Source organism: Pseudomonas sp. MBLB4136, assembly GCF_051904765.1.
In the GTDB taxonomy this organism is placed as follows: domain Bacteria; phylum Pseudomonadota; class Gammaproteobacteria; order Pseudomonadales; family Pseudomonadaceae; genus Aquipseudomonas.
The window spans coordinates 4,451,842-4,509,512 of sequence record NZ_CP196713.1; the positions used below are offsets into that span (position 1 = coordinate 4,451,842).

46 protein-coding genes (1 of these 46 running past the window's edge) are annotated in these 57,671 nt (G+C 68.1%); 21 read left to right on the top strand and 25 right to left on the bottom strand.

The annotated features are described in order from the left end of the window. From ACSX1D_RS20410 to desA, 8 genes are all read right to left on the bottom strand, one after another. Positions 1-294 carry the beginning of a SulP family inorganic anion transporter gene (locus ACSX1D_RS20410; protein ID WP_439860189.1) on the bottom strand. It extends 1,431 nt beyond the left edge of the window, so 294 of the gene's 1,725 nt are visible here — the first part of the coding sequence; the start codon lies at positions 292-294; its stop codon lies beyond the left edge, outside the window. Further along, on the bottom strand, positions 291-1,157 hold the full coding sequence (locus ACSX1D_RS20415; RefSeq protein ID WP_439860190.1) for an MBL fold metallo-hydrolase: 867 nt from the start codon (positions 1,155-1,157) through the stop codon (positions 291-293). The genes ACSX1D_RS20410 and ACSX1D_RS20415 overlap by 4 nt, the downstream gene beginning before the upstream one ends. A 58-nt stretch (positions 1,158-1,215) precedes the next feature. Then, positions 1,216-1,635, bottom strand: coding sequence for a DUF6691 family protein (locus ACSX1D_RS20420; RefSeq protein ID WP_439860191.1), 420 nt, complete (start codon positions 1,633-1,635; stop codon positions 1,216-1,218). 2 nt (positions 1,636-1,637) lie between these two features. Continuing rightward, a complete protein-coding gene (locus tag ACSX1D_RS20425; protein WP_208707403.1) occupies positions 1,638-2,069 on the bottom strand; it encodes a YeeE/YedE family protein in 432 nt (143 codons plus the stop codon). Next, a complete protein-coding gene (locus ACSX1D_RS20430; RefSeq protein ID WP_439860192.1) occupies positions 2,066-2,392 on the bottom strand; it encodes an ArsR/SmtB family transcription factor in 327 nt (108 codons plus the stop codon). The genes ACSX1D_RS20425 and ACSX1D_RS20430 overlap by 4 nt, the downstream gene beginning before the upstream one ends. 172 nt (positions 2,393-2,564) lie before the next feature. Then, complete coding sequence (locus ACSX1D_RS20435; RefSeq protein ID WP_439860193.1) at positions 2,565-3,827, bottom strand: OprD family porin; 1,263 nt, start codon at positions 3,825-3,827, stop codon at positions 2,565-2,567. 619 nt (positions 3,828-4,446) lie between these two features. Beyond that, positions 4,447-5,418 (bottom strand): sensor domain-containing diguanylate cyclase, encoded by a 972-nt coding sequence (locus ACSX1D_RS20440; RefSeq protein ID WP_439860194.1) that lies wholly within the window; start codon positions 5,416-5,418, stop codon positions 4,447-4,449. Between the two features lie 115 nt (positions 5,419-5,533). Then, entirely contained in the window at positions 5,534-6,721 is a 1,188-nt protein-coding gene (gene desA / locus ACSX1D_RS20445; protein ID WP_439860195.1) for a delta-9 fatty acid desaturase DesA, read from the bottom strand. A gap of 291 nt (positions 6,722-7,012) precedes the next feature. Between desA and ACSX1D_RS20450 the strand changes: the two genes are divergently transcribed. The 9 genes from ACSX1D_RS20450 (at position 7,013) to ACSX1D_RS20490 (ending at position 23,547) form a co-directional block, all read left to right on the top strand. Further along, positions 7,013-8,140 carry a response regulator gene (locus tag ACSX1D_RS20450; RefSeq protein WP_439860196.1) on the top strand — a complete coding sequence of 376 codons (1,128 nt, stop codon included), beginning with the start codon at positions 7,013-7,015 and terminating at the stop codon, positions 8,138-8,140. Between the two features lie 35 nt (positions 8,141-8,175). Further along, a complete protein-coding gene (locus ACSX1D_RS20455; RefSeq protein ID WP_439860197.1) occupies positions 8,176-12,969 on the top strand; it encodes a PAS domain S-box protein in 4,794 nt (1,597 codons plus the stop codon). Beyond that, the gene (locus ACSX1D_RS20460; RefSeq protein WP_439860198.1) at positions 12,966-14,924 is read left to right on the top strand and encodes an ATP-binding protein; all 1,959 of its coding nucleotides are present in this window, start codon (positions 12,966-12,968) and stop codon (positions 14,922-14,924) included. Before ACSX1D_RS20455 ends, ACSX1D_RS20460 begins: the two co-directional genes overlap by 4 nt. Positions 14,925-15,006: 82 nt before the next feature. Next, positions 15,007-18,156: a PAS domain S-box protein gene (locus ACSX1D_RS20465; protein ID WP_439860199.1), complete on the top strand. Its 3,150-nt coding sequence runs from the start codon at positions 15,007-15,009 to the stop codon at positions 18,154-18,156. After that, positions 18,149-18,535: a response regulator gene (locus ACSX1D_RS20470; RefSeq protein WP_208707411.1), complete on the top strand. Its 387-nt coding sequence runs from the start codon at positions 18,149-18,151 to the stop codon at positions 18,533-18,535. Before ACSX1D_RS20465 ends, ACSX1D_RS20470 begins: the two co-directional genes overlap by 8 nt. Then, positions 18,528-20,186, top strand: coding sequence for a diguanylate cyclase domain-containing protein (locus ACSX1D_RS20475; protein WP_439860200.1), 1,659 nt, complete (start codon positions 18,528-18,530; stop codon positions 20,184-20,186). The genes ACSX1D_RS20470 and ACSX1D_RS20475 overlap by 8 nt, the downstream gene beginning before the upstream one ends. Before the next feature lie 123 nt (positions 20,187-20,309). Next, complete coding sequence (locus ACSX1D_RS20480; protein ID WP_439860201.1) at positions 20,310-21,599, top strand: NAD(P)/FAD-dependent oxidoreductase; 1,290 nt, start codon at positions 20,310-20,312, stop codon at positions 21,597-21,599. A gap of 16 nt (positions 21,600-21,615) precedes the next feature. Then, on the top strand, positions 21,616-22,173 hold the full coding sequence (locus tag ACSX1D_RS20485) for a helix-turn-helix domain-containing protein (protein WP_208707414.1): 558 nt from the start codon (positions 21,616-21,618) through the stop codon (positions 22,171-22,173). Between the two features lie 24 nt (positions 22,174-22,197). Continuing rightward, positions 22,198-23,547, top strand: a complete 1,350-nt coding sequence (locus tag ACSX1D_RS20490) for a glutamine synthetase family protein (RefSeq protein ID WP_439860202.1) — start codon at positions 22,198-22,200, stop codon at positions 23,545-23,547. A gap of 25 nt (positions 23,548-23,572) precedes the next feature. Here ACSX1D_RS20490 and chrA read toward each other — a convergent pair whose 3' ends face one another. After that, a complete protein-coding gene (chrA, locus tag ACSX1D_RS20495; RefSeq protein ID WP_439860203.1) occupies positions 23,573-24,922 on the bottom strand; it encodes a chromate efflux transporter in 1,350 nt (449 codons plus the stop codon). Between the two features lie 109 nt (positions 24,923-25,031). On the opposite strand from chrA, the gene ACSX1D_RS20500 reads away from it, so the two are divergent. The 4 genes from ACSX1D_RS20500 (at position 25,032) to modC (ending at position 28,388) form a co-directional block, all read left to right on the top strand. Beyond that, positions 25,032-25,658 carry a class I SAM-dependent methyltransferase gene (locus tag ACSX1D_RS20500; RefSeq protein ID WP_439860204.1) on the top strand — a complete coding sequence of 209 codons (627 nt, stop codon included), beginning with the start codon at positions 25,032-25,034 and terminating at the stop codon, positions 25,656-25,658. 152 nt (positions 25,659-25,810) lie between these two features. Continuing rightward, positions 25,811-26,566, top strand: a complete 756-nt coding sequence (gene modA, locus ACSX1D_RS20505) for a molybdate ABC transporter substrate-binding protein (RefSeq protein WP_439860205.1) — start codon at positions 25,811-25,813, stop codon at positions 26,564-26,566. 14 nt (positions 26,567-26,580) lie between these two features. Beyond that, positions 26,581-27,261: a molybdate ABC transporter permease subunit gene (modB, locus tag ACSX1D_RS20510; protein WP_439860206.1), complete on the top strand. Its 681-nt coding sequence runs from the start codon at positions 26,581-26,583 to the stop codon at positions 27,259-27,261. After that, positions 27,258-28,388, top strand: coding sequence for a molybdenum ABC transporter ATP-binding protein (gene modC, locus ACSX1D_RS20515; RefSeq protein ID WP_439860207.1), 1,131 nt, complete (start codon positions 27,258-27,260; stop codon positions 28,386-28,388). Before modB ends, modC begins: the two co-directional genes overlap by 4 nt. Before the next feature lie 9 nt (positions 28,389-28,397). Here modC and ACSX1D_RS20520 read toward each other — a convergent pair whose 3' ends face one another. Next, positions 28,398-28,979, bottom strand: a complete 582-nt coding sequence (locus ACSX1D_RS20520) for an alpha/beta hydrolase (RefSeq protein ID WP_439860208.1) — start codon at positions 28,977-28,979, stop codon at positions 28,398-28,400. 367 nt (positions 28,980-29,346) lie between these two features. On the opposite strand from ACSX1D_RS20520, the gene ACSX1D_RS20525 reads away from it, so the two are divergent. From ACSX1D_RS20525 to ACSX1D_RS20545, 5 genes are all read left to right on the top strand, one after another. Then, complete coding sequence (locus ACSX1D_RS20525; protein WP_439860209.1) at positions 29,347-30,345, top strand: sulfate ABC transporter substrate-binding protein; 999 nt, start codon at positions 29,347-29,349, stop codon at positions 30,343-30,345. Positions 30,346-30,453: 108 nt separating this feature from the next. Continuing rightward, complete coding sequence (gene cysT / locus ACSX1D_RS20530) at positions 30,454-31,272, top strand: sulfate ABC transporter permease subunit CysT (protein ID WP_439860210.1); 819 nt, start codon at positions 30,454-30,456, stop codon at positions 31,270-31,272. Between the two features lie 10 nt (positions 31,273-31,282). After that, positions 31,283-32,152 carry a sulfate ABC transporter permease subunit CysW gene (gene cysW / locus ACSX1D_RS20535; protein ID WP_439860211.1) on the top strand — a complete coding sequence of 290 codons (870 nt, stop codon included), beginning with the start codon at positions 31,283-31,285 and terminating at the stop codon, positions 32,150-32,152. 3 nt (positions 32,153-32,155) lie between these two features. Next, entirely contained in the window at positions 32,156-33,145 is a 990-nt protein-coding gene (locus tag ACSX1D_RS20540) for a sulfate/molybdate ABC transporter ATP-binding protein (protein WP_439860212.1), read from the top strand. 211 nt (positions 33,146-33,356) lie between these two features. After that, positions 33,357-34,091: a hypothetical protein gene (locus tag ACSX1D_RS20545; RefSeq protein WP_439860213.1), complete on the top strand. Its 735-nt coding sequence runs from the start codon at positions 33,357-33,359 to the stop codon at positions 34,089-34,091. A gap of 20 nt (positions 34,092-34,111) precedes the next feature. Here ACSX1D_RS20545 and ACSX1D_RS20550 read toward each other — a convergent pair whose 3' ends face one another. Beyond that, positions 34,112-34,636: a DUF962 domain-containing protein gene (locus ACSX1D_RS20550; protein WP_439860214.1), complete on the bottom strand. Its 525-nt coding sequence runs from the start codon at positions 34,634-34,636 to the stop codon at positions 34,112-34,114. A gap of 94 nt (positions 34,637-34,730) precedes the next feature. Here ACSX1D_RS20550 and ACSX1D_RS20555 point away from each other — a divergent pair, with 94 nt between their 5' ends. Both ACSX1D_RS20555 and ACSX1D_RS20560 read left to right on the top strand, forming a co-directional pair. Beyond that, on the top strand, positions 34,731-35,408 hold the full coding sequence (locus ACSX1D_RS20555; RefSeq protein ID WP_439860215.1) for a Crp/Fnr family transcriptional regulator: 678 nt from the start codon (positions 34,731-34,733) through the stop codon (positions 35,406-35,408). Positions 35,409-35,479: 71 nt separating this feature from the next. Further along, the gene (locus ACSX1D_RS20560) at positions 35,480-37,486 is read left to right on the top strand and encodes an alkaline phosphatase D family protein (protein ID WP_439860216.1); all 2,007 of its coding nucleotides are present in this window, start codon (positions 35,480-35,482) and stop codon (positions 37,484-37,486) included. A gap of 318 nt (positions 37,487-37,804) precedes the next feature. Here the strand turns inward: ACSX1D_RS20560 and ACSX1D_RS20565 are convergent, their stop codons facing one another. The 11 genes from ACSX1D_RS20565 to arsS form a co-directional block, all read right to left on the bottom strand. Beyond that, positions 37,805-39,748 (bottom strand): AAA family ATPase, encoded by a 1,944-nt coding sequence (locus ACSX1D_RS20565; RefSeq protein ID WP_439860217.1) that lies wholly within the window; start codon positions 39,746-39,748, stop codon positions 37,805-37,807. Between the two features lie 578 nt (positions 39,749-40,326). Next, a complete protein-coding gene (locus tag ACSX1D_RS20570) occupies positions 40,327-41,640 on the bottom strand; it encodes an NAD(P)/FAD-dependent oxidoreductase (protein ID WP_439860218.1) in 1,314 nt (437 codons plus the stop codon). 141 nt (positions 41,641-41,781) lie between these two features. Then, positions 41,782-43,158 carry a glutamine synthetase family protein gene (locus ACSX1D_RS20575; protein ID WP_439860219.1) on the bottom strand — a complete coding sequence of 459 codons (1,377 nt, stop codon included), beginning with the start codon at positions 43,156-43,158 and terminating at the stop codon, positions 41,782-41,784. 115 nt (positions 43,159-43,273) lie between these two features. Further along, the gene (locus ACSX1D_RS20580) at positions 43,274-43,447 is read right to left on the bottom strand and encodes a hypothetical protein (protein WP_439860220.1); all 174 of its coding nucleotides are present in this window, start codon (positions 43,445-43,447) and stop codon (positions 43,274-43,276) included. Between the two features lie 97 nt (positions 43,448-43,544). After that, a complete protein-coding gene (locus ACSX1D_RS20585) occupies positions 43,545-45,113 on the bottom strand; it encodes a methyl-accepting chemotaxis protein (protein WP_439860221.1) in 1,569 nt (522 codons plus the stop codon). A gap of 115 nt (positions 45,114-45,228) precedes the next feature. Then, positions 45,229-46,305: an FAD-dependent oxidoreductase gene (locus tag ACSX1D_RS20590; protein WP_439860222.1), complete on the bottom strand. Its 1,077-nt coding sequence runs from the start codon at positions 46,303-46,305 to the stop codon at positions 45,229-45,231. Between the two features lie 72 nt (positions 46,306-46,377). Then, positions 46,378-47,121, bottom strand: a complete 744-nt coding sequence (locus tag ACSX1D_RS20595; protein WP_439860223.1) for a DUF3047 domain-containing protein — start codon at positions 47,119-47,121, stop codon at positions 46,378-46,380. Then, positions 47,118-49,259 carry an FAD-dependent oxidoreductase gene (locus ACSX1D_RS20600; RefSeq protein WP_439860224.1) on the bottom strand — a complete coding sequence of 714 codons (2,142 nt, stop codon included), beginning with the start codon at positions 49,257-49,259 and terminating at the stop codon, positions 47,118-47,120. Before ACSX1D_RS20600 ends, ACSX1D_RS20595 begins: the two co-directional genes overlap by 4 nt. Continuing rightward, on the bottom strand, positions 49,256-50,224 hold the full coding sequence (locus ACSX1D_RS20605) for a hypothetical protein (RefSeq protein ID WP_439860225.1): 969 nt from the start codon (positions 50,222-50,224) through the stop codon (positions 49,256-49,258). Before ACSX1D_RS20605 ends, ACSX1D_RS20600 begins: the two co-directional genes overlap by 4 nt. 103 nt (positions 50,225-50,327) lie before the next feature. Continuing rightward, complete coding sequence (locus ACSX1D_RS20610) at positions 50,328-51,707, bottom strand: sodium:solute symporter (RefSeq protein WP_439860226.1); 1,380 nt, start codon at positions 51,705-51,707, stop codon at positions 50,328-50,330. 143 nt (positions 51,708-51,850) lie between these two features. Beyond that, the gene (gene arsS, locus ACSX1D_RS20615; protein ID WP_439862376.1) at positions 51,851-52,819 is read right to left on the bottom strand and encodes an arsenosugar biosynthesis radical SAM (seleno)protein ArsS; all 969 of its coding nucleotides are present in this window, start codon (positions 52,817-52,819) and stop codon (positions 51,851-51,853) included. A 148-nt stretch (positions 52,820-52,967) separates the two neighbouring features. On the opposite strand from arsS, the gene ACSX1D_RS20620 reads away from it, so the two are divergent. Continuing rightward, complete coding sequence (locus tag ACSX1D_RS20620) at positions 52,968-53,432, top strand: hypothetical protein (protein WP_439860227.1); 465 nt, start codon at positions 52,968-52,970, stop codon at positions 53,430-53,432. On the opposite strand, the gene ACSX1D_RS20625 is transcribed toward ACSX1D_RS20620, so the two are convergent. From ACSX1D_RS20625 to gabD, 3 genes are all read right to left on the bottom strand, one after another. Beyond that, positions 53,380-54,573 carry an HDOD domain-containing protein gene (locus tag ACSX1D_RS20625; RefSeq protein ID WP_439860228.1) on the bottom strand — a complete coding sequence of 398 codons (1,194 nt, stop codon included), beginning with the start codon at positions 54,571-54,573 and terminating at the stop codon, positions 53,380-53,382. The two genes, ACSX1D_RS20620 and ACSX1D_RS20625, sit on opposite strands and share 53 nt — an antisense overlap. Before the next feature lie 249 nt (positions 54,574-54,822). After that, on the bottom strand, positions 54,823-56,103 hold the full coding sequence (gene gabT / locus ACSX1D_RS20630) for a 4-aminobutyrate--2-oxoglutarate transaminase (RefSeq protein WP_439860229.1): 1,281 nt from the start codon (positions 56,101-56,103) through the stop codon (positions 54,823-54,825). A gap of 111 nt (positions 56,104-56,214) precedes the next feature. Continuing rightward, positions 56,215-57,663, bottom strand: coding sequence for an NADP-dependent succinate-semialdehyde dehydrogenase (gene gabD / locus ACSX1D_RS20635; RefSeq protein WP_439860230.1), 1,449 nt, complete (start codon positions 57,661-57,663; stop codon positions 56,215-56,217). Between the last annotated feature and the right edge of the window lie 8 nt (positions 57,664-57,671).

The window sequence follows — 57,671 nt, forward strand, 5'->3', positions numbered from 1 at the left end:
CGCGCCCAGGTACTCGGCGCTGCCCGGCGCGAACAGTGGCGCGAGCGCCGCGGCGGTCATCAGCGACACCACCGCCACCGGGCCGACCGCCAGGGCGCGACTGGAGCCGAACATCGCGTAGGCCAGCAGCGGCAGGATGCTGGCGTAGAGCCCGGTCTGCGGCGGCAGGCCGGCCAGCATGGCGTAGGCCAGGCTCTGCGGAATCAGCATCAGGGTGACGATCAGCGCGGCCAGGCCATCCTGGCCGGCCACCCGGCGGTCGTAGCCGCGCAACCAGTCCGGACGCCAGCTCATCGGAACAGGTTCAACGGGATTTTCAGGTAACGGGTGCCGTTGCCCTCGGCCGGCGGCAGTTCCCCGCCGCGCATGTTCACCTGCACCGCCGGCAGCATCAGCCGGGGCATGCTCAGCTCGGCGTCGCGGGCGCGGCGCATGGCCACGAAGGCGTCCTCGTCGATGCCCTCGCGCACATGCACGTTATGCGCACGCTGCTCGGCCACGCTGGTTTGGTACTGGTACTCGTCGCGGCCGGGCGCCTTGTAGTCGTGACAGAGGAACAGGCGGGTGTCGTCCGGCAGGGCGAACAGCCGGTGGATGGAGCGATACAGGCTGCGCGCATCGCCGCCGGGAAAGTCGCAGCGGGCGGTACCGTAGTCGGGCATGAACAGGGTGTCGCCGACGAAGGCGACATCGCCGATCAGGTAGGTCATGCACGCCGGGGTGTGACCCGGGGTGTGCAGCGCCCGCGCCTCGAGGGTGCCGACGCCGAAGCACTCGCCATCCTCGAGCAGGTGGTCGAACTGGCGGCCATCGGCGACGAACTCGTCGCTGGCGTTGAACAGCCTGGCGAAGGTCGCCTGCACCGCGGTGATGCCCGCGCCTATGGCCAGCTGCCCGCCCAGCTCGCCCTTGAGGTAGGCCGCCGCGCTCAGGTGGTCGGCATGCACATGGGTCTCCAGCAGCCAGTCGACCTGCAGACCCTGCTCGCGCACATGCTCGACCAGGCGCCTGGCGCCGTCCGCGGAGGTGCGCCCGGCGGCGGCGTCGTAGTCCAGCACCGCATCGATGATGGCGCAGCGCTTGCTGGCCGGGTCGCTGACCACGTAGCTGTAGGTCGAGGTGGCCGGATCGAAGAAGGCGGCTATTTCGGGTGACATGGGGACTCCTCCGTGGGCCGCCAGCATAGCCGGGCGCACCCGATAATGCAGCGCCGGCTCAGGCGCCGCCGCGGCGCTGCAGGACAGCGAACAGGGCCATGCCAACGAGCATGGCCACGACGAACAGCGCCATCTGCCCGTAGCCCGCCGCCAGGCCCACCAGCGCCGGTCCCGGGCAGATGCCGGCGATGCCCCAGCCGACGCCGAACAACAGGCTGCCCGCGATCAGCCGGCGGTCCAACTCACGCGCGCTCGGCAGGCGCAGCGGCGCACCGAGCAGCGAATCGCGGCGCAGCTTGGCCCAGGCGAAGGCGGGATAGCCGACGGCGATGGCGCCGGCCATGACCAGTGCCAGGGACGGGTCCCAGGCGCCGGCCAGGTCGAGGAAGCCCAGCACCTTGGCCGGGTTGGCCATGCCCGACAGCAGCAGGCCAAGGCCGAACAGCAGGCCGGCCAGCAGCGCAGTCAACTTGCCCATGCTCAAACCTCCAGCAGATGACGCAGGACATACACCGTGGCGAAGCCACTGGCCATGAAGGCCAGGGTCGCCGCCAGCGAGCGCGGCGACAGCCGCGACAGGCCGCACACGCCGTGGCCACTGGTGCAGCCGGATGCGTAGCGGGTGCCGAGGCCGACCAGCAGGCCGGCAAGCGGCAGCGCCAGGCCGTCGCTGGGAAACTCCAGCACCGGCAGCGGTGCGAACAGGCCCCAGAGCAACGGCGCCAGCAGCAGCCCGGCGAGGAACAGCAGCTTCTCCGTGCGCCCCTCGCCGCCTTCCAGGGCGCTGCCCAGCAGCCCGCTGATCCCGGCGATGCGGCCATTGAGCAGCATGAACAGGCTGGCCGCCGCGCCGATCAGCGCGCCGCCGGCCAGGGCCGACCAGGGCGTGAAGTGCAGCCAATCCAGACTCATGCCGACTGCTCCGCGCAGAACAGGCGGTACAGGGTGTCGATCACCGCCAGGGCCGCCGGACTGCTGATGCGGTAGTGGATCTGCTTGCCGTCCCGACGGGTTTCCACCAGGCCCTCGCGGCGCAGCACCGCCAGCTGCTGCGACAGGGTCGGCTGCTGGATGCCGAGCTGGGCCTCCAGTTCACCGACGCTGCGCTCGCCCTGGGCAAGCTGGCAGAGCAGCAGCAGGCGGTCGGGATTGGCCAGGGCCTTGAGCAACTGGCCGGCCGCATCGGCGTTGGCCCGCAGGCGCTGGGTATCCAGGGGCACGTCGGAGGTGGTCATGGGATGGCACTCACTTAAGCCATTAACAATATATTTATCAATATAGTGTACTGCGGAGCGAGCCCGCTTCCCGGTCCGACGGGCGGCGACAGCTTGATCAACGAAAAAGCCCGCCAGTTGGCGGGCTTTCTCCCTGTAGCGCGCGGGGTCAGGCGCGCGGCAGGCGTTGCGCTTAGAGCAGCGGCAGGGTGTAGCTGACGATCAGGCGGTTCTCGTCGATGTCGTTGGCGAAGTTCGAACGCACCGCCGCGTTGCGCCAGCGCACGCCGAGGTTCTTCAGCGCGCCTTCCTGGAACACGTACATCAGCTCAGTATCGCGCTCCCACTCCTTGCCCTCGGAACGGTTGGCGCCCAGTTCGACGTTGTCGCCGGTCAGGTAGCGGGTCATGAAGGTCAGGCCGGGAATGCCGATGGAGGCGAAGTTGAAGTCGTAACGGGCCTGCCAGGAGCGCTCGTCCTTGTTGGCGAAGTCGCTGATCTGCACGTAGTTGACCAGGTACGGGTCGGTACCGTTGACGTAGGCATAACCGGTGTCGCCGCTCATCTTCTGGTAGCCCAGGCCGAAGCTGTGGCCTTCCAGGCTGTAGGTGACCATGGCATTCAGCGCCTTGTTGTCGACGTTGCTGCGCGAACCATCGTCGGTGGAGCGGGTGTAGCGCAGGTCGGTCTTCAGGCTCTGCTTGTCGGCGATCGGCAGCACGTGCACCAGGTTGAAGGTGTTCTGCTTGTACAGATCCTCCAGCTGGGAGTGGTAGTAGGCCGCGGTCAGGTCCTGGCTGAGCTTGTAGCTGCCGCCGAGGAACTGGAAGGAATCGCTGGTGGTGCCACCGCTGGTGGTGATGCCGCGCCGGCCGCCGCTGGTGATGGCGATGTCCTCGAAGTCACCGGAGTTGCGATGGTTGACTTCGCGCAGGTAGCCGCCATCGAGGGTCAGGCCATTGATTTCCTGGGAGAGCAGATGGCCACCCTGGAACACCTGCGGGGTCAGGCGGCTGTCGCTGGAGGCGATGGCCATGTTCTTGAACTGCATGCTGCCGACGCGCAGGGTGCTCTTGGAGGCCTTGACCTTGGCGGCGACGGCCAGGTCGGAGGAATAGTCCTGGGAGCCGCCCGAGCGGTCCGGAACCAGCAGGCCACTGCCCGCCGTGCCATCACCGGAGTCGAGCTTGAAGCCGAGCATGCCGATGGCGTCGAGGCCGAAGCCCACGGTGCCTTCGGTATAGCCGGAGTCCATACGCAGGATGAAACCTTGCGCCCATTCTTCCTGCTTGGCCTGGCTGGGAGTCGGACGGGCATCCTGACGGAAGTCACGGTTGAAGTAGAAGTTGCGCGCTTCCAGGCTGGCCTTGCTGTCCTTGATGAACTCGGCCTGGGCCAGGGGGCTCAGGGACAGGGTGCCGGCAGCGATGGCCAGAGCCAGGGAGGTCTTTGTCATTGTGATTTGCTCCAGTGTTGTAAGGGTGGCACATCGGTCCGGACACCAGCCTCGCTGACGAAGCGGCGGTCACGCACCGAAATCGGGGGCACTCTCCCTGCTGCCGCGGCAAGCCAAGCGCCGGGCACGGCGGGGAGCGCCCGTAATCAGGGGTTCGGAGTAGGCGGCAGCGGCCCGGCGATACGCGACAAGGGAATCGATCGCGGCGTACCCGGCGAATCGGCAAGGCGGCAGGACGGGGCAATGAGCAGGACCGGCATGGAGGACCTCGACAGCTTTCTTGAAGTTCTTGTTATGTCCCTCGAGAATATTGGTCATACCAATTCCAATATCGTCGAAATATCGTAGATGGCCGACGTTTACCCCGTCAATCGAGGAGAAGGCGACATTCGACGAAAGGATGAGGGTCGTCGAGACGCGCACTGGCCGTGGGATGGCTAAGGCAGCAACCGTGCCAAGCGCCTCGATCCGACTGGCGATGGCTCTGGGGCGCGGCTTTTTCGCGAGGACGAATCGCCAGGGTGCGGTCTGCCGGCCCGCAATAGGCGAGATTCCGCCGAGCGCCCGCACGGCGTTGGCGATAAGTCGCCAACGCCGTCGACGCAGCCGGCTGGGGTATTCAGGCGAAGACGATCTGGTCCTTGCCCTGGCGCTTGGCCACATACATGGCCGCGTCGGCGCGGGCGAACAGCGCATCCAGGCTCAGGTCGGCCTGGGCCAGGCTGGTCAGGCCCTGGCTGACGGTGATGCCGAAGGCCTTGCCCTGGTGGCTGAAGCCCAGGCGTTTGACCTCGCGCTGCAGGCGCTCGGCGATCTGCTTGGCCAGGGCCGGCTCGCAGCCGGGAAACAGCGCGGCGAACTCTTCCCCGCCGATGCGCCCGAACAGGTCGCCACGGCGCAGCACCGTGGCGCCGCACTGGGCCAGGCGCTGCAGCACCTGATCGCCGACCTGGTGGCCGTAGCTGTCGTTGATCTGCTTGAAATCGTCGATATCCAGCAGCAGGAAGGCCAGCGGCGTGCCGAACTGGCGGGCGTGCTCGAACTCGCGCAGGGCGCAGTCGAAGAAGTGCCGGCGGTTGCTGCTCTGGGTCAGTACATCGGTGGTGGCTAGGCGCTGCAGCTCGCCTTCCAGCTGCTTCTTCTCGGTGATGTCCTCGGCGATACCGACGATGATGTGCGGATCGCCGGCCTCGCTCTGGCGACCGATGAAGCACTTGTCGCTGAGCCAGCGCAGTTGCCCGTCGCCGCGGATGATGCGGTATTCGCGGGTCTCCACGGCACCGGTCTCCAGGACCTTGGCCAGGCTCTCTGCGGCGTAGTCGAGGTCATCCGGGTAGATGCTGTTGCGCCACTCCTGGTAGTCGGCCAGCAGCAGCGCGGCGGAGCGGCCGAAGATCCGTTCGTAGGCCGGACTGACGTAGACCATCCGGTGGTTGTACCAGTCGAGGGCCCAGAGCACGGCGTTGAGGCTGCCCACCAGGGTGCTGAACAGGCGCTCGCGCTCTCGCAGCCGGGCAACCTCGCCGCGGCAGTGCAACAGCGCCAGCGTCAACTCTTCCAGTTCGCTCGGGACAGGACCCTGCTCGTCCATAGGACCGCCACTCTGATAAATGCGTGGGCGACACCTTCAGCATAGAGCTTCGCCGCGGCGGCCAACGAAAAAGCCCGCCAAGTGGCGGGCTTCTGACCGGCGACGCGGACTCCGGTCAGCGCACGGCGGCCGGGCGCAGCGAGTAGCTCTGCAGCTGTTCGGCGAAGTCGCGCAGCGACTGGATGCCACTGGCCTCGGCCTCGTGCACCCACTGCTTGATCGCTTCGAGCATCTCGTGGCCATTGGAACTGGTCCGGGCCCAGATCTGCTGCAGCGCCAGGCGCTTCTCGTAGATCACCTTGAGCGCCTGACTGTGCGCCAGCATGGCGTTGATGCGCAGCTGCTGGGTCTCCCGCAGCAGACTCGGCTCGCGGGCCAGCAGGCGCTTGGCGCGGCGGAACTGGTGACGCACCGAGGCGTCGGCCTTGAGCAGCTCCTGCTTGACCAGGGGGGCGATCACCAGCTTGCGGTACTGCGCCATGATCTGGAAGCGGTTGTTGAGGATCGCCATGGCGGTGTCCATGTCCAGCTGCCGCTTGCCCTCGATCCGGTGGGCGATCGGCGCCACCCGCTGCACCTTGGCCAGGCCCAGCAGGCTGAACAGCTTGATCCAGGCCCAGCCCATGTCGAACTCCCACTTGCGCACCGACAGCTTGGCCGAGTTCGGGTAGGTGTGGTGATTGTTGTGCAGCTCCTCGCCGCCGATCAGGATGCCCCAGGGCAGCAGGTTGGTCGCCGCGTCGCGGCACTCGAAGTTGCGGTAGCCGACGGCATGGCCGAGGCCGTTGATCACCCCGGCGGCCCAGACCGGAATCCACATCATCTGGATCGCCCAGACGGTCATGCCGAGCACGCCAAACAGGGCCAGGTCGATGATCGCCATCAGGGTCACGCCGCCGATCGGGTAGCGCGAATAGACATTGCGTTCGACCCAGTCATCCGGGCAGTTCTTGCCGTAGATGCGCAGGGTTTCCTGGTTCTTCGCCTCCTCCTGATAGAGCTCGGCGCCCTTGCGCAGCACCGTGCTCAGGCCCTTGACCACCGGGCTGTGGGGATCATCGACGGTTTCGCACTTGGCGTGGTGCTTGCGATGGATGGCCGTCCATTCGCGGGTGTTCTGCCCGGTGGTCAGCCACAGCCAGAAGCGGAAGAAGTGCTTCAGTGCCGGGTGCAGCTCCAGGGCGCGGTGCGCCGAGTAGCGGTGCAGATAGACGGTGACGCTGACGATGGTCACGTGGGTCATCAGCAGGGTGACCGCGATCAGTTGCCAGATCGACAGGTCGAGAAATCCGTTGTACCACATGGAATCGAGTGCCTCTCAAAAGGGTTTCGCAGCCTGCCCTGAAGCAACAGACCGTGCACCATTATCCCCACCCCAGGGCAGAAAACCAGTTGGTCTTTTGGATACTTATGCTTCGAGCGTGCCGATATCTATACTGCTGTGCACTCAAACGGAGCTGAACGTGCCGCCGGAATTCCAGCCCACCCTACTGCTGACGCCGCCTCCGAGCCATGGCCGGGAGGCCGCATTGCGGACCTGTCCAGGCGACGGACGGCGGGCCGGGCTGCAAGCACAAGCCACCAAGGAGCTGTCATGCGCGTGATGATTCTTGAAGACGATCCGTGGATCGCAGACCTGCTCAAGCAGATCGTTCTCAGTCTGCGCCCGGCCGCTCAGGTCAAGTGCCTGGACAGCGTGGCGGCCGCGCTGATGGACTGGCAACAGCACGCCGCCGATCTGGTGATTTCCGACTGGAACCTGCCCGACGACTCGGGCACCCATCTGTTGGAACAGGTGCACCGCGACAACAGCCAGGTCCCCTTGGTGATGGTCACCGGCCGCGCCGATCGCAGCAGCGTGCTGGAGGTCAAGGCGATCGGGGTCAGCGCCTTCATCAGCAAGCCGTTTCAGGTGCCCAAAGTACTGGAATGCCTGCAGCAACTGTTGCCGGCAGACGAGGCCGAGGCGTGCGTCGCGCCCCTGGCCGGTGACAGCTTCGTCGATCACCTGGCCGCGCTGCCGGCCAGCGCCCTCGACCTGCCGCTGCTGGCCGGCATGCTCGATGGCCTGCAGCAGGCGGGAGAAGAACCGCCAAGCCTGCAGCTGCTCAACGAGCGCTGGCAGCGCGACCCGGCGCTGACCGCGCGCCTGATCGCCGCGGCCAACAGCAGCCAATACAATCGCGCCAACCAGGCCTGCCTGAGCCTGGCCGAGGCGCTGCACCGCCTCGGGCCGGTCACCAGCCTGAATCTCGGCCTGGGCCTGGGCCTGCGCCCGGCGGCGGAGCTCGAGGACGCCGAACTGAAGCTGCAGGCCATCGCCTATGTCGAGCAGATCGAACGCCTCGGCGAGCGGGTGTCCCGGCTGGCCGAGCAGTGCCACCTCGATCCCGCGCCGCTACACAGCGCGGCGGTGCTGCAGCGCATGGGCGAACTGTGCGTGCTGCACCAGGCCCAGCTGTGGAAGAATGCCGGCGAGACGCTGGACGCCGAACAGCTGCAGCAGGCACTGGACCAGGCCAGCAACGTGCTGGCCTATCGCCTGAAAGCCCACTGGCGGCTGCCCACACCGCTGCGCGAGCTGATCGGTGCCTGCTATGGTCTGGCCAGCAATAACGTCAAACGAGAAACCATTGTCATGCGCCTGGCTGTCTGCGAACTGCACCCCGAACCCGACCAGCAAGACCTGGCGCGCCTGCGCCGCCTGGCCGGACTGACCTGAGCGTGACAGCCGCTGGCCGTCCCAGGAAGCTGTCCATGATCGCCGCGGCCAAGGCCCGGGCGCTCTACTGGATAGTCGGCCTCGGCAGCCTGATCCTCGCCCTGCTGTTCAGCACCCTCAGCTGGAAGGCGCTGCAGGAGCACGACGACCTGTGGCAGCTGCAGATGGCCCGACAGGGGGAACTGCAGCGCCTGGCCCAGCTGAGAACCCAGGACAACCTGCGGGAACAGGCGACGATGCTGGCCGACACCATTGCCGCCGACGCCTGGGTGGTCGAGCTGGTACGCCAGGCCCACAGCCTGCCGAGCAGAGGCGCCGACGACAGCCTCAGGCATATCCGCAATCAACTGTACACGCGCCTGGCGCCACGCTGGCGCAGCCTGCAGACCCGCCACCCGTTCCGTCTCTATGTCCACCTGGCGCCTGACGCCGAGGTGCTGCTGCGGGTCCATGCGCCAACCAGGTTCGGCGAGCGCCAGGGTGCCGAGCGACCAATGCTGCGCGACGCCCTGAGCGAAGGACGCAGCCGCTCCGGCCTGGTCCTGCTGCCCGACCAGCCCGGCATGGCCGCGGTCGCGCCGCTGCAGGCGGAGAGCCCAAGCGGTGAAACCACGGTCGGGGCCATCGAGGTGGGCTTCGGCATACTCGACGACCTGCAACGCCTGGATCATGAGCTGCAGGCCGGCGTGGCACTGCTGGTCCGCAGCGGCCTGCTCGAAGCGCCGAACAGCGGCGAGCACCTGCGTGGTTTGTCATCACGACCCACTCGCTGGCAACTGCTGGACGCCTCCCGCCCCGAGGTGGAGCGCTGGCAACAGCAGCAGCAGCTGCCGGACCCGGCGGCGGGCAACGCCCTCAAGCTGGTCGACGATCAGGGCCGAACCTACCTGCTCAACCAGATCGCCCTGCCCGCCTACCAGCACCGGCGGCAATCCGCCGCGCCCAACCTGGCCATGGCCCTGGTCTGGCGCGATGTCAGCGAGCAGTTCGCCGCGCACCAGCAGAGCAAGCGCTGGCTGGTCGGCAAATGGCTGCTCGCCTGGCTGGGCGCAGAAGCCCTGCTGTTGGCGCTGCTGCTGGCCACCCGCAACAGCACCCAGGCGCTGATGCGCAGCCACCAGCACGCCCTGCAACGGCGGCACCAGCAGAGCGAGCAGTCACGCCAACTGCTGACCATCATCACCCAGGCCCAGGCCGCCTACATCGACGCCCAGAACCAGTACCAGGTGTTCGATGCCCTGCTGCAGCGCATCCTCGAACTGAGCGCCAGTCAATTCGGCTTCATCGGCGAGGTGCTGGACGACGAGACTGGCACGCCCTACCTGCGCACCTACGCCATCAGCGGCCTCGCCGAGCAGATTGACCAGCAGGCCGGCGGCCTGGAGATTCGCGACCGCCACAGCCTGTTCGGGCGCGTCCTGAGCGATGCCCAACCGCTGATCGTCGACGAGAGCGGCGCCGCAGCACCGCCGAGCGGCCTGCCGCTGGCCCATCCGCCCGTGCGCGCCTGTGCCGGCCTGCCGATCTTCAGTCGCGGGCAGATGGTCGGCCTGCTCGGCCTGGCCAATCGGGCCGAAGGCTATCCGCACGAGCTGATCGAGCAACTGCATCCGCTGCTTGCGACCCTCGGCCAACTGGTCGAAGCGCTGCGCCGCGACAGCCAGCGCCGCCTCGAGCAGCGGCGCCTGCAACGCCAGCAGGCGGCCCTGCGCGCGCTGAACGAGATTGCCGCCTTGCCGAAAGTCAGCAGCCAGGAGCAACTGCGCCAGGCCCTGCAACTGGGGGCGCGCTTCTACCAGTTGCCGCTGGCGATCATCAGCCAGATAGAGGGCGAGGACTATCGCGTATTGGTCCAGGTCTCACCGGCCGACAGCCTGCGCGACGGCCAGTGCTTCCCCCTCGGTGACACCTACTGCAGCATCGCCCTGGGCAGCGACGAGGTGCTGGCCATCGAGCACATGGCCCGGTCGCCCCACGCCAGCCATCCCTGCTATCGGCAGTTCGCCCTGGAGTGCTACATCGGCCTGCCGGTCTGGGTCGGTGGCCGGCGCTTCGGCACCCTGAACTTCTCCGCCGCCGAGCCCCGCGAGCAGCCGTTCGATGAGGCCGATCACGAATTCCTGCGCCTGTTCGCCCGCTGGGTCGGCACCACCCTGGAACGTCAGCAGCAGGAACAGGCGCGGCAGACCCTGCTCGAACGTCTCGACGAGTCCCAGCAGATCGCCCGCCTGGGCCACTGGGAGTTCGACCTGGGCAGCGGCGAGCTGCACTGGTCCGGCGTGATCTTCGACATCTTCGGCCGCGACCCGCGGCACTTCAGCCCCAGCCTGGCGGCCTTCTACCAGTGCGTGCACCCCGAGGACCGTGCACAGGTGGAGGCCAGCCAGCGCGCCGCCGAGGCTGGCGGCGTGCACGACGTGGTGCACCGCATCATCCGCCCCGGCGGCGAGATCCGCTGGGTCCACGAACTGGGCCGCCTGCAGCCGAACCAGCAGGGCCAGCTGCTGCGCCTGGTCGGCACGGTGCAGGACATCAGCGACAGCAAGCAGCGCGACCTGGAGATGCATCAGGCGCGCAGCTTCCTCCAGGCGCTGCTGGATTCGGCCACCGGCGTATCGATCATCGCCACCGACCCGCACGGACTGATCACCCTGTTCAACTCCGGCGCCGAGACCCTGCTCGGCTACCGGGCCGCGGAAATGGTCGGACGCTGCACCCCGGCGGCGTTCCACCGGGCCGACGAAGTACGCCAGCGCGGCGAGCAACTCAGCCAGGCCGCCGCGCAGCCCATCGAGGGCTTCGAGGTGTTCGTGCACAACCCGCGCAAGGGCACGGCCGAAACCCGCCAGTGGACCTACATCCGCAAGGACGGCCAGAGCCGTACGGTCAACCTCACCGTCAGCGCCATCCCCGACGGGGCTGGCGGTATCGCCGGCTTCCTCGGCATCGCCAGCGACATCAGCGAACTGCTGCAGGCCACCCGCGCCCTGCAGAAGAGCGAAAGCCGCTTCCGCGGCCTGGTCAGCAGCCTGCCCGGGGTGGTCTACCGCTGCCACAACGACGCCGAGTGGACCATGCGCTACATGAGCGAGGACATCTTCGCCCTATGCGGCTACCCGGCCAGCGACTTCGTCGACAACCACAAACGCAGCTACGCCAGCGTGATTCACCCGGACGACCTGTCGGCCACCTACCGCGCCACCGAGGCGCTGGCGCGCCGGGACGCCTTCGAGCTGACCTACCGCCTGCGCCATGCCGACGGCCACAGCGTCTGGGTGCGCGAGAAGGGCCGCGGGGAATACGACAGCCAGGGCGAGCTGCTGTGGATCTCCGGGTTCATCTGGGACATCAGCGAACGCAAGGCGGTCGAGGACCAGTTGCAGGTCAGCCAGCAACGCTTCAGCAGCGCCTTCAGCACCGCCCCCCAGGGCATGGCCCTGGTCTCGCCGGAGGGCCAGTGGCTGGAGGTCAACGACGAGCTGTGCCGGATGCTCGGCTACAGCCGCGAGGAACTGCTGCGCGGCGACTTCCAGCAGATCACCCATCCCGACGACCTGGCGGCCGACCTGCAGAACGTCGAGGACCTGCTGGCCGGACGCATCAACGCCTACCAGATGGAGAAGCGCTACCTGAACAAGCGCGGCGCCACCGTCTGGGTGCTGCTCAGCGTCTCGCTGGTGCGCGATACCCGCGGCCGGCCGCTGCACTTCGTCTCCCAGGTGCAGGACTTCAGCGCGCGAATCGCCGCCGAACGGGCGATCCGCGAGCGCGAGGATTACCTGCGCACCCTGCTGGAAAACGTCCTCGACGCCATCGTCACCATCGACCAGCAAGGCCGCATCGAGACCTTCAACCGCGCCGCCGAACAGCTGTTCGGCTACAGCCTGGCGCAAGTCGCCGGGCGCAACGTCAAGCTGCTGATGCCCGCAGCCGAGGCGGCGGTCCACGATGGCTACCTGGCGCGCAATCGACACAGCGGCGAGGCGCGCCTGATCGGCAGCGTGCGCGAGCTGAGCGGCCGGCGCAGCAACGGCGAGCAGTTCGCCATCGAGCTGGCCGTCTCGCAGATCAGCCACCAGGGCGAGCAGCGCTTTATCGCGGTGATCCGCGACATCAGCGAACGTAAACGCATCGAGCGGCTGAAGGACGACTTCGTCTCCACCGTCAGCCATGAGCTGCGCACCCCGCTGACCGCCATCGCCGGTTCCCTGGGCCTGATCAACGGCGGCGCCCTCGGCGAGGTGCCGGCCGAGATGCGCCAGATGCTGACGATCGCCCAGAGCAATAGCCAGCGCCTCGGCGAGCTGATCAACGACCTGCTCGACATGGAAAAGCTGGCGGCCGGCAAGATGCACCTGGAGCTGCGCGAACAACTGCTGATGCCGCTGCTCGAGCAGGCCCTGGAGCAGAACCAGCCCTACGCCCGGCAGTTCGACGTACCGCTGCAATTGCGCGAGGGAGTCGACGCGGCCCGGGTGGTGGTCGACGGCCAGCGCCTGTTGCAGGTGCTGGCCAACCTGCTGTCCAATGCGGCGAAGTTTTCCCCGCCCGGCCAGGCCGTGACACTGAGCGTGCAGGCGCGCGCCGGGCGACTGCGAATCAGCGTGCGCGACCAGGGCCCCGGCGTACCGGAAGCCTTCCGCGAGCAGATGTTCGCCAAGTTCTCCCAGGCCGACGCCAGCGACACGCGCAACAAGGGCGGCACCGGACTCGGTCTGGCCATCAGCAAGGAAATCATCGAACGGATGGGCGGCAGCATCGGCTTCGACTCGGGCGAAGGCCGCGGCGCCACCTTCTGGTTCGAACTGCCCGAGGCGCCCCCGGCATGAACGTATTGACCCGCCAGCAGGCCCGTTCGCGGCGCCGTCGCAACAGGAACTGGGCGATCAGCCTGGCCCTGCTGCTGGTGCTCGGACTGGGTGTCGAACTGCTGCTGCAGCAGTTCGCCCTGCGCCAGTTCGACGCCCACCAGCAGCGCCTCACCGCCCGTGCCGGCGAAGTGCGTGCGGTGCTGCTGAGCGAACTCAACGCCACCCTGCACCTGGCCACCGGCCTGGCCTCCTATATCGGCGCCCGGCAAGGCGAAGTGCATCCACCGGAGCTGCAACCCTGGCTCGACGGCCTGCTGCGGCGTGGCCGCTATATCCGCAACATCGGCCTGGCGCCGGACAACCGCATCGTCTTCGTCTACCCATTGGCCGGCAACGAAGCCGCCCTCGGCCTGTCCTACCCCGACCTGCCCAAGCAGTGGCCGGCCGTGCAGCGCATCATCGCCAGCCGCGAGCCGGGCCTGGACGGCCCGCTGCCGCTGGTCCAGGGCGGCAACGGGCTGATCTACCGGGTGCCGGTGTTCCTCCGCGACGACAGCTACTGGGGCCTTATCAGCACGGTGATCGACTTCGACCGCCTGTATGCCGAGGTCGAGCGTGCGGCCCGCCAGCTCGGCCTGGTCATTCGCCTCAGGCACCGCGATGCCGCCGACGGCGAGCTGATCAAGGGCATCGCGGCCGTCGACGGCGCCCCCGCCGTCGAGCTGACCGTGCGCATGGCCGGGGCGCACTGGCGGCTCGGGGCCAGCGACGCCCATGCCGAATCGCCGCAACTCGGCTGGCTGCGCCTGATCGGCTGGAGCCTGGCCCTGGCGATCAGCGCCTTGATCGGCCTGACCCTGCACAGCCAGCATCGCCAGGCCAACCTGCTGCTGGCCCTCAACCACAGCCAGCGGCAATTTCGCCAGGCCTTCGAGATGGCCCCCCAGGGCCTCGCCCTGCTCGATCCCCAGGGACGCCTGCTGACGGTCAACCCCACCTTCTGCCGCCTGCTGCGGCGTAGCACCGAGGAGCTGCTCGACCAGCCCCTGGCGCACTTCGCCGACCCGCAGCTGGGCGTCGGTCTGGACGCCGTGCTCGGTGCCGCCGATGGACAGACCGGGCGCAGCTGGCAAGGATGCCTGTTCGACGCCCACGGCGAGCCCGTCGATGTCGAACTCAGCGCCGCCGTCCTCGGCCACAGCTCGGCCGCCGTCGACGGCTGGATCCTGCATGTCCAGGACATCCGCGAAAGCAAGCGTCTACAGCGCCTGCAGAACGAGTTCGTCGCCACCGTCAGCCATGAGCTGCGCACGCCGCTGACCGCCATCAGTGGGCCCCTGGAGCTGATCGACTCCGGCGCCCTCGGCGAAGTCCCGGAGCACCTGAGGCAGATGTTGCAGATCGCCCGGCACAACAGCCGGCGCCTGGGCCTGCTGATCAACGACCTGCTGGACATCGGCAAGTTGGAAGCCGAGCGCATGCCCATCGCCTGCGAGGCGCTGGCACTGCAGCCACTGATCGAACAGGCGCTGCAGTGCAATCAGGCCTATGCCGCCGAACACGGCGTGCGCCTGCGCCAGGTCGGGGGCTGCGCGGAGCGGGTCAGGGTCGACGGCCAGCGCCTGCAGCAGGTGCTGAGCAACCTGCTGGCCAACGCCGCGAAGTTCTCGCCCGCAGAGCAGGAGGTCGAGATCAGCAGCGAGCGCCGGGGCGCCTGGGTACGGATCAGCGTGCGCGATCGCGGCCCCGGCGTCGCCCGGGCCTTCCATGGGCGCATCTTCCAGAAATTCGCCCAGGCCGATGCCTCCGACAGCCGCCAACGCGGCGGCACCGGCCTGGGGCTGGCGATCAGCAAGGAGCTGATCGAACGCATGGGGGGGCGGATCGGCTTCGACTCGACCGAGGGCCAGGGTGCTACCTTCTGGATCGAATTGCCGCTGGCCGCCGCCACCGCACAGGAGCAATCCGCATGAGACTCGAGGCACTGAAACCTTGCGCCTGGCGGCCCGCCGCCGCGCCGCCCCGCCTGCGCCAGGCGCTCGGGAGTACGACCCCATGAAACCGATTCCCGGCAGCGCCCCCGAGCCCCTCGACGAAGCCGCGCGACTCGCCGAGCTCGAGCGCTATGCGCTGCTCGACAGCCCCGTCGAGGAGGCCTTCGACGACCTCGCCCAGCTCGCCGCGCAGCTCTGCGAGACGCCCATCGCGCTGATCTCGCTGGTCGACGCGCAGCGCCAGTGGTTCAAGAGCCGGGTCGGCCTGGACGCCTGCGAAACACCGCGCGACTTTGCCTTCTGCGCCCATGCCATTCTCGCCCCGCAGCTGATGGAAGTCCCCGACGCCCTGGCGGACCCGCGCTTTCGCGACAACCCGCTGGTCATCGGGCCGCCGCATATCCGCTTCTATGCCGGCATGCCGCTGAGCAGCCGGGACGGACACAAGCTCGGCACCCTGTGCGTGATCGACCGCCGTCCCAGGCAACTGAGCATCCCCCAGCGCAAGGCCTTGCAACGCCTGGCGCGCCAGGTCGAGCGTCTCTTCGAACTGCGCCTGAGCGCGCGCCAGCATGCCGAGCACGCGGCGCTGCAGCGCGCCATCCTCGACAGCGCCGGCAGCGCGATGATTGCCACCTGCCCGGCAGGCCGCATCACCCGCGTCAATCCGGCCGCCGAACAACTGCTCGGCTATGACCGCCAGGCCTTGCTCGAGCGGCCCCTGACCGAGGCGCTGCTCGATCCGCAGGAGCTGGCCAGCCGTGCCGAGGCCCGCACGCAGGAACTCGGCAGCGTCTGTGCGGCCGACTTCTCGCTGCTGAGCATCCAGGCGCAGGACGACCGGCCGCCGCTCGAGTGGACCTACCTGCGCCGCGACGGCAGCCGCCTGCCGGTGCTGCTGACGGTCTCGCCGGTCCTCGACGTGGGCGGCGCGTTGCTCGGCTATATCACCATCGCCCAGGACCTGAGCCAGCGCGTGCAGGCCCAGCAGCGCCTGCAGCAGATCGCCGCGCAACTGCCCGGCATGGTCTTCCAGGCGCACCTGCCGGCCCAAGGCACCCTGCGTTTTCCCTATGTCAGCGAGGGCATCGCCGACATCTACGGGCTGAGCCCCGCCGACGTCCAGATGCAGAGCAATGCGGTATACGCCCTGATCCACGAGGACGACCGCGCCCGGCTCAGCGCCGCCATCCTCGACTCGGCCAGAAACCTCAGCCAGTGGCATCAGGAGTACCGCGTGCACCATCCGCGCAAGGAGCTGATCTGGGTCGAGGGCAAGGCCACGCCGCAGCGCCAGGCCGACGGCACGGTGGTCTGGCATGGGGTGATCAGCGATGTCACGGCGCGCAAGCGCCAGGAGGCCGAACTGGAGCAGCAGCAGGAGATGAACCGGCGCCTGCTCGAGGCCCTCGCCGAGGGGGTGGTGGCCTGCAACGCCGAGGGTGAACTGACCCTGTTCAACGACACCGCACGGCAATGGCACGGCACCGATATCAGCCGCTTGCCGCCCGAGCAGTGGAGCCGGCACTACGACCTGTTCGAGGCCGATGGCCTGACCCCGCTGGTGGGCGACAACGTGCCGCTGCTCCGCGCCCTGCGGGGCGAGCGGGTGCGCGAGGCGCAGATCAGCATCGTCGCCAAGGGCCAGGCCGCGCGCCTGGTCAGCACCAACGCCGACCCGCTGTACGCCCCGGATGGCCGCCAGCTGGGCGCCGTCGCGGTGATGCACGACATCACCGAACACAAGCGCATCGAGCGCCTGCAGCGCGAGTTCGTCTCCGCGGTCAGCCACGAGCTGCGCACCCCGCTGACCTCGATCGCCGGCTCCCTCGGCCTGATCCAGGGCGGCGCCCTGGGCGCACTGCCGGCGAAGATGCAGCAGATGCTGGAGATCGCCCACCACAACAGCCTGCGCCTGAGCCACCTGATCAACGACCTGCTGGACATGGACAAGCTGGTCGCCGGCAAGATGACCCTGGACCTGCAGCTGCTCGACCTGCCCACCCTGCTCGCCGACAGCCTGGCGAGCAACCAGGCCTTCGCCGACCAGCACGGGGTAGCCCTGGAGGCGGCGGACTGCGCAGCACTGCTGGTACGCGTCGACGCCATGCGCCTGCAACAGGTGCTGACCAACCTGCTCTCCAATGCCGTCAAGTTCTCCCCCCGGGGAGCCAGCGTGCGCCTCAGCGCCACCCTCAACGACCGCCACGTGCGCATCAGCGTGCAGGACCGAGGCCCCGGGATACCGGCCGAATTCCATACGCGCATATTCCAGAAGTTCTCCCAGGCCGATGCCGCCGACAGCCGGCAGAAGGGCGGCACTGGACTGGGCCTGGCGATCAGCAAGGAACTGATCGAGCGCATGGACGGACGCATCGGTTTCGACTCGTGCGAGGGCCAGGGCACGACCTTCTGGTTCGAACTGCCGCAGCCCGCGACAGCCACCCCCGCGCCGGCCAGCGTCGACGATGAACGGCCCTGGGTGCTGGTGGTCGAGGATGATGTCGATGTCGCCCAGCTGCTGCGCCAATGGCTGACGGAAGCCGGTTGCTGGGTGAACCATGCCGCCAGCCTGGCGCAAGCCCGTGCGCAACTGACCGAGCATTGTTTCGCCGCGCTGACCCTGGACCTGCGTCTGCCGGATGGCAATGGCCTGCAACTGATCCGTGAACTGCGCAGCGTACCGGCGACCCGCACGCTGCCGGTGCTGGTGATCTCCGCCGCCAGTGAGGAGGGCCGCCGAACCCTGGCCGGCGGTTTCCAGGCCATCGACTGGCTGGACAAGCCGATCGACCCACAGCGCCTGCTCGACAACCTGCATCAGGCCTTGCACAGCTTGCCGGGCAGGTCGCGCATCCTGCACGTCGAGGACGACGCCGACCTGCGCCAGGTGGTCGCCACGCAGGCCCGCGAACTGGCCGAGTTCATCCCCGCCGGCAGCCTCGCCGAGGCCCGCCAGCGCCTCGCCGAAGGGCGCTACGACCTGATCCTGCTGGACCTCGGCCTGCCCGACGGCAATGGCCTGGAGCTGCTCGACGAGCTGCATCGACGGCACCCCGGCCTGCCGGTCGTGGTACTTTCGGCCCAGGAGCTGCCCGCCGCACAGCTCGACCGGGTCGAGGCGGCGCTAGCCAAGTCGCGCACCAATGAGCAACACTTCCTGCAACTGCTCGGCCGCCTGCTGCCCGCCAAGGAGAATCGGCATGCCTGAACTGACCCGCATCCTGCATGTGGAAGACGACCCCTCGATCCAGGCCGTGGCCAAGGTCGCCCTGGAAGCCGTGGGCGGGTTCAAGGTGCTCAGTTGCTCTTCCGGCCAGGAAGCGCTGGACCAGATCCAGGGCTTCGCCCCGGACTTCATCCTGCTGGACGTGATGATGCCCGGCATGGACGGCCCGCAGACCCTGGAGAAACTGCGCCTGCTGGTGGACATCGGCCTGGTCCCGGTGGCCTTCATGACCGCCAAGGTGCAGCCGGCGGAGATCCAGCACTACCGCAGCCTGGGCGCCCGCGATGTGATCATCAAACCCTTCGACCCGATGCAACTGGCCGCCCAGGTGCGGCAGATCTGGAACCAGGCCCATGGTTGATCAAGCACCACTGAGTAGCGAGCTGCAGCGCCACCTGCAGCAGCTCGGCGAACAGTTCGCCGAGCGCCTGAAGGATGAACTGCCGCAGCTGGACGAACAGGCCCAGCAGCTGCTGCGCGCCTGCACCCCGGCCGACCAGCGACGGCACCTGAACAGCCTGCGCAACCAGCTGCACCGCCTGGCCGGGTCGGCCGGCACCTTCGGCTTCGCCAGCCTCGGCGAGCACGCCCGCCAGCTGGAACAGCAGGCCGAGCAGTGGCTGGCCAGCCTGCAGCAGGAACAGCAGGAACTGCAGGGCTTCATCGACGAGCTGCAGCGGCTGGCCCGCCAGCAGTACCAGGCCGAAGCGCCGGCGCACCAGCTGGACAAGACGCTGCGAGGCGGCAGGTCCGAGCTCGAGCCCTACTGCATCTATATCCTCGAGGACGAGGCCAGCGTCGGCGAGAACATGCGCCTGACCCTGGAGAATTTCGGCTACCACGCCGAGCACTTCATCCACCCCGAGGCGCTCGATGCCGCCATCGGCCGGCGCCTGCCCGACGCCCTGATCGTCGACGTCAACCTGGAAGACGCGGAGCAGACCGGCCTCGACTACGCCGCCGCCCTGCAGCGGCGCCTCGACGCGCCCCTGCCGCTGCTGGTGATCAGCACCCAGGACGACTTCGCCACCCACCTGCAGGCCGTGCGCGTCGGCGCCCTGGGCTTCTTCACCAAGCCGGTGGACATCCCGCAGCTGGAGAATCGCCTGGAGCGCTGCTTCGCCAAGCAACAGGGCGAGCCCTACCGGGTACTGATCATCGACGACGACCAGGAGCTGGCCGCCCGCTACAGCCTGGTGCTACGCAGCGCCAACATGCTGGTGGAAGTCAGCCAGGAGCCAGCGGACATCTTCCGGCGCATGGAGGCGTTCAACCCGGAGGTGGTGCTGCTCGACGTCAACATGCCGGGCTGTACCGGCCCCGAGCTGGCGCAGATCATCCGCTTCAACGACGACTGGCTGCGGGTGCCGATCATCTACCTGTCAGCGGAAACCGATATCGCCCGGCAGATGAGCGCGCTGATGATGGCCGGCGACGACTTCGTGACCAAGCCGCTGTCCGACCATGCGCTGATCTCCACGGTGTTCACCCGCGCCCAGCGCGCCCGCCTGCTGAGCAATGCCCTGGCCCGCGACAGCCTCACCGGCCTGCTCAAGCACGCCGACATCAAGGAACAGGTCGCCCTCGAGCTGGAGCGCGCGCTGCGCAACGGCAGCCGCGCCAGCGTGGTGATGCTGGACATCGACCACTTCAAGAAGGTCAACGACAATCACGGCCATGCCGCCGGCGACAGCGTCATCCGCGCCCTGGCCAACCTGCTGCGCCAGCGCCTGCGGCGCATCGACAGCCTCGGCCGCTACGGCGGCGAGGAGTTCCTCGCGGTGCTGCCGGATTGCCAGCCGGAGCAGGCCCGGCGGATTGTCGACGAGATCCGCGAGCGCTTCGCCGAGCTGCGCTTCATCGCCGACGGCGGCGAATTCTCCGTGACCCTAAGCGCCGGCATCGCCTGCACCGACGTCCACAGCAGCCCCGGCGAGCTGCTCGAGCGCGCCGACCGGGCGCTGTACGCGGCCAAGCACGGCGGCCGCAACCAGGTCCGTCTGGCCGAGTGAGCAGGCCTGCCACCAGGACCAGCACCCGCGAAAGGACGATCAGCGTCGACGACAGCTTGGCTTCGTGAATTAATGCGCGTATATTTTCATGAAATTACATTCTGATAATTTCATGAGCGCGCCGTGTTCAAGCAATCCGCCCAGCATGTAGCCAGCTACTACGCCGCCACTTTGCCCGCTGCCATTCCCTTGCGCCCGACCCTGGAAGGCCATCAGGACTGCGAGGTGCTGATCATCGGCGGCGGCTTCAGCGGCCTGCACAGCGCCCTGCGCCTGGCCCTGGCCGGCAAGCGGGTGTGCCTGCTGGAGGCCAGCCGGGTGGCCTGGGCGGCATCCGGGCGCAATGGCGGCCAGGCCCTGCTCGGCTGGTCCTGCGACATGCAACCGCTGGAGAAGGCCCTGGGCCTGGAGCGGGCCCGCCGACTGTGGGACAGCATGCGCTGGGCCGCCGCCGAGCTGCGCGAACAGCCGCTGCGCCACGGCTTCGATATCGACTATCGCCGCGGCAGCCTGTGGGCCGCGGTGCAGCGGCGGCGGGTCGCGCAGCTGCAGCGGGCCCAGGAGGACGCGGCCGGCAAGTGGGGCCATGACGCGCTGCGCCTGATCGCCGGCGACGAACTGGGCGAGTGGATCGGCAGCACACGCTACCGGGCCGCGCTCTACGACCCCGAGGGCGCCCATCTCAACCCGCTGAAACTGGCCCAGGGCCTGGCCGCCGCCATCGAGCAGGCCGGCGGGCGCATCTTCGAGCAGAGCCGGGTGCTCGACTACCGCGAAAGCGCCTCCGGCTACGTGGCGCGCACCGCCAGGGGCGAGGTGCGCGGCGAGGTGCTGGTGCTGGCCTGCAATGCCTATATCGACCGCCTCGACCCGGCCCTGGCCAGGCGCCTGCTGCCGGTCGGCTCCTACCAGGTGGCCACCGCGCCGCTGGACCCCGAGCTGGCCCGCTCGCTGCTGCCCCACGACAGCTGCGTGATCGACAACCAGTTCGTCCCCGACTACTTCCGCCTGACCCCGGACCGACGCCTGCTGTTCGGTGGCGGCTGCACCTACCTGGGCGGCATCCCCAAGGACATCGCCGCGGCCACCCGCCCCTACCTGGAGCGGGTCTTTCCGCAACTGCGCGGCGTACAGTTGGACTACGCCTGGGGCGGACATATCGACGTGAGCATGAAGCGCACCCCGGATATCGGCCGCCAGGGCCAGCGCTACTGGCTGCAGGGTTTCTCCGGCCACGGCGTGCTGCCGACCCTCGCCGGCGCCCGGGCGGTGGCCGATGCCATCCTCGGCGACGCCGAGCTGCTCGAGCTGTACCAGGGCCTGGACAACCCGCGCTTCCCCGGCGGCGCCTGGCTCGCGGCGCCGCTGGAGGCCGCCGGCAAGGCCTGGTACCGGCTGCGCGACCTGATCTGAGACAGAGGACCCCATCATGGACATGCAAGAAGAAGTCGAAGGCCTGGCGATCCTGATTCGCGACCTGCGCAAGCACAAGAACCTCACCCTCGGCGAGCTGGCCGAGCGCATCGGCCGCTCGGTGGGCTTCCTCTCCCAGGTCGAGCGCGGCCTGTCGCGCCCCACCGTGGCCGACCTGACCGCGATCAGCGAGACCCTGGGCGTGCCGACCACCTACTTCTACAGCCTGAGCAAGCCGCGTGCGTTGCCCTGGGTGACCCGCCCCGGCGAGCGCCGCACCCTGTACTACGGCGGCGGCATCACCGATGTGCTGCTGTCGCCGAACATGTCGGCCGGCTTCTCCATGCTCGACAGCTACCTGGAGCCCGGCGCCAGCAGCGGCGAGGGCCACCTCAACGACAGCGACGAGCAGGGCGGCTTCGTCCTCGAGGGCGAGCTGACGATCTGGCTGGCGGACGCCGAACAGCCGGTGACCCTGGGCCCCAATGACGCCTTCCAGCTGCCGCCGCATACCCAGTGCCGCTACGCCAACCTCACCGACCAACCGACCCGGGTGCTTTGGGTGTTTCGCTAACCCAGACCCGCAGGACAACCCAGCATGACCACCACGACCTTTCCCGACCTGCTCAGCGAAGTGCGCGCCTTCCGCGCCCAGCACCCCAGCGTGCGCTACGTCGACCTGATCTGCCTGGACCTACCCGGGCACTTCTACGGCAAGCGCTACCCCATCGACATGCTCGAGAAGGTCGCCGCCGGCAGCCCGCTGAAGCTGCCGCAGAACTGCGTGCTGCTCGGTGCCCAGGGCGGCCTGCATCCGATCGGCGACTACTGCTTCAACGACGGCGACCCGGATGCCCCGCGCCGGCTGATCCCCGGCACCCTCAAGCCGGTGCGCTGGGAAAGCCAGCCCATGGGCCAGATGCTGATCAGCTCAGACGGCACCGCGGCGCCCATCGAGTTCGAGCCGCGCGAGGTGCTGGCGCGGGTGCTGGGGCGCCTGGCGGCGCGCGGCATCCGCCCGGTGGTGGCCTTCGAGCTGGAGTTCTACCTGTTCGACCGCGCCCTCAAGGACGGCCTTCCGCAGTTTCCCCGCGACCTGCTGACCGGCGACGCCGACGACCAGCCGAACATGCATATAGAGCGCCTGTCGCGCTTCTCCGCCGTGCTCGACGAGATGGTGCTGGCGGCCAATGAGCAGGGCGTCGACGCCAACGTGATCACCGCCGAGCTCGGCCCCGGCCAGTTCGAGATCAACTTCGGCCACTGCGACGACGGCCTGCGCGCCGCCGACTGGGCCGCGCTGTTCTGCCGCAGCAGCCGCGGCGTGGCGCTGAAACATGGCTACCGGGCCAGCTTCATGAGCAAGCCCTACCTGGACGCGCCGGGCAGCGGCATGCACGTGCACGTCAGCCTGTACGACCAAGACGGCAACAACCTGCTGGCCGCCGACCAGCAGCGCCCGCTGCGCCACGCGGTGGCCGGCTGCCTGGAGCTGCTGCCGCACTGCATGCCGATCTTCGCCGCCAACCACAACGCCTTCCGCCGCTACGGCGCCATGGTCAACGCCGCCAGCCGCGCCAGCTGGGGCTTCGAGGACCGCGATGCGTGCATCCGCATCCCCGAGTCGGACGGGGGCAACCTGCGCCTCGAACACCGCCTGGCCGGCGCCGACGCCAACCCCTACCTGGTCCTGGCAGCCATCCTGGTGGGCATGGAGCACGGCCTGGACGCCGCCCGCGAGCCCATCGCCCCGCTCAACCAGGACCGCGCCAGCGGCATCGACTTCCCCCAGGACATGCTCGGCGCGGTGGCAGCCATGCAGGACCACCCGGTGGTCAAGCAGGGCCTCGGTAGCGAGTTCGTCATGGTCTACTGCGAGAACAAGCGCCACGACCACCTGGAGTTCATGCACCACCTGAGCGCGCGGGAGTACCGCTGGTTTCTCTGAGCCGGCGGCGCGGCCCGAGGGTTGCTCAGCCCAGGGCCAGCTGCAGCAGCAGACCGGCCACCGCGCAGGCGCCCAGCACCTCCATCACCCCGCGCTTGTAGCGCAGCAGCGCCACGGCCGCGGCCAGGGCGATCAGCGCCGACACCCAGTCGAAGTGGCCGGCGAAGCCCTGGGGCCAGAGCACGTGGTAGGCGAAGAACAGCGCCAGGTTGAGGATCACCCCGACCACCGCGGCGGTGATCCCGGTCAGCGGCGCGGTGAAGCGCAGCTGGCCATGGGTCGACTCCACCAGCGGGCCGCCGGCGAGGATGAACAGGAACGACGGCAGGAAGGTGAACCAGGTGACCAGGCAGGCGGCCACGGCGCCGCTGACGAAGGCCGAGTCGCCGGCCAGCATCGGCTGCAGGTAGGCGCCGACGAAGGCGACGAAGGCCACCACCATGATCAGCGGCCCCGGCGTGGTCTCGCCCAGGGCCAGGCCGTCGATCATCTGCGTTGGGCTCAGCCAGCCGTAGTGGCCGATGGCGCCCTGGTAGACGTAGGGCAGCACCGCGTAGGCGCCGCCGAAGGTCAGCAGCGCGGCCTTGGTGAAGAACCAGGCCATCTGCGTCAGGGTGCCCTGCCAGCCGTACAGCGCGCACAGCAGGACCATCGGCAACAGCCACAGGGCGCCGCCGACCGCGAGGATCAGCAGCAGGCGCGAGGCGCGGAAGCGCGCGTGCGCCGGCGTCGGCGTGTCGTCGTCGATCAGCGCCGGGCCGTAGGACTTGTTCGCCGCGCCATGGCCGCCGCCGACGCTGAACTGGTCCGGCAACAGGCGCCCACCCAGGTAGCCGAGCAGCGCGGCGCCGAGCACGATCAACGGAAACGGCACATTCAAGGCGAAGATGGCGACGAAGGCCGCCGCGGCGATGGCCCACAGCCAGTTGTTCTTCAGCGCCCGCGAACCGATGCGCTGGGCCGCCTGCACCACGATGGCGGTGACCGCCGGCTTGATCCCGTAGAAGATGCCGGCCACCAGCGCCACGTCGCCGAACGCCAGGTAGACCCAGGACAGGCCGATCAGCAGCAGCAGCGAGGGCAGCACGAACAGCGCCCCGGCGATCAGACCGCCCCAGGTCCGGTGCATCAGCCAGCCGAGGTAGGTGGCCAGCTGCTGCGCCTCCGGCCCCGGCAGCAACATGCAGTAGTTCAGCGCATGCAGGAATCGCCGCTCGGAGATCCAGCGGCGCCGCTCGACCAGCTCCTGGTGCATGATGGAAATCTGCCCGGCCGGGCCGCCGAAACTGATCAGGCCCAGCTTCAACCAGAACAGCAGGGCCTGCAGCAGGCTGACCGGTGGCGGGGTAAGGTGTTCGAGGTGCGGCGCGGCCATGTCCAGTACATCCACTGTGGCGGGAGGGCGCGCGCACTATAACCTGCGCCACGCGATGGGGTTAAATAGGCACATTCACGCCGCCCACCCCGCCCCCCGGTGCCTCCGCATGCCCCTGACGCCCGAGCAACTGCAGCAGATCAGCGCCCTGACCCTGGCCCACTACCAGGAGAACGCCGTGGGCTTTCGCGAGGGCACCCGCGACCACGACGTCAGCCAGAACATCGCCGCCCTGCTGCAGCACATCCAGGCGCCGGCGCCCTGGCGCATCCTCGATTTCGGCTGCGGCCCGGGGCGCGACCTGCGTACCTTCAAGGCCCTGGGCCACGAGCCGGTCGGCCTCGACGGCTGTCCGCGCTTCGTCGAGATGGCCAGGGCCGACAGCGGCTGCGAGGTATGGCTGCAGGACTTCCTGGCCCTCGACCTGCCGCCGGCGAGCTTCGACGGCATCTTCGCCAATGCCGTGCTGTTCCACATTCCCAGCCAGGAGCTGCCCCGCGTGCTGCGCCAGCTGCACGCCACGCTCAAGAGCGGTGGCGTGCTGTTCAGCTCCAACCCGCGCGGCGACAACCAGGAGGACTTCAACGGCGACCGCTACGGCGCCTACTACGACCTGGCCAACTGGCGTGCGCTGCTCGACGCCGCCGGCTTCGTCGAGCTGCAGCACTACTACCGTCCCGCCGGCCTGCCGCGGGCCCAGCAACCCTGGCTGGCCAGCGTCTGGCGGCGCGCCTGATGGCGGCGCAGGCAGCGCTTGACTCGATGGTCAGCTATTTCCAAGATGCGCCCAGCACAATCGACGCCTCGACCATCGCCCCTGATGCCCGAGCCCGCCGCCTGACACCGTCCCCGCCATGTGAATTGCCGGGACTCACGAGGAAACAACCCATGCCTCATCGCCTGTTGCGCACCCTGCTCGGCCTGGCAGCCGCAGCCCTGACCGGCAGCGCCCTGGCCGCCGAGGTGCAGGTGGCCGTGGCCGCCAACTTCACCGCGCCGATGCAGGCCATCGCCCGGCAGTTCGAGCAGGACAGCGGCCACCGGGTGCTCGCCGCCTACGGCGCCACCGGCCAGCTCTACGCGCAGATCGGCAACGGCGCGCCCTTCGAGCTGCTGCTGGCCGCCGACCAGTCGACCCCGGCGCGGCTGGAGCAGGACGGCCTGGCCGTCCCCGGCTCGCGCTTCACCTACGCCACCGGCGCCCTGGTGCTGTGGTCGGCGCAGGCCGGCTACGTCGATGACCAGGGCCAGGTGCTCAGGGACGGCCAGTTCCGCCACCTGGCCCTGGCCAACCCGAAAGCCGCGCCCTACGGCCTGGCCGCCTATCAGGTGCTGGAGCAGCTCGGCCTGCGCCAGGCCGTGGCCGGCAAGCTGGTCGAGGGCCAGAGCATCAGCCAGGCCCTGCAGTTCGTCGCCACCGGCAACGCCGAGCTGGGCTTCGTCGCCCTGTCCCAGGTTTACCAGGACGGCGAGATCGCCGAGGGCTCGGCCTGGCTGGTGCCGGCCACGCTGTACCAGCCGCTGCACCAGGATGCCGTGCTGCTGCGGCCGGGCGCCGATAACCCGGCCGCCCAGGCCCTGCTCGACTACCTGAAGAGTCCGGCGGCGGCCGCTATCATTCGCCGCTACGGTTACCAGCTCTGAGCCCGGAGCCTTCGATGCCCCTGAGCCAAGCCGACCTCGACGCCATCCTCCTGACCCTGCAGCTGGCCTCGCTGACCACGGTGCTGTTGCTGCTGCTCGGCACGCCCATGGCCTGGTGGCTGGCGCGCACCGGCTCCTGGCTGAAGCGCCCGGTCGGCGCCATCGTTGCCCTGCCGCTGGTGCTGCCGCCGACGGTGATCGGCTTCTACCTGCTGGTGAGCATGGGTCCCCACGGTTTCCTCGGCCAGCTGACCCAAAGCCTCGGCCTCGGCACCCTGACCTTCAGCTTCAGTGGTCTGGTGATCGGCTCGGTGATCTACTCGCTGCCCTTCGTCGTGCAGCCCCTGCAGAACGCTTTCGAGGCCATCGGCCGCGCCCCCCTGGAAGCCGCGGCGACCCTGCGCGCCGGGCCCTGGGACGCCTTCTTCAGCGTGGTCCTGCCCCTCGCCCGGCCCGGCTTCGTCACCGCCGCCATCCTCGGCTTCGCCCACACCGTCGGCGAGTTCGGCGTGGTGCTGATGATCGGCGGCAATATCCCCGGCAAGACCCAGGTGGCCTCGGTGCAGATCTACAACCATGTCGAGGCCCTGGAGTACGCCCAGGCCCACTGGCTGGCCGGCGGCATGCTGGCCTTCTCCTTCATCGTGCTGCTGGCGCTCTACTCCAGCGGCCATGCCCGGCAGGCCTGGCGATGAGCGGCGGCCAGGCCGGCGCGCCCGCCGATGACGGCGAGCGGCTGATCGAGGCGCGCTTTCGCGTCGATCACGGCGACTTTTCCCTGGACCTCGACCTGCGCCTGCCGGGACGCGGCATCAGCGCCCTGTTCGGCCCCTCCGGCTCGGGCAAGACCAGCTGCCTGCGCTGCTTCGCCGGCCTGGAGCGGCCCGCCGAGGGCTACCTGCGGGTCAACGGCGAGCTGTGGCAGGACAGCGCCCGCGGGCACTTTCTCGCCCCGCACCGACGCGCCCTGGGCTATGTGTTCCAGGACGCCAACCTGTTCCCCCACCTGTCGGTGCGCGGCAACCTGGAGTTCGGCCTCAAGCGCATCGCCGCCGCGCAGCGACGGGTGCAGCTGGAGCAGGCCGCCGAGCTGCTCGGCATCGCCGCGCTGCTCGAGCGCATGCCGGCGCGCCTGTCCGGCGGCGAACGCCAGCGCGTCGGCATCGCCCGCGCCCTGCTGACCAGCCCACACCTGCTGCTGATGGACGAGCCGCTGGCCTCCCTGGACCACAAGCGCAAGCAGGAGGTGCTGCCCTACCTGGAACGCCTGCACCAGGAGCTGCAGATCCCGATCCTCTACGTCAGCCATGCGCCGGACGAAGTGGCACGCCTGGCCGATCACCTGGTGGTGCTGGAGCAGGGACGGGTGCTGGCCAGCGGGCCGCTGAAGCAGACCCTGCTGCGCCACGACCTGCCGTTCATTCTGGAAGACGACGCCGAAGCCGTGGTCGATGGCCGGGTCTGCGCCTACGACCCGGCCTACCGGCTGCTGAGTCTTGAGCTCGGCGGCGGCGAAGCGCGCCTGCAGCTGACCCACGCGCCGCTGCCCAATGGCAAGGCGGTGCGGGTCAAGGTCAAGGCGCGGGACGTCAGCCTGAGCCTGCAGCGGGCCGAAGGCAGCAGCCTGCTCAACCTGTTGCCGGCGCGGGTCGAGCACTGGCAGGTGCCGGGCGACCCCGGGCAGGTGCTGGTCACGCTGCGGGTCGGCGATGAACGGCTGATCGCCCGCATCACCCGCTACTCCTTCGACAAGCTGGGCATCCACGAGCAGCAGGCGCTGTGGCTGCAGATCAAGTCGGTGTCGCTGCTGGCCTCCGACTGAGGCGCCGGCTCAGGCGCGCAGACGGGCCTGGCGGGCGATCAGCCCCTGCAGGCGGTAGAGGTACTCGAAGCCCTGCTCCCAGCGGTGGTGCCCGGAGGCCACGTTGATATGGCCGGCACCGGCCAGGATCAGCGCCTCGCTGCCCCAGTCGGCGGCCAGCTCCAGGGCCCGCGCGGCGCTGGCGGCGGCGTCGCTGTCCGAGCCGACCAGCAGGCTGGCGAAGGGCAGGGGCCGGCGGGCGATGGGCGCGAAGTTGCGCAGGGCCGCCGGGCAGTTATCGCGCTCGACATCCGCCGGCGCCACCAGCAGGGCACCACGCACCCGCCGCAACAACGCCTCCGGCGCCTGCGCCGCCCAGTGCGCCACGGTGATGCAGCCGAGGCTATGGGCGATCAGCAGGGTCGGCCGCGGGTCGGCGGCGATGCTGCGCTGCAACTCGGCGACCCAGTCGTCCCGGCGCGGCACTAGCCAGTCGCCCTGCTCCACCCGGGCGCTGCCCGCCAGGCTGCGCTGCCAGTGGCTTTGCCAATGCTCGGTGGGCGAGCCCTGCCAGCCCGGCACTATCAGGTAACGCATGTTTGGGTTGTGCATAAGGCCTCCGACGGCGTGCTGCGGCGGGCAGTGTAGGCGCGACCAGAACAGGACAAAAAAGAATAAAAAATTATTTATTTATGCAATTTCGCTTACTCCGTAGCGCGTTGCGTGGCGCAATCTTATATATATAAAAAACATATATATGTTCTTAAATATTATTTTTAGGAATAACAAATCCTGCCTAGCATCCGCTCCACGTTCAGCCCAACGGCTGGCCCGCAACCCACCGCAACCTGAGCACTGCCGCCGAGGAGGCACCCGATGAAGCCGCACAGCAGCTACCGATGTCGTCAGCGAATGTGGCGCTGAGCGCCCCGCCCCATCCCCCTGCATCGACATCACTTTCTTGCTCAGGAGCTGCACCATGTCCATTCGCCGTTTCGCCCTGGCCGCCCTCGCCAGCGCCCTGATCGCCGGCCCAGCCGCCGCCAGCCAGACCCTGCTCAACGTGTCCTACGACCCGACCCGCGAGCTCTACACCGAGTACAACCAGGCATTCAACCGTCACTGGCAGGCCCTGGGCCACGAGGCGGTGCAGGTTCAGCAGTCCCACGGCGGCTCGGGCAAACAGGCCCGCGCGGTGATCGACGGCCTGCGTGCCGACGTGGTGACCCTGGCCCTAGCCGGCGACATCGACGAGCTCCATCGCCTCGGCAAGCTGCTGCCCGAGGACTGGCAGAGCCGCCTGCCCCAGGCCAGCACGCCCTACACCTCGACCATCGTGTTCCTGGTGCGCAAGGGCAACCCCAAGGGCATCCAGGACTGGGACGACCTGGTCGAGCCGGGTGTGGAGGTGATCACCCCCAACCCCAAGACCAGTGGCGGCGCGCGCTGGAACTTCCTCGCCGCCTGGGCCTTCGCCCAGCGTCACTATGGCGGCGAGGTGCAGGCCCAGGACTTCGTCGAGAAGCTCTACAGGAACGTGCCGGTGCTCGACAGCGGTGCCCGCGCCTCGACCATCACCTTCGTCAACAACCAGATCGGCGACGTGCTGCTGGCCTGGGAGAACGAGGCGCACCTGGCGCTGCGCGAGCAAGGCGGCGAGCAGTTCGAGATCGTCGCGCCGTCGCTGTCGATCCTCGCCGAGCCGCCGGTGGCGGTGGTCGACAAGAACGTCGAGCGCAAGGGCAGTCGCGCGGTCGCCGAGGCCTACCTGAACTACCTGTACAGCGCCGAAGGCCAGCGCATCGCCGCGAAGCACTTCTACCGCCCGCGTGACCCGGCGGTGGCCGCCGAGTTCGCCAGGCAGTTCGCCGACCTCGAGCTGGTCACGGTCGACGGCGAGTTCGGCGGCTGGAAGCGCGCGCAGCCGAAGTTCTTCAACGACGGCGGGGTGTTCGACCAGATCTACCAGGTGCAGTGAACTCACTGAGCAACCCGAGGCTGGGTGCAGGCGCGTAGCGCCTATACCCGCCGCAACAGAGTGGTGCGCGCGGCGCACCCTACCCTGACTCACCTGAAGGCATTCGCCATGCACCGCCGCACTTCCCCCGTGATTCCCGGCTTCGGCCTGACCCTGGGCTACACCCTGGGGTACCTCAGCCTACTGGTGCTGATTCCCCTGGCCGCGCTGTTCCTGCATGCCGCACAGCTGAGCTGGGGCGAGTTCTGGACCATAGTCACCGCCCCCCGGGTGCTGGCCGCGCTCAAACTCAGCTTCGCCACCGCCCTGGGCGCCGCCCTGCTCAACGGTGTCATCGGCGCCCTGCTGGCCTGGGTGCTGGTGCGCTACCGCTTCGCCGGGCGCAAGGTGATCGAGGCGATGATCGACCTGCCCTTCGCCCTGCCCACCGCGGTGGCCGGCATCGCCCTGACCGCGCTGTACGCGCCGAACGGGCCGATCGGCCAGTGGGCCGCCGAGCTGGGCTTGAAGATCGCCTACAGCCCGCTGGGCATCACCCTGGCGCTGACCTTCGTCACCCTGCCGTTCGTGGTACGCACCCTGCAGCCGGTGCTGGCCGACATCCCCCGCGAGGTCGAGGAAGCCGCCGCCTGCCTCGGCGCCCGGCCGCTGCAGGTGCTGCGCCACGTGCTGCTGCCGGCCCTGCTGCCGGCCTGGCTGACCGGCTTCTCCCTGGCCCTGGCCCGCGGCGTCGGCGAGTACGGCTCGGTGATCTTCATCGCCGGCAACATGCCGATGAAGACCGAGATCCTGCCGCTGCTGATCATGGTCAAGCTCGACCAGTACGACTACACCGGCGCCACCGCCATCGGCGTGCTGATGCTGCTGGTCTCCTTCATCCTGCTGCTGGCGATCAATCTGCTGCAGCGTCGTCTGGCCCGCGCCTGAGGATGCCAAGATGTCCACTGCCACCCTGATCATCGCGCCGGCCAGTGCCGCGCGCCGCGACCCGGCCTGGGGCCGCCGCCTGCTGATCGGCGCCGCCTGGCTGGTGTTCGCCCTGTTTCTCCTGCTGCCGCTGCTGGTGGTGCTGAGCGAGGCGCTCAAGCAGGGCCTGGGGCCCTTCTTCAGCGCGGTGCTGGAGCCCGACGCCCTGGCCGCCCTGCGCCTGACCCTGCTCGCGGTGGGCATCGCCGTGCCGCTCAACCTGGTGTTCGGCGTGGCCGCGGCCTGGTGCGTGAGCAAGTACCAGTTCCGCGGCAAGAGCCTGCTGGTGACCCTGATCGACCTGCCGTTCTCGGTGTCGCCGGTGCTCGCCGGGCTGATCTACGTGCTGCTGTTCGGCGCCCACGGCTGGTTCGGCGAATGGCTGGCCGAGCGCGACATCCAGATCATCTTCGCCCTGCCCGGCATCGTCCTGGCCACCCTGTTCGTCACCGTGCCCTTCGTCGCCCGCGAGCTGATCCCGCTGATGCAGGAGCAGGGCACCCAGGAGGAGGAGGCGGCGCGCCTGCTCGGCGCCAGCGGCTGGCAGATGTTCTGGCACGTGACCCTGCCGAACATCCGCTGGGGCCTGATCTACGGCGTGGTGCTCTGTACCGCGCGGGCCATGGGCGAGTTCGGCGCGGTGTCGGTGGTCTCCGGGCATATCCGCGGCTACACCAACACCCTGCCGCTGCACGTCGAGATTCTCTACAACGAATACAACCACGTCGCTGCCTTCAGCGTCGCCAGCCTGCTGCTCGCGCTGGCCCTGCTGATCCTGCTGCTCAAGCAGTGGAGCGAGTCGCGCCTCGAGCGCCTGCAATCCCGTACCGGCGAGGAATAAGCCATGAGCATCGAAGTCAGCCACATCAACAAACGCTTCGGCGCCTTCCAGGCCCTCAGCGACATCAACCTGGACATCCGCAGCGGCGAGCTGGTGGCCTTGCTCGGCCCCTCCGGCTGCGGCAAGACCAGCCTGCTGCGCATCATCGCCGGCCTGGAGACCCCGGACAGCGGCCGCATCGCCTTCCACGGCGAAGACGTCGGCGCCCGCGACGTGCGCGAGCGCAACGTCGGCTTCGTGTTCCAGCACTACGCCCTGTTCCGCCACATGACGGTGTTCGACAACGTCGCCTTCGGCCTGCGCATGAAGCCGAGGAAGCAGCGCCCGGGCGAGGCGCAGATCCGCAAGCGGGTGCACGAGCTGCTCGAGCTGGTGCAGCTGGACTGGCTGGCCGAGCGTTACCCCGAGCAGCTGTCCGGCGGCCAGCGCCAGCGCATCGCCCTGGCCCGCGCCCTGGCGGTGGAGCCCAAGGTGCTGCTGCTCGACGAGCCGTTCGGCGCCCTCGACGCCAAGGTGCGCAAGGAACTGCGGCGCTGGCTGGCGCGCCTGCACAAGCAGGTGCACCTGACCAGCGTGTTCGTCACCCACGACCAGGAGGAGGCGATGGAGGTGGCCGACCGCATCGTGGTGATGAACAAGGGCGTGGTCGAGCAGATCGGCACCCCGGCCGAGGTCTACCAGCAGCCGGCCAGCGACTTCGTCTACCACTTCCTCGGCGATGCCAACCGCCTGCAGCTCTCCTGCGACCGGCAACTGCTGTTCCGCCCCCACGAGATCTCGCTGTCGCACCTGGCCGAGGCCGGCCACCTGGCGGCCGAGGTGCGCGACATCCGCCCGCTCGGCGCCATCACCCGGGTGACCCTGCGGGTCGCCAGCCAGGCCGAACCGATCGAGGCGGAAGTGGCCAAGGACCACGCCAGCCTGCAGCGGCTGGTGCGGGGCGCCACCCTGTATTTCCAGCCGCGCATCGCCCAGGCGTCGGCCCTCGGCTGAGGCCGCCGGGCCGCGACGCCAACCACGCACCTGGCCAATGGCCGGGCCAACCGCAAGGGGGCCTGGCCGCGCGGCTTGGCGGCGCTTTTTCCGACGAAATCACTCTTTTGGGGCATGTCACGCAGCGGTACTCGCAGTACTCTTCCGTGCGGCGCGCCAAGGCGCCGAATCTTTTCCGCACTGCTCACAAAAACAACAAGGAGCACCCCGGATGCGTACTCAGTCGTTTTTTCGACAGCTATTGATATGGACGCTCGGCGTCCTCGCCACTCTCCCGCCCCTGGCCTACGCCGAGGCCGCCAGCGCCCAGGTGCAAGTGCAGGTGTACGCCAGCCGCGCCACCAGCAGCCTGATGCTGTTGCGCGGCGAAGGCTTCCAGAAGAGCCACCGGCAGCGCCTGGAGAACGATATCCAGACCCTCGCCGCCGCGGTGCACAGCCTGCCGCAGTCCAGCGACGTGCTGCGCGCCAGCCATCTCGAGCTGGTGGTCCAGCTGCGCCGCGGGGTGTCCTTCGGCCCCGGCGAGGAGAACCTGCCCTGGGGCTACCCCAAGGAGCTGAGCAAGGCCCTGCGTGACTTCCTGCATGCCGCCCGGCAGCTGCCGTCCAGCGGCGAAAGCGAGCTGTCGGCGAAGATCGAGTACCTCGCCGTGCAGTACCTCAGCCGCGCCTACATGGGCAGCTTCGAGATCGCCCGCGAACAGCCCGACACCTACCTGGGCCAGGACGAACGCCTGCTGATTCCGGCGGTCGACCAGGAGCTGGCGGCGCTGGGTGCGCAGGCCGACAAGCTCAAGGTGCGCTGGGAATACCTCAAGGCCGCCCTGAGCGACATGAACAGCCAGAGCAACACCCTGGCCAGCGTCTCGGGCCGGCCCTTCGCGCCGATGACGGTCGATCGCCACAGCCGCGCCCTGAGCCAGCAGTGGATGGCGATGACCCCCTGAGCCCGCGCACCGGCGCCGGGTCAGGCGCCGGCCTTGGGCGCGCGGATATGGGTCGGCCCGGCCCGCTCGACCACCGCCCGTTCCACCTCCCGGCGCAGGCCGAGCAGGAAGGCCGCCTCGGCCGCGACGAACAGCGGGCCGATCGCCAGCCCCATAAGGTCGTCGACGAAGGCCGGCTTGCGCCCCTCGTAGTAGTGACCGACGAACTGGATCACCCAGCCGATGACGAACAGCGCCAGGCCGCCGCCCAGCCACAGGCCGGTGGCCTGCGCCGCCAGGATCGCGCCGGGCCACAGGCATAGCCCCAGCAATGCGGCCATCAGCAGGCCGAAGCGCAGGTCCAGGCGCAGGTAGAACAGCCCGGCGACCAGCACCGCCAGGGTCGCCGGCGACAGCCACAGGCCCAGCACTTCGAACCCCGGGCGCGACAGCAGCACCGCCACCGCCAGGACGATCATCGGTATGCCGATGAAATGGCTGGCGATGTTGCGGCGGTCACGGTGGTAGGCGGCGTATTGCGCCAGGTGTTCGACTAGGCTTTTCATGCGGGAGATCCTCGGGCTGCACGGATGCGCCCATCATGCGCCCGGCGCGCCGCGCCACTCTGTCGGCTAGCCGACAAACCCCCGGAGACCGCCGATGATCGAGAGCTACCGCGTTGCCCTGCTGGCCGGTCACTGGTTCAGCGCCCTGCCCGCACCCCTGCAGGACGCCCTGCTGGCCGACGCCCAGGTGCAGCGGCTGGCGGCCGGGCAGCCGCTGTTTCGCCGCGGCGACCCGCCCAGCGGCCTGTACGCCCTGGTCGAGGGCGCCCTGCGCATCGGCGCGGTCAACGCCAACGGCAAGGAGGCGCTGCTGAGCCTGATCGAGCCGCCGTCCTGGTTCGGCGAGGTGTCGCTGTTCGACGGCCAGCCGCGCACCCACGACGCCTTCGCCGAATGCCCCTGCACCCTGCTGCTGGTGCCCCAGGCGCGGCTGCTGGCCCTGCTCCAGCGCCAGCCCCAGCACTGGCGCGATTTCGCCCTGCTGATGAGCCAGAAGCTGCGCCTGACCTTTACCGCCCTGGAGGAGATGAGCCTGCTGCCGGCGGCGCCGCGCCTGGCCCGACGCCTGCTGCTGATCGCCGAGAACTACGGCGAAGGCGAGCCGCGGCGGGTGCTGCACCTGGCCCAGGAGCAGCTGGCGCTGATGCTCGCGCTGTCGCGCCAGACCACCAACCAGCTGCTCAAGGAGCTGGAAGCCCAGGGCATCGTGCGCCTGAACTATGGCGAGATCGAGCTGCTCGACCTGCCGCGCCTGCGCCGGGCCGCCCGCTGACGCAGCGCCGCGAGGGTGTATCCTCGACCCCGCTACCTCGACCTTCCCGCCAGCCAGAGCCCGATGCGCCGATGTCCGCCACCGCCAATCCACCGCTGCCCCCCGTCCTCGCCGGCCCCCTGCTGCGGCGCCTGCAGCCCGAGCGCCTGGTGCTCTGGCTGGTCGGCTCGCGGGCTTTGTCGCTGCGCCTGCAACTGAGCTACGGCGAACAGGGCCAGGCGCCCGAGCAGCGCGACCATGTCCTCGACGACAGCCAATGCCGGGTGCTGCAGGTCGGCGAGCACGCCTTCGTCCACCTGATCGACCTGCAGCTGGACAGCCCGCTGCCCTGCAACGTGCGGATCGACTACGACCTGCTGATCGCCGGCGACCACGGACCCGCCCAGAGCATCGCCGAGTGGGCGCCGCACCTGCTGTACGAGGGGGCCGCGCGGCCGAACTTCGTCCTGCGCGCGCGCCTCGACCAGCTGCTCCACGGCTCCTGCCGCAAGCCGCACCACCCCGCCGCCGACGGCCTGCTGTGCGCCGACCGCCTGCTGGCCCAGGCCCACGAACCCGAGCAGCGCCCGGCGCTGCTGCTGATGAGCGGCGACCAGATCTACGCCGACGATGTCAGCGGCCCCATGCTGCGGGCGATCCACCAGTTGATCGAGCGCCTCGGCCTGTTCGGCGAACGCCTCGAGGGTGCCCTGGTCGAGGACAGCGACGCGCTCTATGCCCACGAGGTCGGCTACTACCAGCGCGCCGAGCTGCTGCCGGCGCTGGAGCACAACGACAGCCTGCGCGAACGCTTCTTCGGCGGGGTGAAGAAACCGATCTTCACCACCAGCAGCGCCGACAACCACCTGGTCACCCTGGCCGAGATGCTGGCCATGTACCTGCTGGTCTGGTCGCCGACGCCCTGGACCCTGCTCGGCAGCCACCGGCCGCAACTGGACGCCGAACGGGCGCGGCGCTACGAGAGCGAGCGCCAGCACGTCGAGGACTTCCGCGACGGCCTCGACCGGGTCGCCCGCGCCCTGGCCCACCTGCCGAGCCTGATGATCTTCGACGACCACGACGTCACCGACGACTGGAACCTGTCGGCGCAGTGGGAGGAAACGGCCTACGGCCACGCCTTCTCCAAGCGCATCATCGGCAACGCACTGATCGCCTACCTGCTGTGCCAGGGCTGGGGCAACGACCCGCAGCCGTTCGCCGAGGCGCTGCAACGGATCGAGGCGATGAGCGCCGCCCGCGACGGGCGCAATCACCTCGACAGCGGCGCCCAGGACGCCCTGATCGACAGCCTGCTGCGCTTTCACCACTGGCACTACGTGCTGCCGAGCGAGCCGGCCCTGCTGGTGCTCGACACCCGCACCCGGCGCTGGCGCAGCGAGCGCAAGCGCAAGCGTCCGTCCGGGCTGATGGACTGGGAGGCGCTGTGCGAACTGCAGCAGGCGCTGCTCGACCACCGGGCGGCGATCATCGTCTCGCCGGCGCCGATCTTCGGGGTCAAGCTGATCGAAGCGGTGCAGCGGCTGTTCACCTGGATCGGCCACCCGCTGATGGTCGATGCGGAAAACTGGATGGCCCATCGCGGCGCCGCCCAGGTGATCCTCAACATCTTCCGCCACTCGCGCACCCCGGGCTGCTACGTGGTGCTGTCCGGCGACGTGCACTACTCCTTCGTCTACCAGGTGCTGATCCGCCATCGCAAAAGCGCCCCGCATATCTGGCAGATCACCAGCAGCGGCCTGAAGAACGAATTCCCGCCGCGCCTGCTCGACTGGTTCGACCGCCTCAACCGCTGGCTCTACTCGCCGCGCTCGCCGCTCAACTGGCTGACCAAGCGCCGGCGCATGCGGGTGGTGCCGCGCATCCCCAGCCGCAGCAAGGCCGGCGAACGCCTGTGGAACGGCGCCGGCCTCGGCCAGGTGCTCTTCGACGAGCAAGGGCAGCCGAAGGAAATCATCCAGCTCAACGCCGACGGCTCGGCGCCGGTCAGCTTCGTCGAGGACCGCGACGCCGCCCATCACGCGGCGCAGCAGGCACAGCCCGGCGGCGCGCTGGCGACCGGCGACAAGTCCGCGCGCTAGGCCACCGGTTTACAGGTGCGAATCTGCACGCCTGTTAATGGGCATGGCATTGAGCGCACCCAGGAAGTGCAAGGCAGAGATCGAACCGAAGCGGCCTGAGGAAACCGGCCGATAAGCGGCCATTCGACAACGGTGCTTGCGACCCATTTCGGGCGCTCGCAAAAGCCGGTGGACAAGAAAGCGTTGTCCACCCTACATAGCCATCAAGTCCGTGTAGGGTGGACAACCGCGGAGCGTTTTCCACTATTGGTCATCTAGGCTACCTCGCTAAAAAGCCCCTAAAAAGTCAGCTGCGAAATCAGGGAGCTTTCAGATGTTCTAGCCAAGCTTAGTTATGATTTCGCCAACGAGCATAGAGGCATCGGATTTCTCAATGGAAAATGCGGTTTTGTAAACCGCCTTTTTAAATGCGTATGAAGTTACGCCAGCTTGATTTGAGAAATAAGATGCTGCTCTAGAAAGCACTTGCTTTCCATCGCATCGCTTTAATAGGTTGGCGTTGTCGATTTTATTATATTTTTCAAATACACCTTTAGATTCTTTGGATAGTAAGTCTTTCAGGTCGGCAAACTCTGGATCAGTTAAAATACTCGTCATTAACTGCTCTTGAATTTCTTTAGCATCTACCCAAGAGAAATCCTTGTTACCCCAAATTAAAGAAGAGAATTTTCTTTCGATCACCTGCTGAAATATTAGAGAAAGCTCTTTTTTATAGACAGAGGGTAGAGAGTCGCGCGCGATCTCAATGAGCCTGGATGTAATAGTTGTAACATCGAGCTTCTTTCCCTGTTCGCCTGATACATCTAGAAATCCGTCCATGGAAGCTTTTATTATTTCCGGATCTAGGAAATAGTTTTCAAACTCGTGGCGATCGATTCTTATAAATGCGTCTTTATAATACTGAGGATCGATTGCTGAGACCTTGTCAAAGAAAGTATCAGGCTTATTGTCAGAGTCTACAAGAAATACGAACTTAGATTCCTGTACATAATCTTTTAGTTCGGCCAGCCTTTTGAACGTGTCGATTACTGCAGATGAGCCGTTGAGTGGTTTTATCTGAATGTTTTGGTCCTGAAGCATATGCTCAAGTGCTTCGTGATCCCCATCCCCCTCAACCAAAAGAACTTTGCTATAAATGGAGCTTAGGCCTAGATTTCTCAGTTCGGCTTCAGCATCTTCATAAGAAATGGCGGACACACCATTGTCTACAATGTAGTTTTTCCCAATTAAGAAAAATTTATATATTAATGATCTTGAGTGAGTTGATACAAGAACTTGGTTTATGTTGTGGTCTTTGTATTCGGCTGCAACCCAGTCCAGTTTCACCTTTTTTCCACGACCTTCGGTCCCTTCCATCCACTTATGTATTCCTCCTGTTTCACAAAGTCGGTGGAGAACACTAACGAATTCCAGCAGTAAAGATTCGTGGAAATGGTTCTCGGGCTCATCGATGATTAGCGTGCTTACTGTTTTGGAGACGCATAAAAAAGTTAAGGTGCTGAGAAGTGCCTTTTCACCTGAACTGAAGTCTCGAACGTCATAAAGTGGGCGTGCTTTGTCTCTACCCGCTTTACCTAGGAGTACAAACTCTCCTGGCATATGATTGCCACTGAAATTCCTAAGCTCAACCGTTGGTATTAGATGGGTAAATAATTTTGAAGCGATGTGAAAGTAGAGAAGCCGGTCGGGCTTGCTAGGTATTAATCGATCATGCACATAGTCTTTTACGAGTTGACTATATATCCCAGAGAACAAACTCTCGGGATTCAAAATCGCCTCCAAGACCAAACTGCCTTTGTCATTCCCTTTGATATTGATCCCATCAAATGTCAGGGTTGCTTCGGAAAAGCCTTTGCTTGCATCTATGTACAGCACTATATTGTTAGGCGCCAACAGATTCCAGCGCTTTTTTAAAGACTTGTCATCGCTACAAGTAATGCTATAGCCTTTCGGGATTGAAGGGTCTTTGGTTAGATTTACCTCTAGATCGCTCTCTTCTGTCTTAAATGTTACTCTTATGTACGAATCTTTTCCGCTTAAATATTTTCTCAGTTCCTGCGAGAAAGAATTGGATATTTCTTGATTATTTAACAGCTCAATAAAATAGGCCTTCTGCACAAGCCATACAGCCTTTAGCAGAGTTGACTTCCCGGCACCATTTTTCCCTGAGAAAGCACACATCGATATCTCACTGGGAAGTATTACCGAGGTTGCCCCATCAAAAGATTTTACGCCCCTAAGTTCAATCATTGAAACTTTCACGCCGACTTTCCTTGCGTAATGGCTGTATGTGAGGCCCGGTATTTTTTCGGTCCAGCTTTGCTACCTTAATACCATGACGCTGGTATCGTTGACATGTAAACAATAAGGCATGCTTATGTAATATGCTTCGCCCATGTTTCATAGCGGCTTATTTTAACGTTTTTTTGCTAAATGGCTATATGCCCTCTTCCTGCCAAGTGGTTTATATGGTTCATGCACATCTGCAAGGTAAAGTCGTGGGCTTGCTAGTATTTCCGGTACGATCGATTAAAAATTTTGATGCTGTGTTTAGCAGGCATATGTTCCAAGGCTGCGCTCAAACACAGCTCTGCTGTATAGATGAAGATTGTCACGGCAAGTCTTCCAATACGTTTGACTATCAAGCTCCCCTCAGCGAGGTAGCCTGGATGACCGCTGGCGGACAACGCTTTCTTGTCCACCGGCTTTTGCGAGCGACCGCAATGGGGCGGAAGCACCATTGTCGACTGGCCGCTCCCGGCCGACAGTCGCCCCCTCTCCCGACGCCTATCGCCCCGGCCTAAGCAAACCACCCTGCACCTTCAACGCTCTACCTCGACTCAGCGCAGCTTCTCCAGCAACTGGTAGTACCACATGCCGACCGCCAGCATCGGGTTGCCCAGCTGCGCGCCCAGGGGCACCTTGATCTGCGGGCAGGCGGCGAAGGTGTCGAAGCGCTCCAGGCTGCCGGTCAGCGCCTCGGCCATGATCTCGCCCATGATGTGGCTGGTGGCGACGCCGTGGCCGGAGTAGCCCTGGCAGTACCAGACGTGATCCGAGAGCTTGCCGAGCTGGGGGATGCGGTTCATCACGATGCCCATGGCGCAGCTCCACTGGAAGTCGATCGGCACGCCCTTGAGCTGCGGGAAGGTGCGCTCGATGCCCGGGCGCAGCTCGGCGGCGATGTCCCGCGAATCGCGCCCGGAGTAGTTGGCGCCGCCGCCGAACAGCAGGCGGCCGTCGGCGGTCAGGCGGTGGTAGTCGAGAACGAAGCGGCAGTCGTAGACCGCCAGGTCCTCGGGGTTGATCGCCTTGGCCAGCTCGCCCAGCGGCGCGGTGGTGACGATGCCGCCCATGGCCGGGAAGATCATGCCCTTGAGCTTCTGCGGCTCCAGCTTGTGGTAGACGTCGCCGGCCAGCAGCACCTGGCGGGCATCGATCCGTCCCTCGGCGGTGATCACCGCCGGCTTGGCGCCGTGGACGATCTGCAGCACCTCGGAATGCTCGAAGATCAGCGCACCGAGGCCCTCGGCCGCCCGGGCCTCGCCGAGGCACAGGTTGAGCGGATGCAGGTGCATGTTGCGGGTGTTCTTGAGCGCCCCGCAGTACAGCTCGCTGCCCAGGTGTGAACGCACCCCGGCGCCATCGAGCAGGCTGACCTCCGCGCCCATGCCGCGGCGCACGGCCTCTTCATAGGCGGCCTCGAGTTCGGCCATGTGGCTGGCCTTCATCGCCGCATGCAGGTGGCCGTGCTTGAGGTCGCAGGCGATGCCGTACCTGGCCACCCGCTGCTGGATGATCTGGTGGCCGCGCCAGCGCAGCTGCCAGATGAAGTCGTCCACCTCCGCACCCAGGGTCTTGCCCATCTGCTTGCGCATGGCGGCGTCGCCCGAGAGGCTGCCGGTGACCTGGCCGCCGTTGCGCCCGGTGGCGCCCCAGCCGATCTTCCGCGCCTCGACCAGGGCCACCTTGAGGCCGCGTTCGGCCAGCTCGACGGCGCTGGCCACGCCGGTGAAGCCACCGCCGATGATCACCACATCGACGCTGTGGTGGCCCTGCAGGGTCGGGTAGTGGGTTTCCTGGTTGAGGGTGGCGCTGTAGTAGGACGGGCAGCGCTTGGCGGCCGGCAGTGCGGCCTGGGTGACAGCATTCATGGAGTGATCCTCGTTACCGTAGGGTGCGCCGTGCGCACCGCAGGTCTTAGGGTGCGCGGGGACGCCTGGGCCCTGCGCACACAGATATATCGGTGCGCACAGGCTGGGCGCCCCCGCGCACCCGACGCATCGAAACCGGGTTCAGGCCTGGGTCAGGTACCAGCGCCAGTCCTGTTCACCGACCTCGGCCATAAACTGGCGGTACTCGGTGCGCTTGACCGCCAGGTAGACCTTGAGGAAGTTCTCGCCCAGGGCTTCGCGGGCCCAGGCGGAGCCTTCCAGGGCCTGGATCGAGGTCAGCCAGTCGGTCGGCAGCAGCGTCTTGGCCTGGGCATAGCCATTGCCCTCGATGGGCGCGCCCGGGTCGAGGCGCTCGCGGATGCCGCGGTGGATGGCGGCGAGGATCGCCGCCGCGGCCAGGTAGGGGTTGGCATCGGCGCCGCAGATGCGGTGCTCGATATGCCGGCTGGCGGCCGGCCCGCCCGGCACGCGCAGGCTGACGGTGCGGTTGTCGACGCCCCAGGTCGGCGCCAGCGGCGCGTAGCTGTTGGCCTGGAAGCGCCGGTAGGAGTTGGCGTTGGGGCAGAACAGCAGCAGGGAGTCGAGCAGGCTGGCGAGCATGCCGCCCAGGGCCTGCTTGAGCAGGCTGCCGGCCGGGCCGTCGAAGTCATCAGGGCGGCCGGCCAGCAGGTTGTTCCCGGCCGCGTCGGCCAGGCTGACATGCATGTGCATGCCGGTGCCGGCCAGGTGGTCGAAGGGCTTGGCCATGAAGCAGGCCTGCATCCCGTGGCTGTTGGCCACGCCCTTGACCAGGCGCTTGTAGCGCACGGCCTGGTCCATGGCCGCCAGCGCGTCGCCATGCTCCAGGGTGATCTCCACCTGGCCCGGGGCGTACTCGGAAATCGCCGTGCGCGCCGGAATGCCCTGGGCCTTGCAGGCGGCGTAGAGGTCCTTGAGGAAGGGTTCGAGCTGCTCCAGCTCGCGCAGGCCGTAGACCTGGGTGCTGCGCGGGCGGCCACCGTCGGCATCCCGCGCCGGCTGCGGCCGGCCCTCGGCGTCGCGGCGCTGGTCGAGCAGGTAGAACTCCAGCTCGCAGGCCATCACCGGGTGAAAGCCGTCGGCCTTGAGCCGCTCGATCACCCGCACCAGGACGTGCCGGGGGTCGGCGACGGTGGCGGGCAGGCCCTGCTGCGGGTGCATGCTGACCTGCAGCGCGGCGGTGGGGATGCGTCGCCAGGGCAGGCGCACCAGGCTGCCGGGCAGCGGGTAGGCGCGGCAGTCGATGTCGCCGACCTCCCAGACCAGCCCGGAGTCCTCCACGTCGTCGCCATTGATGCTCAGGCCGAGGATGGTGCTGGGCAGCGGCCGGCCGCCCTGGTACACGGCGAGCAGCTCGTCGCGGTGCAACAGCTTGCCGCGCGGCACGCCGTTGGCGTCGAGGATGAACAGCTCGAACAGTTCGATATCGGGGTTGTGCGCCAGGAAATCCTGGGCGTCCTGCACGGATGCGAATGACATGGGATTCTCGTTAGCGCCGGCACGGCGCACTGTGCCCGCGAGGCTGCGGCGCGAACGCGGCAGCAGGCGGCAGGTCACTGATGGAAAGGGCCGCAACGAGTTGCGACCGCCCTATTCAGATATAGCCGAGCGGGGCGTCCGGCGGGCGCGCGTGGCGGCAATGCCACAGCGCCCAGAAGGCGAGGATTTCAGGCAGGCGGGAGTTGCGCCCATCGACGCCGAGCGCACCGCCGGCCCGGCGGACCGGGCAGGTGGGGGACAGGGCGCAACGACGGGCTGGCGAAGTCATGGCCAGCAGGCTCGCACGGCGCTCGGGGGCGATTAAATCCGATTGTTCGCATGCTCGGTTTGCTTCGCACTAAACATTGACCCGCCGCGACCGGGTCCTAGGGCTCCGGCTTGTAGCCCAGGCGCAAGCCGCCCCAGTGGCGGCCGAGGACATGGATCGGCACCGACAGGTCGTGCATCAGCTCGCCGGTATCGCGCATATAGGTCTGCAGCAGCAACGCCTGCCGGTGGCTGCCGCAGCGGATGCCGGTGCGGTCGTTGAACAGGCGCTTGCTGCGGCTCCTGGCGGTATCCAGCGCGCGGTCGCCGGTCGGCGGGTGGTTGAACGCCTGGTTGTGGGTCGGCACATAGCCCTCCGGGGTGCTGGCGATGGCGAACACCAGGCCTTCGTGGCGCGCCAGCAAGGGCTCCTGCAGGGCCGGCAGGACCTGGTCGGCATAGGCGTCGAAGCGGGTCTTGTACTTGGCCGGAAAGCTGCCGGCGATCGCCTGGTACTGGCGGTCGAACAGGTCGGCCAGGGCGATCCGCCCGGCCTGGATATCGGCCTCGAAGCGCGCGGCGATGGCCGCCGCGCCCTCCCGGGCGAGGTCGTAGACGCGCTGGTGGTAGTCGTCCAGGCCGACCTCGGCGAGCTGTTCGCTGACCGTCTCGGCCTGGCCCACCAGTTGCTCGGCGGCGCCGCCGAGCTGGCGGGTCTGGCCCCCGCTGGCGCAGACATCGCCGCGCAACTGCTCGACGGCGACGAACAGGCTGGCCAGGCGTTCGTGGTTGCTCGCCGTGCCGGCGCTGATCTGCGCCACCTGGTCCTCCACGGCCACCGCCAGGTCGGCGATGCCGTGCAGCTGCGCGCCGGTGTGCTCGATCTGCGTGGCGGCCTGCTCCAGCTCATCGGCCTGGCGCTGGATATGGCTGACCACCGCGGCGCTCTGCTGACGGATGTCGGCGACCATCTGGCCGACCTCCTCGGTGGCGCTGGCGGTGCGCGCGGCGAGGTTGCGCACCTCGTCGGCCACCACCGCGAATCCGCGGCCCTGCTCGCCGGCGCGGGCCGCCTCGATGGCCGCGTTGAGCGCCAGCAGGTTGGTCTGGCTGGCGATGGACTGGATGACCTGGGTGACCTGCTCGATCTGCTCGGTGCGCCGGCTCAGGCCATCGATCAGCTCGCGACTGGCGGCGGTCTGGGCGCGCAGCTGCTGCATGCGCGCGATGGCCTGCTGCGCCTCGTGCTGGCCACGATCGCTGCTCTGGCGCACGGTCTGCGCGGCGGCCAGGGTCTGCTCGGCGCGCCGCGCGCTGTCCTGTTCGGTGTGGGTGATGGCCTCGGCGCCCTGGCTGATCTGCTCGATCGCGCCGAGCTGCGACTGCAGCTTGCCGGCCAGCTGCTGCACGGCATGGGCCACCTGGGCGGCGGACAGGGCGTTATGGCAGGTGTGGCGGGACAGGCTCTGGCTCAGCGTGGCGAACGCCGTGCCGGCCTCGTCCGGCCCGGCCGCGCCGCCATCGCGGGCGCGCCAGACGCCCAGCCAGGGCCACAGACCCAGCAGTAGCAGCACGGGTATGGCGAGATAGGACGACAGCTGCAGCTGCTGCACCAGCAGCAGCGACGCGACCAGGCCGAGGGCGTGCAGCAGGCAGGCCCGCGGCTGGCGAATGGCGGCAGGATTCATGGCGGACCTCGTTGTTGTGCTGGCGGTGCCAGACGCCCGCCCGGGCGCGGCCTCCGTGCCCGAGGATTCGAGCACGGCTGGCCTGGCACGGCCATGGCACTTTGGTCGAACAACGCTAGCCGGAAATGCTGTGGCGGCGGATGAAGCCCCGGTCCAGGTAGTCCTTCCAGCGGCCGAACAGCTGGCCGCCAGCACTCCACTGCTGCCAGCCCATCAGGGCGCCACCATCGCCGGTGGCGAGCAGCGCCAGGCTGTGGCGTTGCGGCTGGTAGCTGCGCAGCGCCTGGCCTCGCAGCACGGCGCCGAGGTTGGCCGCCAGCACCGGCCCCTGGCGCACCGCGTAGACCCCGCTCTTGCGCGCCCCGGGCAGGCTGGCGCAGTCGCCGACGGCGAACGTCCAGGGGTGGGAGTGGCTCTGCAGGGTCGCGCCGATCTGCACGAAGCCGCCCTCGTCGCAGGCCAGGCCGCTGCCGGCCAGCCAGGGCAGGGCCCGGGCGCCGCTGGCCAGGAGCAGGCGACTGCCGCGCCAGACCGGCTCCGCGCCGCTGAGCAGGCGCTCGCCGTCGATCTGCTCGATCGGGCAGTGCTCGCGCACCCGCACCCGGCGCTGACGCAGGTGTCCCCAGGCGCGCATATGCAGGCCGGGGTTGTGGCCGTCGAGCAGCTGGCCGGCGCAGAACAGCGACAGCTCGGGCACCTGACCGGCCAGGGCCAGGGCCAGCTCGACCCCGGCGGCGCCGCCACCGAGGATCGCCAGCGGCTGCGGCTCGGCCTGCCAGGCGCGCCAGCCGTGGAGAAAGGCGGCGAAGGGTTTCACCGCCAGGGTTTGCATGGCCTCGCCGCGCTGTGGCGGGGCGGCCACCTCGGCGCCGACGTTCAGCGACAGCCAGCGGGTCGCCAGGCGCCGGCCATCGTCGAGCCGAACCTGGCGCTGCTGGGGATCCAGGCCCGCGGCCTGGGCGATGATCAGCTCGACCTTCGCCGCGCGGCACAGCGGGTCCAGCTCGATGCGGCAGTCCTCGGCAGCAAAGCGCTGCGCCAGCAACCCCGGCAGCATGCCTGAGTACCAGGCCTGCGGGCCGGCGCTGAGCAGGGCGATGCGCCCGGGCGGGCGCTCGACCAGGGCCCAGCGACGCAGCACGCCGAGGTGGGCGTGGCCGGCGCCGAGCAGGATCAGGTCATAGTGGTTCATCGCGCTATCGGCTCTTCAAGGCTGGCCAGGCGCAGAGGATGGCGGCAGCGGGCGCCGTCGCGCAAGGCTCAATCAAGGCGCGGCGGGCCGCAGGTGGGGTTCGGCGAAGTAGCTCTGCGCGCGCTCGCCGGTGTTGTCGCTGTCGGCGGCGAACACCACCCCGAGTATCCGTGACGGCGCGCTGCCGAAGGCGGCGATGGCATCGGCGCGCAGGTCGCGGCGCTCGCTCAGCCACTGCCCGAGCGGCGCCTCGGGGCCACGCAGCACGCGCATCTCGACCTGCTCGGTGTAGGCGCTGCGGGCATGGCTGCCGGGCGCCTGGCGGTTGTCCCAGACGTAGCTGAGGGTCGCCGCCGGCAGGCTGGGGTCGTAGAAGGTGCGCGCCAGGCGCAGCTTCTGCCGGGTCAGGAACGGCAGGCTGTCCAGCGGGTAGTCGAGCAGCACATAGACCCGCGCGGCATAGTCGTCACCCTCGCGGGTGGCGAAGCGCGCCTGCTCCAGGCGCCGCTCGCTGCGCCACTGCCAGCTCAGCTGCCAGGGCCGGTCGCCGGGCAGGTCGAGCGGGTGCAGCAGGCCGCCGGCCGCGGCATCGGCGTCGATGTGCAGCACCAGGCGACCGTCCCGCTCGACCAGGCTGCGGGTCGGCGCCTGCAGCTTGGGGATATCGGCGACCCGCCAGGGCGGCGACCACTCGGCCGCCGGCGGTCCGGCCGTCCAGGGCGTCAGGGCATTGCCCGGCGCGCCGGCGTCCGCCCCGCCAGCCAGGGCCATGGGCGCCAGCAACGTCAGCCAGGCGAGCAGCAGGGCCCGGTTCACCCCCGTCTCCAGGTATGGAAACGCTCGACCCAGCGCAGCAGGGCCTGGGGCGCATGGGCGCGCTTCCACTCGCCGGCCGCGTACTTGTTGGCCTCGGCCAGGGTCGGGTAGCTGTGGATGGTGCCGAGGATCTTGTTCAGGCCGAGCTCGTGCTTCATCGCCAGCACGTACTCGGCCAGCAGTTCGCCGGCCTGCTCGCCGACGATGCTGACGCCGAGGATGCGGTCCTTGCCCGGCTCGGTGAGCACCTTGACGAAGCCGTGGGCGGCCTCGTCGGCGATGGCCCGGTCGAGGTCGTCGATACCGTAGCGGGTCACCTCGTAGGCCACCCCCTGCTGCTGCGCCTCGCCCTCGGAGAGGCCGACCCGCGCCACCTCCGGCGCGGTGAAGGTGCAATAGGGGATCACCCGGTAGTCCGCCTTGAAGCGCTTGAAGGGGGCGAACAGCGCGTTGACCGCGGCGTACCAGGCCTGGTGCGCGGCGACATGGGTGAACTGGTAGGGGCCGGTGACATCGCCCACCGCATAGATGTTGGGGAAGCGCGTGGCCAGGTACTCGTCGGTCTCCAGGGTGCCGTTGTCGCGCACCACCAGGCCCAGCTCCTCGACCCCGTAGCCGCTGACGTTGGCCACCCGGCCGAGGGCCAGCAGCAGGCAGTCGAAGGCGATGGTCACCTGCTCGCCGGTGTCGAGGCGGCGGGCCACCATGCGCTGCTCGCCGTCGACCAGCTCGAAGCGCTCGGCCTGGTGCTGCAGGCGCACGTCGACGCCATCGGCCTGCAGGCTGGCCAGCAGCAGCTCGCTGGCGTCGCTGTCCTCGCGCGGCAGCAGGCGTTCGGCCATCTCCACCTGGATCACCTGGCTGCCGAGGCGCTGGAAGGCCTGGGCCAGCTCGCAGCCGATCGGCCCGCCGCCCAGCACCAGCAGCCAGCGCGGCCGCTCGCGCAGGGTCCAGATGGTGTCCGAGGTGTAGGCCTGGACCTGCTCCAGGCCGGGAATTTTCGGCACCAAGGGACGGGCGCCGGCGGCGATGATCAGGTTGCGACTGCTCAGGGTCTCGCCGTTCACCTCCACCGTCCAGGGCGAGGTGATGCGCGCCTCGCCCTCGATCACCTCGACGCCCAGGCCGGTGTAGCGCTCGACCGAGTCGTGCGGGGCGATGTCGCCGATGACCCGTTGCACGCGCTGCATCACCGCGGCGAAATCCACCTCGCCGCTCACCCCGCGCAGGCCCAGGGCCTCGCCCTTCTGCAACTCGTGGGCCAGCTTGGCCGAGCGCAGCAGCGCCTTGGACGGCACGCAGCCGGTGTTCAGGCAGTCACCGCCCATCTGGTGCTTCTCCACCAGGCTGACCCTGGCCTTCACCGCGGCGGCGATATAGGCGCTGACCAGGCCGCCGGCGCCGGCGCCGATCACCAGCAGGTTGCGCTGAAACCGCTTGGGCTTCTTCCAGCCGGCGTAGACCCGGCGCGCCTTGATCAGCTCCAGCAGCTTGCGCGCCAGCAGCGGGAACAGGCCGAGCAGGACGAAGGCGCCGAGCAGCCCGGGCGAGAGGATGCCGCCCAGGGTCTCGAGCTGGCCCAGTTCGCGGCCGGCGTTCACGTAGACCAGGGTGCCCGGCAGCATGCCGACCTGGCTGACCCACCAGAAGGTGCGCAGCGGCAGGCGGGTCAGGCCCATGGCCAGGTTGATCAGGAAGAACGGGAAGATCGGCACCAGGCGCAGGGCGAACAGGTAGAAGGCGCCCTCGCGCTCGATGCCGGCGTCGATGCTGGCCAGGCGCCGGCCGAAGCGCCCCTGCACCCAGTCGCGCAGCACGAAGCGGCTGCTGAGCATGGCCAGGCTGGCCCCCAGGGTGGAGGCGAGCGACACCAGCACGAAGCCTTCGAGCAGGCCGAACAGGGCGCCGGCCAGCAGGGTCATCAGCGCCGCGCCGGGCAGCGAAAGGGCGGTGACCGCGACATAGCCGAGGAAGAACAGCCCGGCGGCCTGCCAGGGACTGGCCGCGACCTGGGCATTCAGCGCCGCCTGCTGGGCCTTGAGGACCTCCAGGCTGAGGTACTGGCCGAGGTCGAAGACGAAGAACGCGGCGATCAGGGCGCCGATCAGCGCCACCAGCAGCAGTTTGCGAAGGTTCATCCGATGTGGGTCTCCGGTGCACAGCCACTGTGCGAGTTGAGGGTGAAGCCGCCCAGCAGGGCCGCCGCGGGTGGTTCCAGGCCGGCGCCGACCAGCCGCGCGCGATAGGACAGCGCCGCCGGGCTGCCCGCCGGCCACTGGCGGTCGAACTCGGCGACAAAGGCGTCGTGGTCATAGTGCAGCGCCAGCGCCTCGATAAACAGGCCATCACGCTCGCAGCGGTACAGCGCGTGCGGATGCGGGTGGGTGGCGATACGGCTGAGCAGGCCGTAGCGACCATCGGCGAAGTTCGGCAGGCCGGCGGCGCCGTTGTTGATCAGCGCGCCGTTGGCCAGGTCGAGGGCGACGGCGGCGCAGGTGTGACTGGTGGCCAGCACCTGCACGCCGCTGGCGGCGAACCAGGCATCCAGCTGCTGCCGGCGCGCCGGCGCGCTGAGTGATTCACGCGAGCAGCCCCAGCCGGCCAGGGACTGTTCGTCGCCATGGCTGATGGCCACCCGCCGGCCGCCGACACTGAGCAGCGCACAGGGCGGCCGCGCCGCCAGGCGCGCGGCCATCCCCGGCAGCCCTCGCACGGTTGCGTTCAGTTCGGCCTGAATGGCGTTGGAGCGCGCCACCACGGCGTCATCCACGCTCATCGGATAGGCGCAGCCACAGCCGGCGCCACTGTCGGCGCCGCGACCCAGTTCGGTCTCGACGTTGCCGCGCAGGGCCAGGTGGCTGGCCAGGCCCTGTTCCACGGCCTGGAAGATGGCCGGATCGCGGTCGAACCAGTGGGCATCACCGTTGAACACCGCCCGCGCGCCCGGCTCGTCGGCCAGCAGGCGTTCCAGGGCGGCCAGGGCCTGGCGATTGCCGTACAGGCCGCCGACCACATAGAGGCTGGCGCAATCGAACAGCGGCGCGCCGGCGAAGGCCTCGCGCGGCAGGCGGTAGTCCAGCGGGCAGTCGCGCCCGGCGCGCATCAGGCTTCAGCCCCCAGCCAACCAGAGGCGGGGGGCGCCGTGCGCCCCCATTCCGCAGGCAGATGCCTGGTGCGCACGGCGCACCCTACGACGCCAAGCAGCATCAGGCAGTCCTCCGTAACCAGCCGGGCAGCACATAGCCCAGCACGCACAGCCCCAGGCCGTAGAGGTTGGTGCCCAGCAGCAGGGCGTACTTGCCCTCGCCTATGGCCCAGTCCTGGGGAATCCAGCCGAGGGTCAGGGCCAGGCCGAGACCGAGGCCACACCAGAAGCTCAGGTGAAAACCCAGGCGGGTCGGCCGCACCAGGCCGTGGAGGATGAACACCGGGGCCAGGCCGATGACCATGGTGCCGCTGATGGTGGTGGCCTTGAGAATGTCGGTGCCGGCGATCATCGGCAGGTTGCCGAGCAGGGCGAACAGCACCATCACCGCCATGCCCACACCGATGGCCTTCTGCCCCAGGTCGCGGCCGGCCAGCAGCGGCAGCTCGCGCCCGGCCAGCTTGGCCAGGCTGGAGAAGGTCGAGTCCAGGGTCGAGCCGGCGGCCGAGACCATTACCACGGTCATCACCAGCAGCGCCGCCACGCCCATGGACTTGGCCAGGGCCGCCGGCACATTGTCGCTGGCGGCCAGGCCGGTCAGCTGGGCGTGCACGCCGATCAGGCTGAAGGCGAGGATGGCGAAGAAGCCCAGCACCCCGGCGACGATGAAGGAGCGGCGCATGGTCTGCTCCTCGCTGATAAAGCCGCGGTCGGTCAGCACCGGGTCGTGGAAGCCATAGCTGAAGATCTGCAGGCCGGCGACCAGCAGCAGGTCGACCCCGGCGTCCAGGGCCCAGTGGCTGGTGCTGGCCAGCTCGGCCGGCGAGTGCTGCGGCAGCACCAGGCCCAGCACCCAGACCAGGGCGACGACGAAGATCGCCGCCTGCGCCGCATCGGTGAGGATCGAGCTGCGCAGGCCACCGCGCAGGCTGTAGGCCAGGGTCACGGCGGTGAACAGCAGGGCCGCGCCGATGAACTCGGCGCTGCCGGAGTCGCCGTAGTAGCCGCCGACCACCGCGGTGTTGCTCCACACCTCGTTGAACAGGCGGATAAGGATGGCCGCGGAGAAGGCCAGGGCCGCGCCGCGGCCATAGTGGCTGCTGAGAAAACCGACCAGGCTGGTGGCGGCGTAGCGCCGGCGCAGGCGGTAGATGACCAGGCCGGTGAGCGGGATCGACAGCCAGTAGGTGGCGTAGGCCAGGCCGCCGATCAGGCCGTAGCTGGCCCCCAGGTTGGCGGCGTTGGTCACCGACTTGGCGAAGATCCAGCTGATGAAGATGCTCGAGGTCAGCAGCCAGGGCGCCGCGCTGCGGCCCTGGCTGTCCTCGCCGTTGAAGAAGCCCCCAAGGGTCACCGCGCGGGGCGACAACGCCACCATCAGCACCCCGTAAGCCAGCAGAAAGCCCCAGAAAAACAGCCCGATCACGCCGCTTCCATCCATACCTCAGTCCTTATCAGTTGAGGGCGCCAGCTGCCCCGTAGCGTGCGCCATGCGCACCAAGCGCGAACAGCTCCGTAGGGTGCGCCGTGCGCACCAGCGTCCGCAGCATGCTCTGGTGGTGCGCACGGCGCACCCTACCGGCGCTAGTCATTGAGGGCGCCGCCGCAGCTCGAGCCCTGGCCGGCGGTGCAGGCGAAACAGTGATCGCGGGTGACGATCGGGTTGCCATCCAGTTCGCGGCCGAGCAGGTCGCGCAGGTGGGCGCGCTCGCGACCGATCAGCTGACCCTGCAACTGCAGCGGCAGCTCGAGCATCTGGTTGAAGTCGCAGTCATACAGGTAACCCTGCCAGTCGACGCTGACCAGGCTGCGGCACATCAGCGTGTCGAGGTTCTCCGGGCGGTAGCTGTCGCGCAGCAGCTGCATGTAATCGTTGAACTGACCTTTGCTGACCAGGGTGCTGCCGAAGCGGGCGATCGGCTGGTTGGTGATGCACAGCAGATGGTTGAAGTGGATGCCGAAGTCTTCGCGCAGGTGGCGCTTGTAGTCGGCCTCCAGCGCCGCCTGGGGTGGCGGCAGGCGCGGACCCTGGGGGTTGTACACCAGGTTGAGGAGCAGCCCGCTGCCGTCCTGGCCGTAACCCAGGGCGTTGAGTTTCTTCAGGCCTGCGATGCTGGCGTCGAACACGCCGTCGCCGCGCTGCTTGTCGACGTTGTCGCGCGAGTAGCAGGGCAGCGAGGCGGTGACCTCCACGCCCTGCTCGGCGAGGAACTCGGCGAGGTCCTCATAGCCCGGCTCGCTGAGGATGGTCAGGTTGCAGCGGTCGATTACCCGCAGGCCCTCGCGACGCGCATGGACGACGATCTCGCGAAAGCGTGGGTGCATCTCCGGCGCCCCGCCGGTGAGGTCCAGGGTATGCACCGGGTGGGCGTCGATGACCTGGTGCAGCAGCGCCAGGCTCTCGTCGGTCATGGCCTCGGTACGGGTCGGCCCGGCATTGACGTGGCAATGCAGGCAGCGCTGGTTGCAGCGATAGGTCAGGTTGATCTGCAGGGCCTCCAGGTGGCCACGGCGGATCGCCGGAAAGGCCAGCCGGTCCAGCAAGGGGAGCATGGCGCGCACGGGTAACTCCTTGGCAAATATGGACTATAGAGGAGGCTCCGGCGCTTTTGTTACAAGCCGCCCGCGACATCCCGGCGATTTGTTATACCAATCGTGTAGCGACCGAATCGCCCCCGCATCCCCACCAAGGAGGTCGTCCATGGGACGCCTGAGCCTGTTCTTTCTCGCCGGATTCCTCGCCGTGCCCTGCTTCCACCAGCCACTGCTGGGCCTGCTGCACGCCTATGGCGTGGTGCCGTTCGCACCGTTCAGCGTCCAGGCCACCTGGCCACTGGGGCTGCCGGCCTGGTTGTCCGCGGCGTTCTGGGGCGGTGTCTGGGGCATGCTGATGCTCGGCCTGTTGCGCTGGCAACCCGGCACGCCGCAGCCCTGGCTCAAGGCCCTGTTGTTCGGCGGCATCGCCTTGACCAGCGTGGCGCTGCTGCTGGTGTTTCCGCTCAAGGGCCTGGGCTTCGATCTGCGCCAGCTGCCAGGGCGCTTCCTGATCGGCTTCCTGCTCAACGGCGCCTGGGGCGTTGGCACCCTGGTCTTCGCCCGCAGCCTGTTCGGCCCTAGGCCGGCGGCAGGCGCAGGAGCAGCTCGGGGTCCAGGCGCAGCAGGCTGACGCAACGGGCGCTGCGCAGGTCGCTCGGCGTCTGCTCCGACGGCAGATTGAGCAGCAGCCCGGTCAGGTTGAGGACCAGGGCCTCGCGGGAGAACACCCCGCTGGAGAGCTGGTAGAAGGCCGCAATCAACTCGCGAAGGCCAAACGGCAGGCGCCAGCGGATACGCAGCGCCGAGCCGAAGCTGGCGGCCCGGCGGCGCATGACTTCGTCTAGCTCCGCCTCATCCAGGGCACCGCCGGCGTCCTGCCAGTCCTGCAGGCTGCGCAGCAGGGCCAGCTCGCCGATGTTGTGCAGCAGCCCCGCGGTAAAGCACAGCTCGGCGTCCAGTCCCAGCTCGCGAGCCAGCCAGTGGGCCACCTCGGCGCTGCGCTGCGCCACCGCCCAGACCCGCGTGGCGCGGGCCGCCAGGCGCGGATCGCGGAGCAGGGCGTTGCGCTGCACCGCCATGCCCAGCACCAGGTTCAGGGTGCGCGCCACGCCCAGGCGCGGCAGGGCCTGGGCCAGACTCTGGCAGGGCGTGCCCTGGTGCAGGGCCGCGCTGTTGGCCGCGGCGATCAGCCGCGCGGTGATCTGCGGGTCGCGGGCGAAGCCACTCTCCAGCTCGCCCAGGTCGGGGGCGTCGCAGCTCAGGCACTGGCTCACGGCCTCGCGTACCGCGGCCAGCAGCGGCGCACCCTGGCCCTCCTCACGCACGCCATCGAGGTACTCGGCCAGGCAGGCCACCAGCAGCGCCGGCGGCGCGCCAGCGGCCGCGCCCTCGGCACTCGGTAGCATCTCGCGCAGGCGCAGGCGCAAACGCTCGGCATTGAAGGGGCGGCCCAGGTAGGCGGTCGGCGCCAGGGGCCGCACCGCACGCACACTGGCGGCATCCAGGCGCTTGCTGATGAGGATATAGGGCAGGGCCGGGGTGCGCGGATGGCGGCGCAACTGGCGCAGCAGCTCGACCCCGTCCAGCCCCGGCAGCTCGCCGTCGGCGATCACCAGCTCCGGGAGCCGGCGCTTGCACCTGGCCAGCGCCGCGCCGCCATCGGCGACGCGGATCACCCGCGCGTCGCCGCGCACGTCCAGCACCAGCTGGGCGAGCAGGTCGGCGGTCCAGGGGTCGGCCTCGGCGATGAGGATCTCTGGGGCGACGCTCATGCCCCGCCCGCCGCAGAGCGCCCAGGCGCATCGCAAGATTTCGCCTGGGCGGGGGACACATGTTTGAGCCAGGCCGGCTCGGAAGAGGATCTGGGCAATTCCCTGCACTTCGTCTGGATAAAGCCGCGCAGTCTAAACCGGTGCTTTCGCGGCGTCAGCTAATGTTTCGGAGCGGGCATCCGGAGGAGTCGGCAGGCGGCAGGCAGGAAAAAAAGACCCGCCGCAGCGGGTCTTTGCTGATCACCGACCTCAGGCCAGTTCGTCGAAGCACTCGGCGATGATCGCCAGGCCCTTGTCCAGCTGGGCGTCCGGCGCGGTGACCGGCACCAGCACGCGCACCACGTTGCCGTAGGTGCCGCAGGACAGCAGGATCAGCCCCTTGTCCCGCGCCTTAGCGACGATCTGTCCGGTCAGCGCGGCATTGGGCTTGTGCAGGTCGCCATCCTCGAACAGCTCCACGGCGATCATCGAGCCCAGGGCACGCACGTCGCCGATGGCCTTGTGCTTGGCCTGGATCTGCTTCAGGCCGCTGACCAGGCGCTCGCCGACCGCCTTGGAGCGCTCCAGCAGCTTCTCCTCGTCGAACACCTGCATCACCGCCAGGGCCGCGGCGCAGGCGATCGGGCTGCCGGCATAGGTGCCGCCCAGGCCGCCCGGGGCGATGGCGTCCATGTACTCGGCCTTGCCGCACACGCCGGCCAGGGGGAAGCCGCCGGCGATGGACTTGGCGAAGGTGGTCAGGTCGGCGGCCACGCCCATCTGCTCCATGGCGAAGAAGGTGCCGGTGCGCCCGGCGCCGGTCTGCACCTCGTCGGCGATCAGCAGGATGCCGTGCTGGTCGCACAGGGCGCGCAGGCGCTGCATGAAGTCCTTGGGCGCGACGTAGAAGCCGCCCTCGCCCTGTACCGGCTCGATGATGATCGCGGCGATGTCACGGGGCTCGGCGTCGTTCTTGAAGATGCGCTCGATGCTGGCCATGGCATCGTCGCTGCTGACCCCGTGCAGCGCGCAGGGATACTGGGCGCGATAGACGCCGCCGGGCATCAGGCCCATGCCGGCCGAGTAGGGGGCGACCTTGCCGGTCAGGCTCAGGGTCATCATGGTGCGGCCGTGGTAACCGCCGGTGAAGGCGATCACCCCGGCGCGGCCGGTGGCGGCGCGGGCGATCTTCACCGCGTTCTCCACCGCCTCGGAGCCGGTGGTGACCAGCAGGGTCTTCTTGGCGAAATCGCCCGGCACCCGCGCGGCGACCTGCTCGCAGACCTCGACATAGGGCTCGTAGGCCAGCACCTGGAAGCAGGTGTGGCTGAGCTTGGTCAGCTGCTGCTGCACCGCGGCGATGATCTTCGGATGCAGGTGGCCGGTGTTGAGCACCGCGATGCCGCCGGCGAAGTCGATGAACTCGCGGCCCTCGACGTCGGTGACCGTGGCGTTCTCCGCCCTGTCCGCGAAGATCGGGTGGATCTGCCCCACGCCACGCGGAACGGCGGCGGTGCGGCGCTGCATCAGGGATTCATTGGTCTTGCTCATGACTTCCTCGGGGTGGGGTGCGCAAGGCGCACCGGAAAGTTATGCGTAGGGTGCGCCATGCGCACCGGAAATTTAGCCAAGGTGCGCGCGGCGCACCCTACGAGAGGACGATCAGATACCCAGGCACAGGTATTTGATTTCCAGGTAGTCCTCGATGCCGTACTTCGAGCCCTCGCGGCCCAGGCCCGAGGCCTTGACCCCGCCGAACGGCGCCACCTCGTTGGAGATCAGCCCGGTGTTGATGCCGACCATGCCGTACTCCAGGGCCTCGGCCACGCGGAACACCCGGCCCAGGTCGCGGGCATAGAAGTAGGAGGCCAGGCCGAACTCGGTGTCGTTGGACATGGCGATCACCTCGGCCTCGTCCTTGAAGCGGAACAGCGGCGCCAGCGGACCGAAGGTCTCTTCCTTGGCCACCGCGGCGTTGCGTGGCACATCGGTGAGGATGGTCGGCTCGAAGAAGCTGCCACCCAGGCTGTGCACCTTGCCGCCGCTGAGCAGCTTGGCGCCCTTGCCCACGGCGTCGGCGATGTGCTCCTGGACCTTGGCCACGGCCTTGTCGTCGATCAGCGGCCCGGTGGTCACGCCCTCCTCCAGGCCGTTGCCGATCTGCAGCTTGGCCACCGCGGCGGCCAGCTTCTCGGCGAAGGCATCGTAGACCGCGTCCTGTACGTAGATGCGGTTGGCGCAGACGCAGGTCTGGCCGTTGTTGCGGTACTTGGAGATCAGTGCGCCTTCCACCGCCTTGTCCAGGTCGGCGTCGTCGAAGACGATAAAGGGCGCGTTACCGCCCAGCTCCAGCGACACTTTCTTGATGTCCTGGGCGCACTCGGCCATCAGCTGGCGGCCGATCTCTGTGGAGCCGGTGAAGCTCAGCTTGCGCACGATCGGGTTGCTGGTCAGCTCGCCGCCGACTTCGCCGGCGCTGCCGGTGACCACGCTGAGCACGCCCTTGGGAATGCCGGCGCGCTCGGCCAGGGCCACCAGGGCCAGGGCGGAGAAGGGGGTCTGGCTGGCCGGCTTGATCACCATGGTGCAACCGGCGGCCAGGGCCGGGCCGGCCTTGCGGGTGATCATCGCCGCCGGGAAGTTCCACGGGGTAATGGCGGCGGTGACGCCGATCGGCTGCTTGAGCACGATCAGGCGCTTGTCCGGCTGGTGGCCGGGAATCACGTCGCCGTAGACGCGCTTGGCCTCCTCGGCGAACCACTCGATAAAGGAGGCGGCATAGGCGATCTCACCCTTGGCCTCGGCCAGCGGCTTGCCCTGTTCCAGGGTCATCAGGCGGCCGAGGTCGTCCTGGTTCTCCATCAGCAGCTCGAACCAGCGACGCAGCTTGCCTGCGCGCTCCTTGGCGGTCAGCGCACGCCAGGCCGGCAGCGCACGGTCGGCGGCCTCAATGGCGCGACGGGTCTCGGCGGCGCCCATCTTCGGCACGCTGCCGAGGATCTCGCCGGTGGCGGGGTTGTTGACCTTGATGGTCTGGCCGCTGTCCGCGTCGAGCCATTGGCCGTCGATATAGGCCTGCTGACGGAACAGTTGGGTGTCTTTCAGTTGCATGGCAGTCT

Coding starts and splice junctions, on each gene's coding strand:
- ACSX1D_RS20415 (WP_439860190.1), bottom strand. CDS start 1,157: ATGTCACCCGAAATAGCCGCCTTCTTCGATCCGGCCACCTCGACCTAC.
- ACSX1D_RS20420 (WP_439860191.1), bottom strand. CDS start 1,635: ATGGGCAAGTTGACTGCGCTGCTGGCCGGCCTGCTGTTCGGCCTTGGC.
- ACSX1D_RS20425 (WP_208707403.1), bottom strand. CDS start 2,069: ATGAGTCTGGATTGGCTGCACTTCACGCCCTGGTCGGCCCTGGCCGGC.
- ACSX1D_RS20430 (WP_439860192.1), bottom strand. CDS start 2,392: ATGACCACCTCCGACGTGCCCCTGGATACCCAGCGCCTGCGGGCCAAC.
- ACSX1D_RS20435 (WP_439860193.1), bottom strand. CDS start 3,827: ATGACAAAGACCTCCCTGGCTCTGGCCATCGCTGCCGGCACCCTGTCC.
- ACSX1D_RS20440 (WP_439860194.1), bottom strand. CDS start 5,418: ATGGACGAGCAGGGTCCTGTCCCGAGCGAACTGGAAGAGTTGACGCTG.
- desA (WP_439860195.1), bottom strand. CDS start 6,721: ATGTGGTACAACGGATTTCTCGACCTGTCGATCTGGCAACTGATCGCG.
- ACSX1D_RS20450 (WP_439860196.1), top strand. CDS start 7,013: ATGCGCGTGATGATTCTTGAAGACGATCCGTGGATCGCAGACCTGCTC.
- ACSX1D_RS20455 (WP_439860197.1), top strand. CDS start 8,176: ATGATCGCCGCGGCCAAGGCCCGGGCGCTCTACTGGATAGTCGGCCTC.
- ACSX1D_RS20460 (WP_439860198.1), top strand. CDS start 12,966: ATGAACGTATTGACCCGCCAGCAGGCCCGTTCGCGGCGCCGTCGCAAC.
- ACSX1D_RS20465 (WP_439860199.1), top strand. CDS start 15,007: ATGAAACCGATTCCCGGCAGCGCCCCCGAGCCCCTCGACGAAGCCGCG.
- ACSX1D_RS20470 (WP_208707411.1), top strand. CDS start 18,149: ATGCCTGAACTGACCCGCATCCTGCATGTGGAAGACGACCCCTCGATC.
- ACSX1D_RS20475 (WP_439860200.1), top strand. CDS start 18,528: ATGGTTGATCAAGCACCACTGAGTAGCGAGCTGCAGCGCCACCTGCAG.
- ACSX1D_RS20485 (WP_208707414.1), top strand. CDS start 21,616: ATGGACATGCAAGAAGAAGTCGAAGGCCTGGCGATCCTGATTCGCGAC.
- ACSX1D_RS20490 (WP_439860202.1), top strand. CDS start 22,198: ATGACCACCACGACCTTTCCCGACCTGCTCAGCGAAGTGCGCGCCTTC.
- chrA (WP_439860203.1), bottom strand. CDS start 24,922: ATGGCCGCGCCGCACCTCGAACACCTTACCCCGCCACCGGTCAGCCTG.
- ACSX1D_RS20500 (WP_439860204.1), top strand. CDS start 25,032: ATGCCCCTGACGCCCGAGCAACTGCAGCAGATCAGCGCCCTGACCCTG.
- modA (WP_439860205.1), top strand. CDS start 25,811: ATGCCTCATCGCCTGTTGCGCACCCTGCTCGGCCTGGCAGCCGCAGCC.
- modB (WP_439860206.1), top strand. CDS start 26,581: ATGCCCCTGAGCCAAGCCGACCTCGACGCCATCCTCCTGACCCTGCAG.
- modC (WP_439860207.1), top strand. CDS start 27,258: ATGAGCGGCGGCCAGGCCGGCGCGCCCGCCGATGACGGCGAGCGGCTG.
- ACSX1D_RS20520 (WP_439860208.1), bottom strand. CDS start 28,979: ATGCACAACCCAAACATGCGTTACCTGATAGTGCCGGGCTGGCAGGGC.
- ACSX1D_RS20525 (WP_439860209.1), top strand. CDS start 29,347: ATGTCCATTCGCCGTTTCGCCCTGGCCGCCCTCGCCAGCGCCCTGATC.
- cysT (WP_439860210.1), top strand. CDS start 30,454: ATGCACCGCCGCACTTCCCCCGTGATTCCCGGCTTCGGCCTGACCCTG.
- cysW (WP_439860211.1), top strand. CDS start 31,283: ATGTCCACTGCCACCCTGATCATCGCGCCGGCCAGTGCCGCGCGCCGC.
- ACSX1D_RS20540 (WP_439860212.1), top strand. CDS start 32,156: ATGAGCATCGAAGTCAGCCACATCAACAAACGCTTCGGCGCCTTCCAG.
- ACSX1D_RS20545 (WP_439860213.1), top strand. CDS start 33,357: ATGCGTACTCAGTCGTTTTTTCGACAGCTATTGATATGGACGCTCGGC.
- ACSX1D_RS20550 (WP_439860214.1), bottom strand. CDS start 34,636: ATGAAAAGCCTAGTCGAACACCTGGCGCAATACGCCGCCTACCACCGT.
- ACSX1D_RS20555 (WP_439860215.1), top strand. CDS start 34,731: ATGATCGAGAGCTACCGCGTTGCCCTGCTGGCCGGTCACTGGTTCAGC.
- ACSX1D_RS20560 (WP_439860216.1), top strand. CDS start 35,480: ATGTCCGCCACCGCCAATCCACCGCTGCCCCCCGTCCTCGCCGGCCCC.
- ACSX1D_RS20570 (WP_439860218.1), bottom strand. CDS start 41,640: ATGAATGCTGTCACCCAGGCCGCACTGCCGGCCGCCAAGCGCTGCCCG.
- ACSX1D_RS20575 (WP_439860219.1), bottom strand. CDS start 43,158: ATGTCATTCGCATCCGTGCAGGACGCCCAGGATTTCCTGGCGCACAAC.
- ACSX1D_RS20580 (WP_439860220.1), bottom strand. CDS start 43,447: ATGACTTCGCCAGCCCGTCGTTGCGCCCTGTCCCCCACCTGCCCGGTC.
- ACSX1D_RS20585 (WP_439860221.1), bottom strand. CDS start 45,113: ATGAATCCTGCCGCCATTCGCCAGCCGCGGGCCTGCCTGCTGCACGCC.
- ACSX1D_RS20590 (WP_439860222.1), bottom strand. CDS start 46,305: ATGAACCACTATGACCTGATCCTGCTCGGCGCCGGCCACGCCCACCTC.
- ACSX1D_RS20600 (WP_439860224.1), bottom strand. CDS start 49,259: ATGAACCTTCGCAAACTGCTGCTGGTGGCGCTGATCGGCGCCCTGATC.
- ACSX1D_RS20605 (WP_439860225.1), bottom strand. CDS start 50,224: ATGCGCGCCGGGCGCGACTGCCCGCTGGACTACCGCCTGCCGCGCGAG.
- ACSX1D_RS20610 (WP_439860226.1), bottom strand. CDS start 51,707: ATGGATGGAAGCGGCGTGATCGGGCTGTTTTTCTGGGGCTTTCTGCTG.
- arsS (WP_439862376.1), bottom strand. CDS start 52,819: ATGCTCCCCTTGCTGGACCGGCTGGCCTTTCCGGCGATCCGCCGTGGC.
- ACSX1D_RS20620 (WP_439860227.1), top strand. CDS start 52,968: ATGGGACGCCTGAGCCTGTTCTTTCTCGCCGGATTCCTCGCCGTGCCC.
- ACSX1D_RS20625 (WP_439860228.1), bottom strand. CDS start 54,573: ATGAGCGTCGCCCCAGAGATCCTCATCGCCGAGGCCGACCCCTGGACC.
- gabT (WP_439860229.1), bottom strand. CDS start 56,103: ATGAGCAAGACCAATGAATCCCTGATGCAGCGCCGCACCGCCGCCGTT.
- gabD (WP_439860230.1), bottom strand. CDS start 57,663: ATGCAACTGAAAGACACCCAACTGTTCCGTCAGCAGGCCTATATCGAC.